The following is a 56,445-nucleotide window of genomic DNA, read 5'->3' on the forward strand; positions in this document are numbered from 1 at the left end:
GATCCAGTCGGCGATTTCCTTGCAGGCGCTGCTCAGGCAGGCCTGGCGCTGGTTCATCAGCGTGATGAGGGTGGTGAGCTCTCGTTCTGACATGGCAGGATCCTCCGTTCAGCCTTCTCAGTGTAGCAGCGGCTGGCGGTCTTGCCGGGCGACGGGTCAGTGGTTCAGGCAGGCGAGGCGGTAGGCGCCTGGCGTCACACCGAAGGCCTGTTTGAACTGCCGGCTGAGGTGGCTTTGGTCGGCGAAGCCCAGTGCAAAGGCCACTTCCGAAGCCGGGAAGCCACGGCGCAGGAACTCCCGGGCGCGGGCCAGGCGACGCTGCTTGAGCCAGGCATGGGGCGGCAGCCCGGTGGCCTGGCGAAACACCCGGGCAAAGTGGAAGGGTGACAGGTTGACCGCCGCGGCCAGTGCCTCCAGCGAAGGCGGGTCGGCCAGTTGGCTCTCCAGCAGTTCGCGGGCCCGTGCCACCGCCAGCGGTTCGTGGCCGGGGGCAGCAGGTTCGCTGCAGTGTCCATGACGTTGTACCAGCGCCAGAACCGCCTCGCGCCAGGCGGTTTGCTGCTCCAGCGCGCTCGCGCCGGCTTCCGACAGGCGATGCACACGGCTGAAGGCCGCCGCCAGGGTCGGGTCCTGCACCACGCTCTGCCTGAAGTGCGGCAAGCCGTGGCGGCCCAGCTCCAGCTCGTCCAGCACCCCGGTGACACGTTCGTGTTCCGGATAGAACGCACGGTAGCGCCAGCCCGCCTCGTGGGCCTTGGCGCCGGTGTGCAATTCGTCGGGGTTGATCAATACCACGCTGCCGACCGGCGCCAGGTGATCACTGCCACGGTGCCAGAAACACTGAGCGCCGGACTCGATCACGGTGAACACATAGCCTCCGTGCACATGCGGCGCAAAGCGCTGCTGTACGTAGCGGGCGTGCAGCATCTCGACATCGCCGAGGGCGGGTGCCTGCCACAGGTGGATCTGTTCGCGCAGGGGCGTGCTCATGTCAGCCAGCTGCGCAGGACAAAGAAGATCAGCATGCTCGCCAGCATGCTCAGCAATACGCTGCGGGTCAACAGCACCAGGGCGATGGCCACCAGCGAGCCGAGCAGGTACGGATTGAGCGGATCGAGGTTCAACTGATGCTCGGGCAGGAAGATGATCGGCCCGCAGATTGCCGTGAGCATTCCCGGCACGGCGAAACCGAGGAACTGGCGCACGTTGGACCCCAGGCGCAGGGGCAGGCGCGGCTCGAGAAAGACGTAGCGATTGAGGAACACCACCACACCCATGGCGACGATCAGCAGCCAGATCATGCGCGGCTCCCGGCGAATTTCTGACAGACAAAACCCGCAGCCATGCCCAGCAGGCCGGCGGCCACCAGCGCCGTTTCCCAGTGCCAATGGCTGAACAGCACCGAGCAGAACAGCGACACCGCCACGCACACCAGGGTCGGCACGCTGCGTACCAGCGGGGTGATCAACGCGACGAAGGTGGCGACGATCGAGAAGTCCAGGCCGAGCTGGTCCAGGTGCGGGATGTTCTGGCCGAGGATGATGCCGGCCAGTGTGAACAGGTTCCAGGCCACATAGAAGGTCAGGCCCACGCCCAATGCGTACCAACGGTTGAACTGTTGCTGGTCGTGGTGGCTGGTCAGGGCGAAGAGTTCGTCAGTAAGCAGAAAGCCCAGCCCCAGTCGCCAGCGGGTCGGCAGGCCGGACACCACAGGGCGCATCGACAGCCCATAGAGTAGGTGCTGCGACGTCAGCACCAGGGTGGTGAGCAGGATCGACAGCAGCCCAGCGCCGCTCTTGAGCATGCCGATCGCCACCAGTTGCGCAGCTCCAGCAAAAACGATCGCCGACAGCCCTTGGCCTTCCCAGGCGCTGAGGTTGGCTTCGATGGCCATGGAGCCGGCCAGCAGCCCCCAGGGCGCAACGGCGAGCGATAACGGCAGGATGGCGACGGTGCCTTGGGTGAAAGCATGGCGGGCGAGGGGCGGACTGCTGGACATGGCGGCTACGGACAGGGGCAGGGATGTTCAGCATGCCAGAGGAAAAAGCTGCCTGGCTTGAACGATCTTGCTGGTTTGCGGGTGCGATGCGCTTCACGACATTTTTTTCACATCCCCTTGCTAGGATCGCCGCCACAAGAAGGAGCGATCGATGATTCAAGTGTTGCGCAAGCGTGGTGTAAAGCTGACCTTGACGGCGACGGCAGGCGTGGTGGCCTGCGCCCTGGGCTTCTTCGCCTGGCAGACGTTCTATCCGGTGCAGGCCTCCGATGGCTGGCACGTGCAGGTGCTGCACCGTGACGTGGCCAAGGCCGCCTCGCTGCTGCCGCTGGCCGATGGCAGCCTGTTGGTCAGCCGTGAGCTGGACGATGGGCTGGGCAGCATTCTCAAGATCACCCCACAGGGCGAGCGGGTGGTAGTGGTCGATGGCCTGTCCAAGCCTGACGGCATGGTCGCGGTCGAGGGCGGCTGGGTGTTCAGCCAGGAGGGCGGACTGGCCCCGGTCAGCGTGTCTCGCGATGGCCAGATCACCGCCTTGTTCAACGGCGAAAGTGTGCAGGGCCTATGGAACGATGGCGATCACCTCTACGCCATCGAGGATCGCAAGGGCGATGGCCGCCTGATGCGCTACGACTGGCAGAGCGGCCAGGTGGAAGTGCTGCGCTCGGCGCTGACTGAAACCGAAGGCCTGACCCGCTGCAGCGGTGGTCAGTTGCTCTATACCGAAAAGGCTGCCGGCAAGATCCGCGCGCTGAACGAAGGGGGTGAAGACCCGGTGGTGGCCGAGGGGCTGCGCAATCCCACCTTCCTGTTCTGCGACCAGCGCGGGCTGTGGATCAGCGAAGACTCCACGCATCGCGCGCGCTTGCTGCGCATCGATGCCGATGGCAAGCGGCATACCGTGTTGTCCTTCCTCAAGGCGCCGCAGTCGATCGTGCCCGATGGCAAGGGTGGCTACCTGCTCGCCGAAGGCGGCCGCGATCGCGTCCTGCACCTGTCGCCGCCCGAGCAGGAACTGGATGCGCATGTGGCCAGCCTCGACGGCCAATAGCCCTGGCCCGTTGGGCGGGCAATGCGTTGTGGCAAGCCCTCCCAGGGCCGGCAAGCGTTTCACTTGGGTTGCGCGATCAGCAGCAGCGACTGCGGCACCGGGCTTTGGGGGTGTTGCGGCTCCTGTAGCGTGCACAGGTTGAAGCCTGCCATGTCCAGTGCGGCAAGCCAGCTGGACAGCGTGCGGAAATACCAGGGCATGGGCGCCCAGTTGCCCTCGAAGCCTGCGAAGGACTCGACCCGCCAGCCATCCTGGTAGTTGCCCGCGGCAGCACTCCACGGGTGCAGGGTCTGGATCAACAGTGCGCCGTCGTGTGCCAGCCTTGGCGCCAAGGCGCCGAGCAGCGGGATGATGTCCTGATGCAGCAGGGCGAAGTTGGCACAGATCAGCGAATAGTCCCGACCGATCTCCACCTCGGCGCCAATCAGTTGCGCGTAGCTGGCCAGGTGCACCTGCGCCGAGCCTGCAGCCTTGGCCGACTCGACCAAGGTCCTGTCGCCGTCTACACCCACCGCCTCGATTCCCCGGCTCTCCAGGGCGCGCAGCAGCCAGCCCTCGCCACAGCCGAGGTCGAGCACACGCTTCGGCTGGCGGCCGAGGATCGCCAGCAAGATCGCCTGGTCGGTGACCTGGCGGCGCGAGGCGATGCTGCCGCTGCGCACGGCCTCGATCCAGGCCTTGGCATTGTGCTGCCAGCTGTCCAGTAACCGGGTGGTGGGATTGGGCATTGATTGGCCTGCGTAGCGTGGGCGGTGAACAGCATTCTAGTGCAACCCTGCCACGATACTTGTGCATCGACCCATGCCGCCGCCACACTGGCCTCCCTGGACAAGGAGCAGCGCATGGCATTTTCGACGACGGATTTCACCACTCGATTGCTGATTGACGCGGGCATCGGCCCTGGCATGCGGGTGCTGGATGTCGGCTGTGGGACGGGCGATGTTAGCGTGCTGCTCGCCGAGTTGGTCGGGCGTGACGGGGCGGTGGTCGGGGTCGACCAGTCTCTGGCTGCGCTTGAGCTGGCGCGCCAGCGTTCGCCTGTTTCAGGCCATGCCCCGGTCGAGTTCGTCGCCTGTGACCTGCATCGCTTGCCTGAAGCCCTGGGGCTGTTCGATGCCATCGTCGGTCGGCGGGTGCTGATGTACCAGCCAGACGCCGTCCTGGCTGTGCGCAGGTTGTCCAGGCTGTTGCTGCCTGGCGGCGTGCTGGTGTTCCAGGAGCACGACAGCACCCTGACCCCGGCAAGCCTGGCGCCTTTTCCGCTGCATCGCCGTGCCCAGCAGTGGCTGCAGCGCATGCTCGCCCACGAAGGGGCGGACCTGCATATCGGCTTCAACCTGCATCGCATCCTCACCGAAGCCGGACTGCAGGTGCAGAGCCTGCGCGCCGAATGCCTGTTGCAGACCCCGGACAGTCCCTACGGGCTGGCAGCGATCATACGTGCGTGCCTGCCACGAATCCTCGAGCACGGCATCGCCACGGCGCGTCAGGTGGGGATCGAAACGCTACAGGCACGGCTGGATGCCGAGCGCATGCAGTCGCAGGGGATCTATATCGGCGACATGGCCTTCGGGGTGTGGGCGAACAAGCGTTGACGCAATAGGAGAGGGGGCTTGCCAATCGCTAATGATTCTCGTTAATGTAATGTTATTACGTTATCAAACGCCCTATCGGAGAATCACCATGCAAGTCTTGTCATCCCTCAAGCACGCCAAGCTGCGCCACCGCGACTGCCAGGTGGTCAAGCGCCGCGGCCGCCTTTATGTCATCTGCAAGTCGAATCCGCGCTTCAAGGCGCGCCAGGGTGGCGTGAAGAAGAAGCGCGGTTGAGCGGCAAGTCTGCTTTCAAGGATGTGAGCAAGACGGTTGCTCCCATCCGCGAATGTGCGGCGGTATACTCGCCGCCCGTTCGATTGTTAATCCGAGTATTTCAATGGGTTTTTCCGCTACCGTCACACCTGAGCCGCGTCGCCTTGGCGCGCCGCTGATTGCCCTGGCCCTGCTGCTGGCAGGCGCCTGGTTCCTCAACCTCAATGCCGGTTTCAAGCAGGTGCTGTTGCTGCTGGTCGGCGCGGCGCTGGGCCTGACCCTCTACCATGCCGCTTTTGGCTTTACCTCGGCCTGGCGGGTGTTCATCAATGAACGCCGTGGCGCAGGCTTGCGCGCGCAGATGGTCATGTTGGCGCTGGCGGTCCTGCTGTTCTTCCCGGCGCTGTCGGCGGGCAGTTTGTTCGGCAACCCGGTCACCGGTCTTGTGGCCCCAGCCGGGGTATCGGTGGTGTTCGGCGCGTTCATCTTCGGCATCGGCATGCAACTGGGCGGTGGTTGTGCCTCGGGCACGCTGTTCACTGTCGGTGGCGGCAATGCGCGGATGCTGGTGACGCTGCTGTTCTTCATCATCGGCTCGGTCACCGCGACCCACCATGCCGACTGGTGGTTCGCCTTGCCCTCGTTCCCGGCCACCTCGATCGTCCAGGCCTGGGGCATGGTGCCTGCGCTGGTGTCCAGCCTCGCACTGTTCGGGGTAATCGCCTGGGTCACCGTGGTGCTGGAGAAGCGTCGCCATGGCGCACTGGAAGCGCCCGTGAGCAGCGAGCACCAAGGCCTGCGTCGTTTCCTGCGCGGGCCGTGGCCGCTGGTGTGGGGCGCAATCGCGCTGGCACTGCTCAATTACGCCACCCTGGCGCTGGCCGGACGCCCTTGGGGCATCACCTCGGCCTTCGCCTTGTGGGGCGCCAAGACCTTGAGCGGGTTGGGCGTGGATGTGGGCAGCTGGGTGTTCTGGCAGGCGCCGGCCAACGCCAAAGCCTTGGCTGCACCGCTGTGGCAGGACATCACCACGGTAATGGACCTGGGGATCGTGCTAGGTGCCTTGCTCGCTGCCGGCCTGGCTGGACGCTTCGCGCCGAGCCTGAAGATCCCGGCGCGTTCGCTGGTCGCCGCGGTGATCGGTGGCCTGCTGCTGGGGTACGGTTCGCGCCTGGCCTATGGCTGCAACATCGGCGCCTATTTCAGCGGCATCGCCTCAGGCAGCGTGCATGGCTGGTTGTGGTTGGTGGCGGCTTATACCGGCAACCTGATCGGTGTGCGACTGCGGCCGCTGTTCTTCGCTGGCGAGCGACGCGCAGCGACCCTGACCGGTTGCTGAGGCGCGTTCAGGGCACTGCAGCGTAAGCGATAGGTGCCTGCCAAATGTTGAGAAACTACATGAGGTTTTTCTATAAATGACCTCATGTATGTTTCTTATGCTATTGATATACATGAGATTATTTCGCTGATAATTCCGATCTTGCCGCGGCTCTGAACCTTACAAGCTGATCCTCTGTTTTGGTTGTGATGACAACTCGATAATGATTCTCATACGAGATTCGTTATCATATGAATGCCGGTCAACCGGTATCCAGGACTTTCATCGAATCGAACAAGGAGAAAGGCAGCGATGTTCGCGCCCATCAGCCGTAGCATGACCCTGACCCTGGGTCTGTGCGCCACCGTCATCAGCCCGGCAGGGATGGCCGAAGAGCGCGAAAAGCGTTCCGAGGAAGGCGTACTGGAGCTCGGCTCCACCGAAATCCTCGCCCAGGGCCTGGGCAGCACCACCGAGCACACCGGCTCCTACACCACCGGCAGCATGAGCGCCGCCACGCGCCTGAACCTGTCGATCAAGGAAACCCCACAATCGGTCTCGGTGCTGACCCGCCAGCAGCTGGACGACTTCCAGCTCGACACCCTGTCCGAAGCGCTGAGCCACGTCACTGGCGTGACCGTCCAGCGCAACGACTCCGAGCGACCGACGTACTATGCGCGCGGCTACTCGATCAACAACTTCCAGATCGATGGAATGCTCAACACCTTCTCGGGGCTCAAGTCCGACTCCGACACCATCATCTACGACCGTATCGAGGTGGTGCGTGGCGCCACCGGCCTGACCACCGGCGCGGGTGATCCCTCCGGCACCATCGCCATGGTGCGCAAACGCCCGACCCATGAGCTGGCGGTGAAGACCGGCATCAGTGCCGGCAGTTTCGACAATTACTACAGCTACCTGGACGTTGGCGGCCCGTTGGGCTGGGACGGGCGCTTGCGTGGGCGCACGGTGCTGGCCTATCGCGACAACAAGTCGTACATGGACCACTACCAGACCCAACGTGAGGTGGCCTACGGCATTCTCGAGGCCGACCTTACCGACAGCACGGTGCTGGCGGTCGGCTACGACTACCAGAACAAGCATGTCCAGGGCTCCAGCTGGGGCACCGTGCCCTACTGGAACGCCGATGGCAGCAAGGCCAACCTGCCGCGCTCGACCAACCTGGCGGCGCCCTGGTCGTCCTGGCCGCTGAAGGACCAGACGGTGTTCGCCACCCTCGATCAGCAACTGGGCAATGATTGGCTGCTCAAGGCGGCCTACACCCACCGCCAGAGCGACAGCGACGGCAAGGTCTACTACGGCGGCAATGGCTTCCCCGAGGCCGACCGCAGTGGCATGAAAGCCTGGAGCAGTCATTTCTCCGGAGAGGAGCAGATGGATGCCGTGGACTTCAACCTTGCCGGCCCCTACCAGCTGCTGGGCCGTACCCACGACTTCATGATCGGCTACGGGGTCTCCGAGCGACGCGACAGCTCGCCGTACTACACCGGCCGCAACGATCCGCAGGGCTACGCGATCATCCCCGACTGGAAATACATGGGCGGGATTCCCAAGTTCTACGATCGCAAGACTGGCCTGGATGAATCGCGCTCGCGCATCGAGCAGAAGGCCGGCTACATTGCTACCCGGCTCAACCCCACCGATCGCCTGCACTTGGTCCTCGGCAGCCGCTACGGCAGTTGGAAGACCACCAGCAAGTCCTGGACATACGATGACAACCTGGCGGTCACCGACATCTCCCGCAGCGAGCAGACCCAGAACGACCAGTGGACGCCCTATGCCGGTGTGCTTTACGACCTCAACGAGCAGTTCACCGTCTATGTCAGCTACACCGACATCTTCAACCCGCAGACCAACAAGGGCATCAGCGACAAGTACCTGGACCCGGTCGTGGGCAAGGTCTACGAGCTGGGCCTGAAGGGCAGCCTGTTCGAGGATCGGGCCAACCTCAGCGCCGCGGTGTACCGCAGCAAGCAGGACAACGTTGCGGAGGTCGACGACTCGGTGCCGCCAGGCCCCAACGGCGAGCAGTACTACAAGTCCGGTGGCAAGGGGGCGGTGGTCGAGGGCTTCGAGGCCGAGTTGGCAGGCGAGGTGATGGCGGACTGGCAGATGAGCCTGGGCTACAGCTACACCCACGCGCTGCGTGGCGACAAGACGCGCAAGGACACGGCCCGACCGATGAATCTGGTGCGTTTCTCCAGCACCTACAAGGTGCTGCCAAAACTGACCGTGGGCGGCACCCTCGACTGGCAGAGCCACACCTTCGGTGTCGGCAACCGCCCGGTGGGGCGCAATGCATCGGGTGGCATCATCACCGTCAGGGACCGCATGAGCCAGCGGGCGTTCTCGGTGGTCGGGTTGATGGCCCGCTACCAGGTCGACGAACACCTGTCGGCCTCGGTGAACGTGAAGAACCTGTTCGACGAGCACTACTACAACAACCTGGGGTTCTACAACGGCGTCTATAACGGCGAACCGCGCACCCTGATGGTCAGCCTGGACTGGTCGTTGTAGCGTCTTGCCCCTGGCCTGCGATGTGCAAGCGCTTGCAGGCCAGGCTCAGCGCCCCAGCGGCAACGCCACCGCGATCATCGCGAACAGCGCGCCGCAGCAGCGGTTGAAACCCTTGCCGCCCTTGGCCAACCACGGCCTGATGCGACCGGCCAGGCGTGCCAGCAGGTATTCGACCAGGCATTCCACGCAGGCGAACGTCGCCGCCATCACGATGAACTGCAGGGCCAGGCCGCGTTGCGGGTCGATGAACTGTGGCAAAAAGGCGCCATAGAACAGCAGCACTTTCGGGTTGGACAGCGCTGACAGCAAACCCTGGCGGAACAAGCCGGCATTTCCCAGCCGGGTCTGGCCCTGGGCCAGGTCCAGGTGCAGGGGTGGGGCACGCCAGAGCTGGATGCCGAGCCACAGCAGATAGGCGCCGCCGACCCACTTGAGCACTTGCAGCACGGAACCCGACGTTTGCAGCAGTGCGCTCAGCCCGAACATCGCCAGGGCGATCAGGGCGCTGAAACCACACATGCCGCCGAGGATGGTGAACAGCGTTCGCCGCGCGCCGTAGCGGGCGCCATGAGTGAGGGCCAGCAAACTGTTCGGCCCCGGGGTCAGTGACAGGCCGATGCTTGCCAGCAGGTAGATGAGCCAGGTGTCGAGTGCCATGAGAACGCCTTGTAGGGGAAGGGGCGGCGGGCCCGCTGCGCGGAAGCGGCCCTGTGAGTGCGGAGTATAGGGCCGCTTGTCTTTATGCATGGGTATGAACTGACAGTTCAACTGTTGGCTTGCCAACACCCTGCGCACACTTTGCCCGCCATCGATCACCACGTATTTGGCAAATCCCAGCAAAATCAGGGGGTTGAAACCCGGCACAACTCCTGCAAATGCCCCTGCATGCCCAGTCATCCGCAGGAGCGCCCTTGAACCGACTCAACTTCCCCTTGATCCCGCTCTGTGCCGTGCTGGCGCTGGTCGGCTGCGAGCGTGCCGAGCAGGTCACGACCCATAGCGACCAGCCGGTGCGCGGCGGAACCCTGGTCTATGCCACCGACCGCGAGCCCACCTGCCTGGACCCGCATGTGGCGGGTGACATGCCGCAAGTGTTCGTGGCCCAGCAGTACCTGGATTCGCTGGTGTCGATGGACAGCGACGGCCGTATCGGCCCTTGGCTGGCCGAGCGCTGGGAGGCGTCCGCCGATGGCCTGAGCTACACCTTCCACCTGCGCCACGACGTGCATTTCACCGACGGAACGCCGTTCAATGCCCAGGCGGTCAAGGCCAATCTCGACCACATGGCCGACCCCAAGACCCAGTCCAGCACCGCAGGCGGCTATATCCGCCAGTATCGCGGCACCGACATCGTCGACGAATACACCGCCGTGGTGCACCTGGCCACGCCTTACGCCGCCTTCCTCGAAGTGCTCGCCCAAGGCTTTCTCGGTATCCAGTCACCCACCGCGCTCAAGCGCAGCCGTGACGAGAACTGCGAAAGCCCGGTGGGCAGCGGGCCATTCAAGGTGCTGCGCTGGGACCGGCAGAACCAGGTCGAGCTGGTGCGCAATGCCGACTACAACTGGGCGCCGCCGACCGCCAGGCACCAGGGCCCGGCCTATCTCGAGCGCATCGTGTGGAAGTTCATCCAGGAACCTTCGGTGCGTTTCGCCTCGCTGCAGGCCGGTGAGGTGGACGTGATCGAGAGCGTACCGCCCGAGTCGCACGAGGCGGCGCGGCGCAACCCGGATGTCGAGCTGATCATCGCCCAGCGCCCCGGCAACCCCACCAACGGCACGTTCAACCTGCGCCGGGCGCCCTTCGATGATATCCGTGTGCGCGAAGCTTTCGTGCGCAGCGCCGATATCGAAGGTGCGCTCAAGAGTGTGTACTTCGGCGAGTTTCCGCGAGCCGGCGGCCCGCTCAGCGTGGCCACGCCGTTCTACAGCGGCGAGTTCGAGCGCAGCCAGGACTACGATCCGCAGCGCGCCGCCCGATTGCTCGATGACGCAGGCTGGACCGGGCGTGATGCGCAGGGTTACCGCACACGCAATGGCAAGCGCCTGAGCGCGGTGGTGCTGATCGGCGCGCGTACACCGCCTTCGGAGCTGACCCTCTGGGAGCAGGTGCAGGCCACCACCCGTCAGGCCGGCCTGGAGCTGGTGATCGACCAGATGAGCGACGCCCAGGTCACTGCGCGTCAGGCCGCCTGGGACTACGACATCCGCACCGGCTACTGGAATACCAACACCCCGGATGTGCTGCGCATCATCTTTGGCTCGGCGTTCGTCCAGCCTGCAGGCGTCGGCGGCTACCACCAGAACTCCTCAGGCTTCGCCGATCCGGGCTTCGACGCGCTGCTCGACGACGCCCTCGCCACCCAGGACCCGGAGCGCCGTCGGGCGCTGTACTTCAAGGCTCAGCAACAGGCCGCCAGCCAGTACCTGCAATTGACCACTTACCCGCAGAGCACCCGGCTGGGCCTCTACAAGACGGCCCACGGCGTGCGCCTGGAGCCCTCGCTGGCGGTGACCTACCTCTATGACGCATGGGTGAGCAAATGAGTGAAGCGACGACCCTGACCGATCCCCGTCGCGAGCGCCTGCGTGCGCTCGGACGCCGCGCCGTCATTCGCCTGGGCGGCGGCCTGCTGGTGCTGTGGGCGGTGGCGACCCTGACGTTCTTCGCCCTGCGTCTGATGCCGGGTGACCCGGTGTTGGCGATTCTCGGTGGCACCACCGGCAACCCGACGCCGGAGGCCATCGAGGCAACCCGGCGCGAGTACGGCCTGGATAAACCGTTGCCGGTGCAATACGCGCTGTATCTCGGGCGTCTGGTGCAGGGCGACCTGGGCCAGTCCTATTCCCAGCACCAGCCTGTGACCCGCGTGCTGGCGGAACAGGCCGGGGCAACCCTCGAGCTGACGTTCGCCGCACTGGTGCTGGCCTGGTTGCTGGTGCTGCTGCTGACGGTGGTCACGGCCGGCCGTGGCCGGCTCATCGGCGGACTCGCCTCGCTGGCTGAAACCCTCAGCGCCGCCTTGCCGCACTTCTGGCTGGGGGTGGTGCTGCTGGCGGTATTCGCCTTCGGCTTGCGCTGGTTCCCGCCGGCGGGCAGCGAAAGCCTCGCAAGCCTCGTGCTGCCGGCATTCTCCCTGGCCATTCCGCTGGCAGGGTTCATCGCCCAGGTGACCCGTGAATCACTCGAGCTGACCCTCGATCAGCCCTTCATCCTCAGCGCCCGCAGCCGTGGCCTGAGCGACCTGGCGGTGCGCTTCCGGCATGCCCTGCGCCACGCCCTGCTGCCGGGCGTGTCGCTGTCGGGCTGGGCCATCGGTGCGCTGATCAGCGGGGCGGTGGTGTGCGAGGTGATCTTCTCGCGCAAGGGCGTGGGCCGTCAGTTGTACCAGGCGGTGCAACTGCAAGATTTGCCGCTGGTGATCGGCATCACCCTGGTGGTGGCTGCTGCCTACGTGCTGGCCAACATTCTCGTGGACCTGCTCTATCAATGGATCGACCCACGCCAACAGGAGACGAGCGCATGAGCGACCTGATTCTTGAACACAGCCAGACGCCAGTGCGTCGACAAGTGCGTTTGTCCTGGCCGCCGCTGGGGGCGAGCCTGGCGATCCTGTTCCTGCTGGCGCTGTTGCTGGCAGCGCTGGCGCCGGGGCTGTTCACTCGCATCGACCCGTTGGCGATCGTGCCTCGTGAGGCGTTCCAGGCACCGAGCTGGACGCACTGGCTGGGCACCGACCAGTCGGGGCGCGACATCTTCGCGCGTATCGTCCACGGCGCGCGTCAGAGCCTGCTGATCGGCGTGGCGGCAACCTTGCTGTCGATGGCCATCGCCGTCAGCCTCGGGCTGCTCGGCGGATTGGGCGGGGCGCGGGTGGATCGTGGCGTGGGCTGGCTGCTGGAGGTGCTGTTCGCCTTTCCCAGCCTGGTGCTGGCGCTGCTGTTCGTGGCGGTGTTCGGTAGCGGTGTTGGCCCACTGATCATCGCCACCGGTCTGGGTGGGGCTCCTGGCTACGCGCGGATGGTCCGCGGCCAGGTGCTGGCGGTGCGCAATTCGGGCTATATCGAAGCGGCGCGGGCGCTGGGGCACCCGACCGCACGCATTGTCTTGCGTCAGTTATTGCCCAATGCCATGCGCCCGTTGGTGGTGACCCTGACCATGGGCGTCGGTCAAGCCATTGTCTGGGCATCTGCCCTGAGTTTCCTGGGCCTTGGTGCCCGACCACCTGCGCCTGAGTGGGGCACCATGCTGTCGATGGGCCGCGATTTCATCGCCAGCGCCTGGTGGCTGACCTTTTTCCCCGGCCTGTTCATCGTACTCACCACGTTAGCGACCACCGCGGCCGGCCGCTACCTTCAACACCGCCTGGAGGGCCGCCTGCCATGAGCGACAAGACCTTGATCGTCGAGGGCCTGAACGTGACGTTCGAAGGCCGCAGCGTGGTGCGTGAACTGTCTTTCACCCTGGCGCCGGGTCGCTGTGTGGCCCTGGTGGGGGAGTCTGGCTCGGGCAAGAGCGTCAGCGCCCGCAGCCTGGTGGGGTTGGTGGGTGCGCGTGGGGAGGTGACCGCGCGCACCTTGGGCTTTGCCGGTCGCGACCTGCTGGCCCTGAGCGAGCGTCAGTGGCGTGCGGTGCGTGGCAAGGATATCGGCTTCGTGCTGCAGGATGCGCTGGTGTCGCTCGACCCGCTGCGGCCCGTGGGCAAGGAAATCCTCGAGGTGTTGCAAACCCATGGCTATGGAGATCGGGCGCAGCGCGCTGCGCGCGTGCTGACGCTGCTCGAACGGGTCGGGGTGCCGGACGTCGCGTTGCGTGCGCGGCAGCGGCCAGGCCAGCTTTCTGGAGGGCTGCGCCAACGGGCGCTGATCGCCAGTGCGCTGGCACTGGATCCGGCGCTGGTGATCGCCGATGAACCCACCACTGCGCTCGATGCCACGGTCCAGGCGCAGATTCTTGAGGTGTTCCAGCAGATCAAGGCGCGGGGTGCATCATTGCTGATCATCAGTCATGACCTGGCGGTGGTCGCGCAACTGGCCGACGAGGTGGTGGTGCTGCGCCATGGCGAGGTGGTGGAGCAGGGGCCGATGCAGCAGGTGCTGCGCCAGCCTCGGCACCCCTATACCCAGGCGCTGTTGGCCGCGGTGCCGGCGGAGCATCCGCGTGGCAGCCGCCTGTCGCCGGAGCGTTCGGGCGAGCGAGTAGCGCGTAGCGTCGTGCCTGGCGAGGTGCTGCTGCAGGCCCACGGCCTGGGTAAGCGCTACACCGGCCCTGACGGCGTGGTGCGTCAGGTGGTCCAGGGCGTGGACTTCACCCTGCGCGCCGGGCAGACCCTGGGCATCGTCGGTGAGTCCGGCTCGGGCAAGACCACGGTTGCGCGCATCGCCCTCGGACTGCTGCAACCGGACCAGGGCGAGGTGCTGTATCGCGGCCAGCCATGGAACCGCCCGGGCAATACCGTCAGCGAAGCCAGCCGCCGCCCGCTGCGCCAGCAGATCAGTGTGATCTACCAGGATCCGCTGGGTTCGTTCGACCCGCGCTGGACCGTGGCGCAGATCCTCGATGACGCCTTGCAGGTGGCGGGCGTCGAGGCTGCGGCGCGCCCGGCGCGCATTCATGTGCTGCTCGAACAGGTGCGCCTGCCGGCCAGCCTGGCCAGCCGCCGCCCGTTGCAGCTCTCCGGCGGCCAGCGCCAGCGTGTGGCGATCGCCCGCGCCATCGCCAGCGAGCCGAAGCTGATCATCTGCGACGAGCCGGTGTCGGCGCTGGACGTGTCGGTGCAGGCCCAGGTACTCGACCTGCTGGCCGACCTGCAGGACACCTTGGGCCTGGCCTATCTGTTCATCTCCCATGACCTGGGCGTGATTCGCCATGTCAGCGATGACGTGCTGGTGATGCGCCATGGCCAGGTGGTCGAGCACGCGCCGGTCGAGCAGTTGTTCGAGCAGCCTGCCCACGAATACACCCGCCGTCTGCTCGGCTCGGTGCCGCGCCTGCCGGGCAGCGGCGCCGAGCTGGTGGTGCCGCCGCTGGACCTGGAACACGAAGCCTTCGACCTGTTCGATGAATCACGCCTCTGGAAAATCGCCATTTAAGGATTGCCCCATGACCACCTTCCAACGTTTCCCCTCCCAGGCTCCCGCCGCCAGCGTCGAGGCCTTGAAGGTGCGCATCGATGCGCTGCTGCCACACATCGCCGCCGGTGCGGCCGAACGCGAGCGCGAGCGCCAACTGCCGTTCGAGGCCATCGCCCAACTGGCTGCCGCCGGGCTCTACACCGTGCGCATTCCGACCCGCTATGGTGGGCCCGGTGGCACGGTGAGCGATGTCATCGAACTGCTGCTGAAGATCGCCTCGGTCGATTCCAACGTTGCCCAGGCCCTGCGCCCGGGTTTCGCCTTTGTCGAGGGCCTGCTGGTGTCGAGCGCAGAGGATGCCGAACAGGAGCGCGAGCGCTGGTTCGCGCGCTACCTGCAAGGCGCGGTGATCGGCAATGCCGGCTGGGAACTGGGCGGCGCCAATGGTGCCATCGCCGCACGGCTGGTCCGCGAGGGTGATCACTATCGCGCCAATGGCAGCAAGTTCTATAGCACCGGGGCGCTGTTCGCCGACTATGTCAGCGCGGTGGCGCTGGATGAGGACGAGCAACCGGTGTCGTTCATCCTCCCGCGTGATCGCGACGGCCTGGAGCTGGTCGATGATTTCGATGCCATGGGCCAGCGCCTGACCGCCAGCGGCACCACGCACCTGCGCAATGTGCGGGTGGAGGAGAGCGAACTGCGCACGCGTACCGTGGAGGAGGGCCGGCGCACGCTGGTGACGCCGTTCCTGCAGCTGTTCCTGGGCACCGTGCTGGCCGGGATCGCCCGCAATGCGCTGGACGATGCCACCCGCTTCGCTCGCGAGCATGCCCGGCCGATCAAACACAGCACGGCCAGTCGTTCGGTGGACGACCCGTATGTGGAACTGAGCGTGGGCGATATCGCAGCGCGCGCCTACGGCGCCGAGGCGCTGGTGCTGAAGGCGGCCGCCACGATCGATCGGGCCTGGGCGGCGCAGTTGGACGAGGCAGCGGTGGAGCAGGCTGCCCTCGAGGTGGCGCAGGCCCAGTACCTGGTCGCAGAACTTGCGCTCAAAGCGGCCGAGACGTTGTTCGACGTCGGCGGCGCCTCGACCACCGGGCGCGCGCACAATCTCGACCGCCATTGGCGCAATGCCCGTACCGTGGCCAACCACAATCCACGGCAGTGGAAGGCGGCGGTGGTCGGGGCCTGGCAGCTCAAGGGCACCCGCCCACCGGTGTCGGGGTTGTTCTGAGGAGGCGCTATGCAAACCTGCACTCACAGCTTGCACATTCAATGATGTTCCTTGCGCGCCACTGCAGGTATGCTCGGGGAAGCCTTTCCGAACTGTCCTGATCCAAGGAGCTGCACGCTGTGTTCAAACATGTCGATGCCTATGCCGGCGACCCGATTCTCTCGTTGATGGAGGCCTTCAAGGTCGATCCCCGTGCCGACAAGGTCAACCTGAGTATCGGCCTGTACTACGACGAAGCCGGTGTGGTGCCGCAGCTGCCATCGGTAGGCCAGGTCGAGGAACGCCTGGCCGGCCAGCCGCGTGAAGCCTCGCTTTACCTGCCCATGGAAGGCCTGGCCAGCTACCGCCAGGCGATCCAGGCACTGCTGTTCGGTGCCGACCACCCGGCCGTGACCGGCGGGCGTGTCGCCACTGTGCAGACCGTGGGTGGCTCGGGTGCGTTGAAAGTCGGTGCCGACTTCCTCAAGCGCTACTTCCCGCAGTCCGAGGTGTGGGTCAGCAATCCGACCTGGGACAACCATCGCGCGATCTTCGAAGGCGCGGGCTTCAAGGTGCACACCTACCCGTACTTCGACCAGGCCACCCGCGGCCTGGACTTCGATGGCATGCTGGCAAGCCTGCAGACCCTGGCCAAGCACAGCATCGTCCTGCTGCACCCGTGCTGCCACAACCCCACCGGCGTCGACCTGAGCCAGAGCCAGTGGCAGCAAGTGGTCGAGGTGGTCAAGGCGCGTGAGCTGATCCCGTTCCTCGACATCGCCTACCAAGGCTTCGGCGAAGGCCTGGCCGAAGACGCCTATGCCATCCGGGAAATGGCCCGTGCCGGTGTGCCGTGCCTGGTCAGCAACTCGTTCTCCAAGATCTTCTCGCTGTACGGCGAGCGGGTAGGGGGGCTGTCGGTGGTCAGCGATGACGCGCAAACCGCCCAGAGCGTACTGGGTCAGCTCAAGGCTACCGTGCGCCGCAACTACTCCAGCCCACCCAGCCATGGTGCACTGCTGGTCGCTGGGGTGCTCGGCGATGCCGGCCTGAACGCCCAGTGGCAGGCGGAAGTCGAGACCATGCGCAAGCGTATCCTCGACATGCGCCAAGGGCTGGTCGATGCACTGGCCAAGCGGTTGCCAGGCCAGGACTTCCAGTTCTTCCTGCGCCAGCGCGGCATGTTCAGCTACACAGGCTTCAGTGCCGAGCAGGCACGTCGCCTGCGTGACGAGTTCGGTGTGTACATCATCGACAGCGGCCGGGTGTGCATGGCGGGCCTGCGTCCGGACAACCTGCAGCGTGTCGCCGAGGCATTCGCGGCGGTGCAACAGGGCTGATCCGCCGGCCCAGGCATGCCTGGGCTGTGGGAGCGGGCTTGCCCGCGAATGAAGACGTGAGATTACCGACGCCTTCGCGGGCAAGCCCGCTCCCACCATCATCCGCTTCCTTTTCCCAAAACAGGTGCCGTCCCTCGGACGGGGCTTCGCAACAGCACCTATTCAGTGCACAATCGCGCCCCTCTTTTTCGGTTGAGGTGGCGTGAGGCTTCTATTTCGCCACTCTCAGCCTGTTGCAGTCTTGCGAGTGGAGTTGCACCCGGAATGAATGAGCAGGCCCAAAGCGTCGAACAACGCTTCGAATCGACCCAACAAGCCACCCTCGGTAGCTGGTCGCGTCAAGACACCACCTGGATGCTGGGCCTGTTCGGCACGGCCATCGGCGCAGGTACGCTGTTCCTGCCGATCAACGCCGGCCTCGGCGGTTTCTGGCCGCTGCTGATCCTGGCCGTGCTGGCCTTCCCCATGACCTACTACGCACACCGTGCGCTGACCCGCTTCGTGCTGTCCGGCAGCAAGGGCGGCGATATCACCGAGGTGGTCGAGGAGCATTTCGGCATCACTGCCGGTGCACTGATCACCGTACTGTATTTCTTTGCCATCTTCCCGATCCTGCTGATCTACAGCGTGGCGCTGACCAACACGGTCGCAAGCTTCATGGAGCATCAATTGCACATGACGCCACCGCCCCGGGCGATCCTCTCGTTCGTGCTGATCCTCGGCCTGCTGGCCATCGTGCGTTGCGGTGAGCAGGCCACGGTCAAGGTCATGAGCCTGCTGGTGTATCCCTTCATCGTCGCCCTGGCGCTGCTGGCCCTGTACCTGGTGCCGCACTGGAATGGTGGCATTCTCGATACGGCTGGCCAGTTGCCGTCTGGCTCTGCGTTCGTGCGCACCCTGTGGCTGGCGATCCCGGTAATGGTGTTCTCGTTCAACCACTCGCCGATCATCTCGGCCTTCGCGGTCGACCAGAAGCGTCGTTATGGCGACCACGCCGATGAGCGCAGCGGGCAGATCCTGGCCCGTGCCCACCTGCTGATGGTGGTAATGGTGCTGTTCTTCGTGTTCAGTTGCGTACTGACCCTGAGCAGCGCGCAACTGGCCGAGGCCAAGGCGCAGAACCTGTCGATCCTGTCGTACCTGGCCAACCACTTCAGCAATCCGGCCATCGCCTTTGCTGCGCCGCTGATCGCTTTCGTCGCGATTGCCAAGTCGTTCCTGGGCCACTACATCGGTGCCAGCGAAGGCCTCAAGGGCATCATCGTCAAGACCGGCCTGCGCCCGGGCGCCAAGGCCCTGGACCGCGTGGTCGCGGCACTGATGCTGGTGGTGTGCTGGATCGTCGCCACGCTCAATCCGAGCATTCTGGGCATGATCGAGTCGCTGGGCGGGCCGATCCTCGCGGTGCTGCTGTTCCTGATGCCGATGTACGCCATCCGCCGTGTGCCGTCGATGCGCAAGTACAGCGGCGCGATGTCCAACCTCTTCGTCGTGGTGATCGGCCTGGTGGCGCTGAGCTCGGTGGTCTACGGCCTGCTGAACTGAGGCCTTTGCACGGATCAGGCGGGCGCGCGGCAATCCGCGCCTGCCTGTTGCTCTAAGCTTGCAGCCCGGCGCTAAAAGCGATTAACTCGGAATCCTTTTCAAACCCCGTATAAGGATTTCTGCCATGGCTCAAGTGACTCTCAAAGGCAACCCGGTTCAGATCAAGGGCGAGCTGCCCAAGGTCGGTGCCCAGGCGCCTGCCTTTTCCCTGGTCGGTGAAGGCCTGGCCGACAAGTCGCTGAAGGACTATGCCGGCAAGCGCAAGGTGCTGAACATCTTCCCGAGCGTCGACACCCCGACCTGCGCCACCTCGGTACGCAAGTTCAATGCCCAGGCCAATGACCTGGCCAACACCGTGGTGCTGTGCATCTCGGCCGACCTGCCGTTCGCCCAGGCCCGCTTCTGCGGCGCCGAAGGCCTGGAGAATGTAAAGAACCTGTCGACCCTGCGTGGTCGTGAGTTCATCGAGAACTACGGCGTTGCCATCGCCGACGGCCCGCTGGCCGGCCTGACCGCCCGCGCCGTGGTGGTGCTGGACGAAAACGACAAGGTGCTGCACGCCGAGCTGGTCGGGGAAATCGCCGACGAGCCTAACTACGAGGCGGCTCTGGCTGTCCTGAAGTAAACGCTGGCCAGAGGGTCGCCCCGCGGCCCTGGCGGTTTACACACTGTTACGCCGGCCCGGAAGCCATTCCGGGCCGTTTTCATTTAAAGTTCATCGTTTTAGCAACGTCAGCCAATGGTAAATGCCTGGTAAAGGCCCTTTGCTAAAACGATGCCAGTGCTTATCGTTCAAACCTCCCCAGTCGCCATTCTCTGAACAAGGTTCGTTCAACCCATGCAAGCTTCTGCCTCCCGTTCTCCCCGTCGCTGGCTGTTCGGCCTGCTGATCCTGCTGCTGGTGGCCTTGCTGGCCTGGTGGCTGTGGCCTGCCGCTGCCCCGACGCACAAGGAGCAGGGCGTGCGCATGGGCAAAGGCGGGCGCCCAGGCTTTGGTGCCTCCAGCGACCCGGTGCCGGTGCGCGTCGAGCCCGTGCGGGTCGGCGACTTCCCGCTCTACTACAAGGCGCTGGGTACGGTGACGGCGACCAACACGGTCAATGTTCGCAGCCGGGTGGCGGGTGAGTTGGTCAAGATCCACTTCAAGGAAGGGCAGCAGGTCAAGGCTGGCGACCTGCTGGCGGAAATCGACCCGCGTTCGTACCGTATCGCCCTTCAGCAGGCAGAGGGCACCCTGGCGCAGAACCAGGCGCAGTTGAAGAACGCTCAGGTCGACCTGGCCCGCTATAAAGGCCTGTATGCCGAAGACAGCATCGCCAAGCAGACCCTGGACACCGCCGAGGCCCAGGTGGGGCAGTTCCAGGGGCTGGTCAAGACCAACCAGGCGGCAGTCAATGACGCGCGCCTGAACCTCGAATTCACCCAGATCCGTGCACCGATCAGCGGTCGCCTGGGGCTGCGCCAGCTCGACCTGGGTAACCTGGTGGCAGCCAACGACACCACGGCGCTGGTGGTGATCACCCAGACCGAGCCGATCAACGTCGCCTTCACCCTCCCTGAAACCGAGTTGTCCACGGTGCTCGAGCGCTACCGCAGCGGCGCGCGCCTGCCGGTCGAAGCCTGGGACCGTGGCGACAGCAAGCTGCAGGCCACCGGCGTGCTCGGCAGCCTCGACAACCAGATCGACACCACCACCGGCACCCTGAAGTTCAAGGGTTTCTTCGAGAACAAGGACCTCGCCCTGTTCCCCAACCAGTTCGTCAACGTGCGCCTGCTGGCCGACACCCTCAAGCAGGTGGTGCTGGCCCCGGCGGCGGCGATCCAGTTCGGCAACGACGGCACCTTCGCCTATGTGGTCAACGGCGAGAACAAGGTCAATGTGCGCAAGCTCAAGGTCGGCGCCAGCGACGGCGAGAACAGTGTGATCCTGGAGGGCCTGAAGGCTGGCGAGCGTCTGGTGCTCGAAGGCACCGACCGCCTGCGCGAGGGCACCCAGGTCGAGGTGGTCGAAGACAGCTCGCAAGTCCCGACCACCCCTGGCCAGCACCTGCAAGGCCAGGAAGCCAAAGGTTCGGCCCAGACCGGTGAGTCGAGCAAGGCGGGCGCATGAACATCTCGCGGCTGTTCATCCTGCGCCCGGTCGCCACCACGCTGAGCATGCTGGCCATCGTCCTGGCCGGCCTGATCGCCTACAAGATGTTGCCGGTGGCGGCCTTGCCCCAGGTCGATTACCCGACCATCCGAGTCATGACCCTGTACCCGGGCGCCAGCCCTCAGGTGATGACCAGCGCGGTCACTGCGCCGCTGGAGCGCCAGTTCGGCCAGATGCCGGGCCTCAGCCAGATGGCCTCGACCAGTTCGGGCGGTGCTTCGGTGCTGACCCTGCGTTTCAACCTGGACATGAACATGGATGTCGCCGAGCAACAGGTCCAGGCTGCGATCAACGCCGCCAGCAACCTGCTGCCCAGCGACCTGCCGGCGCCGCCGGTGTACAACAAGGTCAACCCCGCCGATACCCCGGTGCTGACCCTGGCCATCAGCTCCGGCACCCTGCCACTGCCAAAGCTCAATGACTTGGTCGATACCCGCGTGGCGCAGAAGATCGCCCAGATCAGCGGTGTCGGCATGGTCAGCATCGCCGGCGGCCAGCGCCAGGCGGTGCGGATCAAGGTCAATGTCGATGCCCTGGCCGCCAACGGCTTGAACCTGGACGACGTACGCACCTTGATCGGCGCCTCCAACGTCAACCAGCCCAAGGGCAACTTCGATGGCCCGACCCGGGTGTCGATGCTCGATGCCAACGACCAGCTGCGTTCGCCCGACGAATACGCCAACCTGATCCTCAAGTACAACAACGGCGCACCGCTGCGCCTGAAGGACGTCGCCGAGATCGTCGACGGTGCCGAGAACGAGCGCCTGGCCGCCTGGGCCAACGAAAACCACGCGGTGCTGCTGAACATCCAGCGCCAGCCCGGCGCCAACGTCATCGAAGTGGTCGACCGCATCAAGCAGATGCTGCCGTCGATCACCGACAACCTGCCGGCCGGCCTCGACGTCAGCGTGCTCACCGACCGTACCCAGACCATCCGCGCTGCGGTGCGCGATGTGCAGCACGAGCTGCTGTTCGCCATCGCCCTGGTGGTGATGGTGACCTTCGTCTTCCTGCGTCGGGTCAGCGCCACCATCATTCCGTCGATCGCCGTACCGCTGTCGCTGATCGGCACGTTTGGTGTGATGTACCTGGCCGGCTTTTCGATCAACAACCTGACCTTGATGGCCCTGACCATCGCCACGGGTTTCGTGGTGGACGACGCCATCGTCATGCTGGAGAACATTTCCCGGCACATCGAAGAAGGCGAAACGCCGATGCAGGCAGCGCTCAAAGGCGCCCGGCAGATCGGCTTCACCCTGATCTCGTTGACCTTCTCGCTGATCGCGGTGCTGATCCCGTTGCTGTTCATGGCCGATGTCGTTGGCCGGCTGTTCCGCGAGTTCGCCATCACCCTGGCGGTGGCTATCCTGATTTCGCTGGTGGTGTCGCTCACCCTCACGCCGATGATGTGCGCGCGTTTGCTCAAGCGTGAACCCAAGGAAGAGGAGCAGAGCCGCTTCTACCGCGCCAGCGGTGCCTGGATCGACTGGCTGATCGAACGCTACAGCCACGCCCTGACCTGGGTGCTCAAGCACCAGCCGCTGACCTTGCTGGTGGCGGTGGGCTCGCTGGCGCTGACGGTGTTCCTCTACATCATCGTGCCCAAGGGCTTCTTCCCGGTGCAGGACACCGGAGTGATCCAGGGCATTTCCGAAGCCCCGCAGTCCATCTCGTTCAGCGCCATGAGCGAGCGCCAGCAGGCGCTGAGCAAGGTGATCCTGCAGGACCCGGCGGTACAGAGCCTGTCTTCGTACATTGGGGTGGACGGTGACAACGCCACGCTCAACAGCGGACGCCTGCTGATCAACCTCAAGCCCCATGCCGAACGTGATGTCACGGCCAGCCAGGTGATCAGCCGCCTGCAGCCGCAGCTCGACCGGCTGGTGGGTATTCGCCTGTTCATGCAGCCGGTACAGGACCTGAGCATCGAGGACCGGGTCAGCCGCACCCAGTACCAGTTCAGCCTGTCCTCGCCTGACCCGGACATGCTCGCCGAGTGGAGCGGCAAGCTGGTCCATGCCCTGCAACAGCGCCCTGAGCTCACCGACGTTGCCAGCGACCTGCAGGACAAAGGCCTGCAGGTGTACCTGGTGATCGACCGCGACATGGCCAGCCGCCTCGGCATCACCGTCGCACAGATCACCAACGCCCTGTACGACGCCTTCGGCCAGCGGCAGATCTCGACCATCTACACCCAGGCCAGCCAGTACCGCGTGGTGCTGCAGTCGCAGGCAGCGGCCAGCATTGGTCCGCAGGCGCTGGAGTCGATCCACGTCAAGGCCACCGATGGCGGCCAGGTTCGCCTTTCGGCGCTGGCGCGCATCGAACAGCGCCAGGCACAGTTGGCTATTTCGCACATCGGCCAGTTCCCTGCCGTGATGATGTCCTTCAACCTCGGCCAGGGCGTGTCGTTGGGCGAAGCGGTGCAGGTGATCGAGCAGGTGCAGCAGGACATTGGCATGCCGCTGGGCGTGCAGACCCGCTTCCAGGGCGCCGCCGAAGCCTTCCAGGCCTCGCTGTCGAGCACCTTGCTGCTGATCCTCGCCGCCGTGGTGACCATGTACATCGTGCTCGGCGTGCTCTACGAGAGCTACATCCACCCGGTGACCATCCTCTCGACCCTGCCGTCGGCGGCAGTGGGCGCCTTGCTGGCGCTGCTGCTCAGCGGCAACGATCTGGGGATGATCGCCATCATCGGTATCATCCTGCTGATCGGTATCGTCAAGAAGAACGCGATCATGATGATCGATTTCGCCCTCGAGGCCGAGCGTCACCAGGGCATGACCCCGCATGAGGCGATCTACCAGGCGGCGCTGCTGCGTTTCCGGCCGATCCTGATGACCACCCTGGCGGCGCTGTTCGGTGCCTTGCCGCTGATGCTCGCCACGGGCTCCGGTGCCGAACTGCGCCAGCCGCTGGGCCTGGTGATGGTGGGCGGGCTGCTGGTCAGCCAGGTGCTGACGCTGTTCACCACGCCGGTCATCTACCTGTACTTCGACCGTCTGGCGCGCCGCTGGCGCCCGGCTGACGACACCGCGCAGGCCGAGGCATGAACCTTTCCGGTCCGTTCATTCGCAGGCCAGTAGCGACCATGCTGCTGAGCCTGGCGATCATGCTGCTGGGCGGTGTCAGCTTCGGGTTGCTGCCAGTGTCGCCGCTGCCACAGATGGACTTCCCGGTGATCGTGGTGCAGGCCAGCCTGCCGGGTGCGAGCCCCGAGGTGATGGCCTCGACCGTGGCAACGCCGCTGGAGCGCAAGCTGGGCAGCATCGCCGGGGTCAGCACCCTGACCAGTAGCTCCAGCCAGGGCTCGACGCGGGTGATCATCGGCTTCGACCTGGGGCGCGACATCGACGGTGCCGCGCGCGAGGTGCAGGCTGCGATCAACGCTACCCGCAACCTGTTGCCCAGTGGTATGCGCAGCATGCCGACCTACAAGAAGGTCAACCCGTCGCAGGCGCCGATCATGGTGCTGTCGCTGACCTCGGACGTGTTGTCCAAAGGGCAGCTGTACGACCTTGCCGACACCATCCTCTCGCAGAGCCTGTCGCAGGTAGCCGGGGTAGGGGAGGTGCAGATCGGCGGCAGTTCGCTGCCGGCCGTGCGCATCGAACTCGAGCCGCAACTGCTCAACCAGTACGGCCTGGCCCTGGACGATGTACGCACCGCAGTGGCCAACGCCAACCAGCGTCGGCCCATGGGCTTCGTCGAGGACGCCGAACGCAACTGGCAGGTACGCGCCAACGACCAGCTGGAAAAGGCCGATGACTACAAGCCGCTGGTGATCCGCCAGCAGAACGGTGCGATCCTGCGCCTGGCCGATGTGGCCAAGGTCAGCGACGGCGTCGAGAACCGCTACAACAGCGGCTTCTTCAACGACGATGCGGCGGTGCTGCTGGTGGTCAACCGCCAGACCAACGCCAACATCATCCAGACCGTGCAACAGATCAAGGACCAGCTTCCGGCCCTGCAATCGCTGCTGCCGGCCAGCGTCAAGCTCAACATCGCCATGGACCGCTCGCCAGTGATCAAGGCCACGCTCAAGGAAGCCGAGCACACCCTGCTGATCGCTGTGGTGCTGGTGATCCTGGTGGTCTACCTGTTCCTCGGCAACCTGCGCGCCTCGCTGATCCCGAGCCTCGCTGTGCCGGTGTCGCTGGTGGGCACCTTTGCGGTGATGTACCTGTGCGGCTTCTCGCTGAACAACCTGTCGCTGATGGCGCTGATCCTGGCCACGGGCCTGGTGGTGGACGATGCCATCGTGGTGCTGGAGAACATCTCCCGGCATATCGAGAACGGCGCCAAGCCCATGCGCGCGGCGTTCCTGGGCGCCAAGGAAGTGGGTTTCACCCTGCTGTCGATGAACGTTTCGCTGGTGGCCGTGTTCGTTTCCATCCTGTTCATGGGTGGCATCGTGCGCGGGTTGTTCCAGGAGTTCTCGATCACCCTGGCGGCGGCGATCCTGGTGTCGCTGCTGGTGTCCCTGACCCTCACGCCGATGCTCTGCTCGCGCTGGCTCAAGCCCCATGCGCCACAGGGCCAGACGCGCCTGCAGCGTTGGAGCGACCGGGTACACCAGCGCATGGTCGAGGGGTACGACAAGAGTCTGGGCTGGGCCTTGCGCCACCGGCGCCTGACCCTGATCAGCCTGCTGGCGACCATCGTGCTCAACGTTGCCCTGTACGTGATCGTGCCCAAGACCCTGATGCCACAGCAGGACACTGGCCAGCTGCAAGGCTTCGTGCGCGGTGATGACGGCCTGTCGTTCACCGTGATGCAACCGAAAATGGAAACCTACCGCCGTGCGCTGCTCAAGGACCCTGCGGTACAGAGCGTTGCCGGCTTCATCGGTGGCAACAGCGGCACCAACAATGCCTTCGTGCTGGTGCGCCTCAAGCCCATCGGCGAGCGCAAGGAAAACGCCCAGAAGGTCATCGAGCGGCTGCGCAAGGAGCTGCCCAAGGTGCCGGGCGGACGCCTCTACCTGATGGCCGACCAAGACCTGCAGCTCGGTGGCGGTGGCCGTGACCAGAGCACCTCGCAATACCTCTACACCCTGCAGAGCGGCGACCTGGCGGCCCTGCGCGAGTGGTTCCCGAAAGTGGCTGCGGCCTTGCGCAAGCTGCCCGAGCTGACCGCCATCGATGCCCGTGACGGTGCCGGCACCCAGCAGGTGACGCTGGTGGTCGATCGCGACCAGGCCAAGCGCCTGGGCATCGACATGGACATGGTCACCGCAGTCCTGAACAACGCCTACAGTCAGCGGCAGATCTCGACCATCTACGACAGCCTCAACCAGTACCAGGTGGTGATGGAGATCAACCCCAAGTACGCCTGGGACCCCAGTACGCTCGAGCAGGTTCAGGTGATTACCACCGATGGCGCGCGCGTGCCGCTGTCGACCATCGCCCGCTACGAGAACAGCCTGGCCAACGACCGTGTCAGCCACGAAGGGCAGTTCGCGTCCGAGGATATTTCCTTCGATGTCGCCGAGGGCTACAGCGTCGACCAGGCCCTGGCCGCGCTGGAGCGCGAGGTGGCCAAGCTGGGCCTTCCCGAGTCGGTGATCGCCAAGCTCGGTGGCGACGCCGATGCCTTCACCAAGAACGCCGAAGGCCAGCCGTTCATGATTCTCGGCGCCCTGGTGCTGGTGTACCTGGTGCTGGGCATTCTCTACGAAAGCTACATCCACCCGCTGACGATCCTCTCGACCCTGCCTTCGGCCGGCGTCGGTGCGCTGCTCACGCTGTACCTGACCGGCGGGGAGTTCAGCCTGATTTCGTTGCTGGGCCTGTTCCTGCTGATCGGGGTGGTGAAGAAGAACGCCATCCTGATGATCGACCTGGCCCTGCAACTGGAACGCAACGAAGGCCTGTCGCCGGAAGAGTCGATCCGCCGCGCCTGCCTGCTGCGCCTGCGGCCGATCCTGATGACCACCATCGCTGCCATCCTCGGTGCGCTGCCGTTGCTGCTCAGCCAGGCCGAAGGCGCGGAAATGCGTCAGCCGCTGGGCCTGACCATCATCGGTGGCCTGGTCTTCAGCCAGATCCTCACCCTCTACACCACGCCGGTGGTCTACCTGTACCTGGACCGCGCGCGCCACCGTTTCAACCGTTGGCGCGGCGTGCGCACCGACGCCGCCCTGGAAACCCCGCTATGATCTTTGCCCAGACCCCGCTGCACCGTGCCCTGCAACTGCTGACCCGTGGCCGTGGCTCGCGCCTGCTCGGTGCCGGCCTGTGCGTGGCGATGCTCAGCGCCTGTACCCTGAGCCCGGATTATCATCGCCCGGAGGTCAGCAGCCCGGCGCAGTTCAAGCAGGCCGAGGGCTGGACCCAGGCCAACCCGTCGGATGCCATCGCCCGCGGTGCCTGGTGGGAGCTGTACGGCGACAAGGGCTTGAACGCTTTGGTCGAGGAGCTCAACCGCAGCAACCAGACGCTTGCCCAGTACGAAGCGCAGTACCGTCAGGCCCAGGCCCTGGTACGCAGCAGCCGCGCCTCGCTGTTCCCGTCGCTGAACCTCACCACCAGCAAGAACCGTTCAGCCCAGGGCACCGGCAGCTCCAGCTCCAGCCTGTCGAACAACAGCAGCGGCATTCGCGACACCTACAACGCGCAGTTGGGTGTGAGCTGGGAGATCGACCTCTGGGGCAAGTTGCGCGAGACCATGAACGCCAATGAGTCCAGCGCCGAGGCCAGCCTGGCCGACATGGCGGCGATCCGTCTGAGCCAACAGTCGGAGCTGGTGCAGAACTACCTGCAACTGCGCGTCATCGACGCGCAGAAGCGCTTGCTCGAAGCCACCGTGACCGCCTACGAGCGCTCGTTGCGAATGAACCAGAACCAGTACCGTGCAGGCGTCGCCGGCCCCGATGCCGTCGCTCAGGCGCGTACCCAGCTCAAGAGCACCCAGGCCGACCTGATCGACCTGGCCTGGCAGCGCGCCCAGTATGAAAACGCCATCGCCGTACTCATGGGCAAGGCGCCTGCCGAGTTCTCGCTGGCTGCCAGCAATGATATTCCGGCGCTGCCGCCGATCCCGGTAAGCCTGCCGTCGCAGTTGCTGGAGCGCCGTCCGGACATCGCCTCGGCCGAGCGCAAGGTGATGGCGGCCAACTCGAACATTGGTGTGTCGCGCGCAGCCTATTTCCCCGACCTGTCGTTGAGCATGAACGGCGGCTATTCGAGCAGCAGCTTCAACAACTGGATCGAGCTGCCGAACCGCTACTGGTCGGTCGGGCCACAACTGGCGCTGACCCTGTTCGATGCCGGCAAGCGCAGCGCCGAGGTGGACCGCACCGTGGCGGTCTACGACCAGACCGTGGCGCAGTACCGCCAGACCGTGCTCGATGGCTTCAAGGAGGTCGAGAACTACATGGTGCAACTGAAGGTGTATGCCGACGAAGCCGTGGTCCGCCAGGAGGCGCTGGATGCTGCCCGCGAGTCGTTGCGCCTGACCGAGAACCAGTACCGCGCCGGACTGATCGGCTACCTGGACGTGGTGAACGTGCAGACCACGGCGCTGAGTAACGAGCGCAGTGTGCTGAATCTGCTGCAGGGTCGCCTGGTGGCCAGTGTGCAGTTGATCGCGGCATTGGGTGGCGGCTGGGAAGCGGGGCCGGCGTTCGCAGAGGCTGACAAACAGTAAGGTTGCAGTGCCGGCGTGATCGCGGGGCAAGCCCGCGATAGCGTCGGCACCGTGCGTAACCGACCGCTGGATCTTCCACCCTGTAGCCCCCGCAAAATCCCGTGCCTTTGCTCCCTGTTCGCGTAAAATCCTCCGCCTTTTCCGGGCCCTTCCTCGCCCTCTGCCGGAACTTGAAATGCTGACAGGTAGCTACTCCTCTTCGCTGGTGTTGATCTCGCTGTGCGTGGCCATCCTGGCATCCTACACCGCACTCGACCTCGCAGGCCGCATCGCCACCGCCAAGGGTCGCGCGGTGTATCTGTGGATGGGCGGCGGGGCGCTGGCGATGGGAACCGGCATCTGGTCGATGCACTTTATCGGCATGCTGGCCTTCGAGTTGCCCATCGAGCTGGGCTACGACCTGGGCTTGACCGCGCTGTCACTGCTGATCGCCGTGTTGTCTGCAGGCTTTGCCTTGTGGTTGGTCAGCCAGCCGCGATTGAGTTGCCCGCAGGTGGGGTTGGGTGCGCTGTTCATGGGTACCGGCATCGCCTGCATGCACTACACCGGCATGGCTGCCTTGCAGATGCTGCCCGGGATCGACTACGACCCAACGCTGTTCGGTGCTTCGCTGGCCATCGCCGTGGGCGCCTCGGCGGCAGCCTTGTGGATTGCCTTCCGCCTGCGCAGGCAGACGCCGTACGTTCGGCAGATCCGCGGTGCCGCAGCGGTGCTGATGGGGGTTGCCATCGTCGGCATGCACTATACCGGCATGGCGGCGGCCAACTTCCCCGTGGGCAGTTACTGCGGTGCGCTGGTCGGCGGGTTGTCTGGTGACTGGCTGGACTATGCAGTACTGATCACCACCCTGGCAGTGCTGGCGGTGGCCTTGCTGACGTCGGTGCTGGACGCGCGCCTCGAATCCCGCACCGCGGAACTTGCGCGCTCATTGACCCAGGCCAACCAGGAGCTGACACAACTGGCCCTGCATGACACCCTGACCGGGCTGCCGAACCGTACCTTGCTGGCCGACCGTATCGAGCAGGCCATGGCCAAGGTGACAGAGCAAGGCGGTTGCTTTGCGCTGATGTTCATCGACCTGGACGGGTTCAAGCCGGTCAACGATGCCTTTGGCCATCATGTTGGCGATCAGTTGCTCAAGGCCGTGGCTGCGCGGTTGCGCGGGCATCTGCATAGCCAGGACACCCTGGCGCGGATTGGCGGTGACGAGTTTGTCCTGCTGGTCGAGTTGCAGGAGACCGACGATGCCGTGGGCGTGGCGGACAAGCAGGTCAATCTGGTGGCCAGGCCGTTCCGCGTGGCAGACCACGACCTGCAACTGTCGGCAAGCGTGGGTATCGTGCTCTATCCGGGTAATGGCCAGGACCAGCACGAACTGTTGCGCAACGCCGATGCGGCCATGTATCACGCCAAGAGTGCCGGGAAGAATGGCTACAGTTTTTTCGACACCTCGATGAACAGCAATGCCCGCCAGCAACTGCAATTGCTGCAGGACCTGCGCGCGGCGCTCGAGCATGGCCAGTTCCGCCTGTATTACCAACCCAAATTCGACGCGCACCAATGCACGCCGATCGGCGCCGAGGCCTTGTTGCGTTGGGAGCACCCCCAGCAAGGGATGTTGCTACCGGACCGTTTCATCTGCCTGGCGGAGAAGACCGGCCTGATCATCCCCATCGGCGAATGGGTGCTGGGCGAGGCCTGTCGGCAGATGCGCCTGTGGCTGGATCAGGGCCATGAACATTGGCGCATCGCGGTGAACCTGTCGGCCATCCAGTTCTGCCATTCAGGGTTGGTCGACAGTGTCGCCCGGGCCCTGGCCGATAACGGCCTGCCGGCCAACCGCCTGACCCTGGAGATCACCGAGACCACCGCCATGCGCGATGCCGATGCCAGCCTGACGGTGTTGCAGCGCCTGTCCGACATGGGCGTCGATTTGTCCATCGACGACTTCGGCACGGGCTATTCCAGCCTGATGTACCTCAAGCGTCTGCCGGCGAACGAACTGAAGATCGACCGCGGTTTTGTCCGCGACCTGGAGCATGACAGCGACGATGCCGCGATCGTCTCGGCGATCGTTGCACTGGGGCAGGCGTTGGGCTTGCGGATCGTGGCCGAGGGCGTTGAAACCGACCGTCAGCAGGACTTCCTGACCCGCTTGGGCTGCGACTCGTTGCAGGGTTACTTGCTGGGGCAGCCGGTACCGGCCGAGCAGTTCATGCAAGGGCTGAAGCAGGGCGAGGAGGGTTAACCGGCGTCGCGCAGGGTAGGGAAGGGCATGAACGCGTCCATCTCGGCTTCGACTGCCTCGATGATGCGCTCCACATCTGCCGCGGCCATGATCGCGGCGCAGGGAATACCAGCGATGGCCAGTACGGTTTCGCCGGTGGCCCGGTCGAACAACCGCGCGACCATGCTGCGGGGCGCATCCATGCTGGCCTCGAAGCCCAGGGGGTGGAAATGCCAGCGCATTACCTGGCAGGCGTTGGGGAACGTCATCTTGTTCATGCCAGCCTCCATTTCCGGGTATTCGGGCGCCTGGTCGTTGTACGGCGAAACCTAAACATAGCAGCTACGGCGCCAGTGTCGCGCAGCGAAGATGACAAATTGGCGAATGCTTGACCCAGGTCACATCCATGCGGCTCTGGTAAACCAGCCGCGGCCATGCGTGCAAACGTTTTCCTCGTGGCTTGGCGAGGAACGGCTGCGAGCTTGAGCGACCTGCGCTTTCAGACCAGCGGTCAACTGAGCAGGCCGGCAGCGATATTGATGGTGAAGCCCAGGATCGCGGTGTTGAACACGAAACCGACCAGGGAGTGGGCCAGTACCACCCGGCGCATGCCGCGGCTTGCCACGCCGATGTCGGAGGTCTGGACCGCGACACTGAGGGTGAAAGCGAAATAGTGGAAGTCCCAATAGTCGGGGTTGCGCTCGCCATCGGCGAAGCGCAGAGGGGGTTCCTTGCGGCTGTCGGTGTAGAACAGCCGCGCATAGTGCAGGCTGAAGATACAACCGATCAGCAACCAGGATCCGGCCACGGTCAGGCCGGTATACAGGTAGTGCAGGGCCTGCGCGCTACCGTGCAGGCCGCGGCTGGAGGCCAGTTGCAGGGTCACGGCGACCAGGCTGGCAATGGCAGCGATGCACACGGTAAACAGCACCAGGCCTGCGTTCTCGTCCTCGATGTTGGCCACCTTGCGCACGGTCTGCGATGTGGCGCGCCAGGTCAGCCACAGCACCAGCGCCAGGTACAGCCAGACGCCAAGGTTCCAGCCGGCGAGAAAACGTTGGGTCCAGTCGTCTGCGGGAATCAGCCAGCCGCCGAGCAGGCCGACGAGCGTGGCAAGGGTCAGGCGTGGGTGGGTGTGGGTCAGGCGGTAGAAAGCCATGGGCGCTCGGCGGTGGTGAGTTGCCTTCCACTTTAGCCTGCACCAGGTGATGTTGTATCGCCACGTGTTCGATCCGAACTCGATCATCAGGTACCATCCGCGTTCGCCATCAATAAAAGCCTTGCGTATCAAGGTGATGACTCGCTTCACGCAACAGGATCCACGTTTTGACCGATTCCCTGCACAATCCCTTGCTGCAGTACCTGGCACGCCTGGCGCCCTCCAGCCAGTTGACCATGCGCTATATCCTCCAGGATGCCGCCGACCGGCTGGGGTTCGCCGACTGTGACATCGCCGCGGTGCCCTGGCACCTGATCGAACCTGGCCACGTCATTGCCCTGGTGGCGGCCTTGCGTGCCGATGGTTTTGCGCCCAACACGTCCTCGCTGTACGTCAATGCCGTGCGCGGGGTGATGAACGAGGCCTGGCGCCAGGGCCTGATCGACCACGAGCATCTGCTCAGGATTCGCGAGGTCAAGCCTGCGAGTGGCACGCGCCTGCCGCCGGGGCGCAACCTGCGTCGCAGCCTGATCCGTGAGCTGATGGACGTGTGCGCTGCCGATCCGCGGCCGCAAGGTGTGCGCGATGCGGCGATCATCGCCTTGCTGTACGGCACCGGCATGCGCAAGTCCGAGTCGGTGGACATTGACTTGTGCGATGTCGATTTCCACGAGCGCAGCCTGCAGGTGCTGGGCAAGGGCAATCGGCAACTGGTCAAGTACGCCCCGGCCTGGGCCTTCGACAAGCTGCAGGCCTGGCTCGACCTGCGCCGCGCGCAACTGCCGGAGGGCACGGGGGACGATCCCTTCCTCTTCAACCGGATCCGCCGGGGCAGCCATATCACCCGTGCGCGCATCACCAAGCATGCGATCTACTACATTGCCCGCCAGCGCGGCGCGCAGGTGGGGGCGAAGATCATGCCGCACGATTTTCGTCGGGCGTTCATTACCCGGGTGATCGAAGAGCACGATCTGTCGATTGCCCAGAAACTCGCCCACCACGTGAATATCCAGACCACGGCAGGTTATGACCGCCGTGACGACAACGAGCGGCGGCGGGCGGTGGACCGGTTCGACTATTGAGGTCAGCGTTTCGCCCCGGCCCGCGTCGGTGAGTACCAGTGCCAGCAGGAGCTCCCCGAGGGGGCAAGGGTCAGTGCGGGATGACGGAGGGCACTTCGTCGCCACCCAGCGAAAAGCGATACCCGGTGTCGATCTCGGGGGCGGGCCGCTGGCAGTGGGTGCGGCTGAGCAGGAATTCAAACGCCGGCTCGTACAACCCGTCACGCACCACTGCGCCGGCAAGGACCTCGACCTGGTACCAGCCGTTGTCGAGTTCGATCATCGGCCGGCCTGGCACCTGATAGCGGGCCATGAAGTCGCCAAGGGTCTTGTTGGTGAAGTGCTGCAGCATGCGCCAGGTGAAAAGCATCAGCGCACGGTTCTCCACGTGCAGCACGTAGCCTGCGCGGCGGTGTGCCACGCGATTGCCGGCTTCGAGCAAGGCCGGGGTTCGTTCGTCAAGGCTGAAGATGATGCGGTAGGGCAGGTTATCGATGCCCGCCAGAGGCAGTACCACGCCTTCGAGCACGGCGCGGTCGCCGCTGTCGGTGCTGGTGAATTCGCGGGCAAGGTCGTCGGGTAGCGCGTTTTCATCCTTGAAGCGCGCCAGGCGCTGGATGTCGCCGACGAGGAAATAGTCGACCAGGTCGTTCAGGACTTCGCTGAATTCGTAGCGCATCGGCTTTTCCTTGTTCTATGTGCGCTGGCGGGTAAACAGAATGTAGCGGATGCCGTGGGGGCTGTCGCCTCTACCGCATTGCGCCGTGATCAATGGCGTTGGGCGATCTGGATCAGGTTGCCGCAGGTATCGTCGAATACCGCCACGGTGACGGGCCCCATTGGCGTAGGTGGCTGGGTGAACAGGACGCCGCCCGCGTGCAGGCGCGTGTATTCGGCCTGGATATCACGCACTGCGAAGGAGGTGGCCGGGATGCCGTCGGCCTTGAGTGCAGCCTTATAGGTTTTGGCGGCCGGATGGGCGTCGGGCTCGAGCAGCAGCTCGACACCATTGGGGTCGTTGGGGGAGGTGAGGGTGAGCCAGCGGTACCGGCCCATGGCGATGTCTTCTTTGGGCTGGAAGCCCAGAACGTGATGATAGAAAGCCAGGGCCTTGGCCTGGTCGTCGACGAGGATGCTGGTGACTACGATCTTCATAGGCTGCACCGTTCCTGAGGGACGTACCTTGAAGTAAAGACGCTGTACGGCATTTGACCAGTCTTATGGCGTCAGGCGCCGACGCCGCTACGCACCCCTTGTATCCGCCTCACTGCGGCGACCCGAACATTGCTGTCCAGTAGATCCCCGCATCGCTCTTGGGGTCCACGGCATAGGCGGCGCCCAGTTCGCGGTAATCGGGGTTCATCAGCGTTGCGCAGTGGCCAGGGCTGGCCAGCCAGCCATCGACCACCTTGCGTGGCGTGTCGCGGCCGGCAGCGATGTTTTCGCCGATCTGCTGGTAGAGATACCCGGCAAGCTCGGCCCGGTCACCCGGCGTGCGACCCTCTCGGTCGATATGATCGAAGAAGTTCTGGTTGGCCATCGCCCGCGTGTGGTTGGCGGCGGCACCGGCCAGCGTGGCATTCCAGCTCAGGGCCGGTGCCGCGGCGAAGGGCTGCCCGCCGCATTGGCGCGGGATCTTGCGCGCGGCATTGACCTCCTGCAGCAGTTTCTGACCCTCTGCCTGCCAGTCACCCAGACGCCCGCTGAGCAGCGGGCGCGCCAGCACGATGCGCCAGTCGCGGCCTTCCTGGCTGACACCGATATCCACGAACTGCGGGTCGAGCACCACCTGGCAGAAGCTTTCTTCGATGGCGTGCATCGCCGCCTTGGCATCCCGTGGCCCGGACAGGCTGATGGCCTGGACGTTGACCATGGGGTAGGCGGCACGGGTCATGGCCTGCTGCAGGTCGCGGGTGCCTTCCGGCGACAGCGCCAGGCGGGTGTCGCTGTTGAGCGGCGGCAGCTCCAGCGAGCCTGCGGCGCCGCAGCGCTGGGCCTGGCTGCGGTAGGCATTGATCGACTCGATCAGTTGCGCTTCGTCGCCGCTGATCGCCTGGGCACTGGTGGAAATGACCAGGCCGAGTGACAGGGCGCCAAGGCAGGCAACAGATGACAGGACGCGCATCAAGAATCTCCCTATGACTGGCAGCGACCTCGTGTTGGCGCTGCCCATCCTACACAAGCCGTAGGCTGTTGGTCTCGTCTTGTGAGTTGCAGTAAACCACCGGCAACCGATAGTTGCGGCAAAAGAGGCAGTAGACCGGCGAAGGGCGAAAAAGTGCGATTGGTTGGAAATAATTCGCAATATCCATTATAAACACGACTCACTCGCAATCATGCATGCCAGGAAGGCGCTCCATTCACCTCATCGGGAGCCTTTCACGGCACGTTCCTGTCCTTTTCGTCCGACCCTGCTCGCCCTCTGCTGTTCCCTTGGCGTTGCCGCCCATGCCGCTGACGCGCCGCTGGAGCTCGACGCCACCGCCATCAATGCCGATGCCGTCAAGGCGCCTCGCACCCAGTTGCCGGAGGCCTTCGCAGGTGGGCAGGTGGCCCGTGGCGGGCAGATGGGCGTGCTGGGCAACCAGGACATGATGGACGTGCCGTTCACCATGACCAGCTACACCTCGCAGTTGATCGAGGATCAGCAGGCCGAGGATATCGGTGATGTGCTGCTCAATGACCCATCGGTGCGCCAGTCGTTCGGCTTTGGCAACCAGTCCCAGGTCTTCGTGATCCGCGGCCTGCCGTTGAGCGGCGACGATGTGTCGTTCAACGGCTTGTATGGTGTGCTGCCGAGGCAGATGATCTCCACCGACGCGGTAGAGCGGGTCGAGCTGTTCAAGGGCCCCAACGCGTTCCTCAACGGTGCCAGCCCTACCGGCACCGGCCTTGGCGGCAACGTCAACTTGCAGCCCAAGCGCGCCGGCGACACGCCGATCCGGCGCTACACCCAGGACATCAGCAGTGATGGCCGGGTGGGTGAGCACCTGGACATCGGTCAGCGTTTCGGTGAGGACAACCGTTTCGGTGCGCGCCTGAACCTGTCCCAGCGTGAAGGCGAAACCGCCGTGGACGACCAGGACCAACGCAGCAAGCTGTTCGTCGCCGGGCTGGACTACCGTGGTGACCAACTGCGCCTGTCGGCCGACATCGGTTACCAGAAGCAGCGCGTCAATCACCTGCGCAACTCGGTGCGCCTGGGGTCGGCGGTGACCAGCATCCCGCGCGCGCCGAGCGCCGATCACAACTACGGCCAGGACTGGTCGTGGACCGAAACCGAAGACACCTTCGGCATGCTGCGCGGCGACTACGACTTCAACGAGAACTGGAGCGGGTACATCAGCGGTGGCGTCAAGCACACCCGTGAGAACGGCTTCTACGGCACGCCGGTCCTCACCAACGCTGCCACGGGCGCCGCGACCATCGGCGGTTCGCAGATCCCGCACAACGAAGACAACACCAGCCTGATGGCCGGTATCAACGGCCGCTTCCAGACCGGCCCGGTGAGCCACCAGCTGAATCTCGGTGCGGCGAGCATCTGGACCCAGCAGGAAAACGCCTATGTGTTCTACAGCTCGCAGAACACCAACATCTTCAACACCAACCCACTGCCCAAGCCGACGACGCCTACGCTGGTCGGTGGCATGCTCGATGACCCGGGCGTGACCGGCAAGACCCGCAACCGCAGCCTGGCGTTGTCCGATACCGTGGGCCTGTTCGACGACACGCTGCTGCTCACCGCAGGCGTGCGTCGCCAGCAACTGCGCGTCGAAGGCTATGCCTACCGCGGCACGGGGGTGGACGCCGGACGCACTGCGTTCTACGACGAAGCGGTCACCACGCCGGTGTATGGCATCGTCTACAAGCTCAACCCGTCGGTCTCGTTGTACGCCAACAGCATCCAGGGCCTGGCCCAGGGCGCCACGGCGTCGGGGCAGGTGGTCAACCTCGGTGAGGTGTTCCCGCCGGCCAAGACCAAGCAGATCGAGGCGGGCATCAAGTTCGACCGCCAGACCTACGGTGCCAACCTGGCGGTGTTCCGTATCGAGCGGCCCACCGATGGCTACGTGCAGGGCAATCTTTATGTGCAGGACGGCGAGCAGGTCAACAAGGGCGTCGAACTCAGCGTGTTTGGCGAGCCGGTGCCGGGCCTGCGCCTGATGGCCGGTGGTACGCGCATGGACACGGAACTGAAGAACACCCAGAACGGCACCAACGATGGCAACCACGCGGTGGGTGTCCCGACCTTCCAGCTCAATGCCAGCGTCGACTGGGACGTGCCAGGGCTCGACGGCGTGGCGCTCAATGCACGCATGCTGCGCACCGGCGGGCAGTACGCCAACCCGGCCAACACCCTGAGCCTGCCGACCTGGAACCGTTTCGACGTCGGTGCGCGCTATCGCTTCAAGGTGCAGGAAAAAGACATCACCTTGCGCATGAACGTCGAAAACCTGACCGACAAGAACTATTGGGCCTCGGCCAACGGCGGTTACCTGACCCAGGGCGACCCGCGGTTGGTGAAGTTCTCCGGGACCCTCGATTTCTGATGGCCCGTCGTCGCGCTAGCGCGCCAGTGCCTGGTTGGGCTTGTAGAAGATGAAGTGCGTGGTCTGCGCTGTGCGCCGATAGGCCTTGGCCCAGTCTGGCCGCACAGTGCGATCATGGAAGTACAGCGCTCCGGCGGTGCTGTCCTGCAACTGCTGGTTCAACGCCTTGCGCGCGATTTCCTTGGCGACCCCGTAGCGCTCCTTTTCCTCGACCTGGTCAGGGCGCCCGTCGCACCACCAGGAGAACTGGCAGCTCTTGCTCTCGACGCCTTGCTTGACCACGCCGCAGATGGTGTCGGGGAAGCCGTCCTTGCCCAGGCGGTTGAGCACGACGCTGGCGACTGCCTTCATGTCTGTCTCGTCGGCGCCCTTGGCTTCCCAGTAGAGGGTGCGGGCAAGGCAGGTAATGCTGTCGTCCAGCGGCGCCTGCCCGGCCGGGTCCACGGCCTGCACCTCGGTGGGGGTGATCTTCTCCGGCGCCTTGGGTGGCGGGGCGTCGTTTACCACTTTTTGTTCGAGCGCCTGGGCCTTGTCTTCGGCGACTGCAGCCTTGGCGCTCTCGGCGGCATGCAACGGGCCTGCGGGCAGGGCCAGGAACAGGCTGATGACCATCCACGAGTGGCGCATGATCGGGCTTCCGCGTCAGTGAGCTGACTCCATTCTAGCCAAGCGGCTTCAACTTAGCGTGAGGCTGAGCATCAATGGCAGGGTGGCTGCTGCAGCGACGGTCTGCAACGCGATGATGGTCGCCATCAGCGGCGCGTTGCCCCCCATCTGCCGGGCCATGACGTAGGACGACGACGCGGTGGGCAGTGCCTGGAACAGCACGGCCACCACGGCGGCCTGGCCGCTGAGACCGAGCAGGCGACACAGGCCGAAGGTGGTCAGTGGCATGACCAGGAACTTGAACGCCGAGGCGGCCACCAGGGGCTTGACCTGCTGGCCCATCCGCGCGCCGCCCAATGCCGCTCCGACGCACAGCAACCCAAGGGGCAGGGCGGCCTGGCCAAGGGCCTTGACCGTCGGTTCCAGGCCCGCCGGCAGGCCAAGGCCGGTGACCCGCAGCAGCAGGCCAGCCGCACAGCCCACGATCAACGGGTTGGCGAAAATCGCCCGCAGCACGGTGAGGGGAGAGCTGTGGCGAGCGCTGAATCGGGCGAACACCAGTACGCAAAGCAGATTGACCAGCGGCACGATTGCCGCGTTGGCCACGGCCGCCAGGGCGATGCCGGCGCTGCCGTAGATGCCTGCCGCCAGGGTCGCGCCGATGTAGTTGTTGAAGCGTATGCCGCCCTGGAACACCGAGGTGAAATCAGCGCCATCGTGGCCTGCTGCGCCCTGGTAGAGCACCAGCAGGAGCGCGCCGGCCAGGGTCGAGAGCATCAGCACGCCGACCATGCCGAACACCGGTACACCCTCCAGGTTGGCGGTGGCGAGGCCATGCAGGAACAGCGAGGGCAGCAGCACGTAGTAGCTCAGGCGCTCGGCGCCGGGCCAGAAACCCTCCGCGAGAAAACCGCGCACCCGCAACAGGGTGCCGAGGGCGATCAGCAGGATGATGGGCACCAGGGTGGTGAGGAGCAGGGGCAGCATGGTCGCGGTTCCGTGGTCGGGTACCGGCACAGGTTAGCGGGGTGAGTCAGCAGAAAAAAACGTTGTTTTCTGCATTCACTGTTGAGGAAAACTGCATGGTTGTAGGTGGCTGCGTGATCAACTGCCCAAGGCGGTCTTGAGCACCGCGCTCAGGTGCCGGCGCTGACTCTTTTCATGTTCCAGCAACACCACGTGGCGACTCAATTGCGGCTCGCCAAAGGGCAGCACGGTGGCGGGCGGCAGCCGTTGCAGGTCATCGTCGCTCATCGGGATGATCGCCACCCCGAGGCCCATTGCCGCCATGCGTGCCAGGGCTTCCTGGCTGTCCAGCTCCATCTGCTCGCTGACCTGCAAATGCTGGCGGCGCAGTTCCTGTTCGATCTGCCGGCCCGCCCAGGCGCGTTTGTCGAAGCGCAGGAACGGTTGGCTGGCGAGCAGTTGCGCCAGGCTTTGCCCGGCCAGATCGGGGCTGGCCACAGCCCAGAAACGGTCCGAGAACAGCGGGCTGAACTGCAGGCTCTGCGGGTAGGGGCTGACCGGTTCGGTGGTGATGGCGGCGTCCAGTTCACCGTCTTCGATCCGCCGGGCCAGCTCTGCGGACATGCCCGAGACCACGCTGATGTGCAGATGTGGATGGTGCGCCTTGATCCACACCAGCGCCTTTGGCAGGCGTCGGGCGAGCACGGTATGGATCGCACCGATACGCAGCCGACCACGCAGGCTCGGGCCGCTGGCCAGGGTGTCGGCCAGCTCGTCGTAGGCAGTGAGAATGCTTTCGGCCCGCGCCACGGCCAATTGCCCGGCTTCGGTGAGTGTCACCTGGCGGCGGCTGCGGTCGAACAGCGGCACTTGCAGTTCGTCCTCGAGCGTCTTGATGTGCAGGCTGACCGCCGAAGGGGTCAAGCTCAGCAGGTCGGCGGCGCGGGCGAAGGTGCCGTGGCGGGCGATGGTGACCAGGGTACGCAGGGCTTTGAGGGACACGCGACGGTTCTCCTGCACAGGAATGCCCGGCACGGTACGCGCATCGCGCCTCTGGGGGCAAGCGCCAGGCGGGTCAGTAGACCCAGACCTCGACCCGGCGATTGCGCAGGCGTCCCTGTTCCAGGTCGTTGTCGGCCACCGGCAGTTCATCACCCATGCCGGTGACATCCCGGATCTCCACGCCATTGCGCGCCAGTTCGCGGCGCACGGCCATGGCGCGCAGGCGCGAGAGCAGGGCGGCGCGGCCGGGTGTTTCCTTGGGGTCGCCAAACCCCACCAGTACCGTTTTGTCATGCAGCTTGCCGGCCTGACGCAGGTAGTCGCTGACCCGCTGTACATCGCGCAAGGCCTTGTTGTCGAGGCTGGCGCTGCCTTCCTGGAAACGGAAGTTGACGCTCAGGCGCTGGGCCTCTGCAGCCAGGGCACGGTATTGCGCGGGCATCTGGGCCTGTACCGCGACCGGCACTGCCTTGACCTGCTGCGAGACAAAACCCTGGGCGGCGACAATGGCCTGGCCGGCTGCGCTCTGGGTGAATTCGGCCAGGGCCTTGGCCTGAGCACTCGGGTGAGTCGGCAGATAGAAGAACAGCCGCCGCGACAGTGGATAGTCTTCGCTGGCCACGGCTGCACGGGTTGGCAACAGGGCTGGAGCATCGCCCTCGGCGATGGCCAACAGCTTGGCGCCATGCACGGTGGTCAGGCTGCTGAAGCCGATGGCCGCAGGATCGGCCTTGACCCGTTCGGCCAAGGCGTCGCCGGATTCGAAGCGTTTGGCCCGTGGCGAGAGCTCCAGTGCCTGCGGTTGCAGAACCAGGGCGCGAAAGGTTTCGAAGGTGCCGGAGCGGTCGTCACGGGCGTACAGGTGAATGGGGCCGCCCGCTACGCCGAGTTGCTCCCAGCGTTGGATCTGGCCAGAGAAGACCTGTGCCAATTGTGCGGTACTCAACTGCTGCAGGCGGTTGTCGGGGTGCACCATGACCGCGACGCCGTCCAGGCCGATCACCTGCTCGCTGGCCGCGCTGCGCAGGTCGCCCAGACGTTGCAGTTGCTGGGCTTCCTGGTCGGAGATAGGGCGCGAGGCGGCGGCAAGGTCGGCTTCGCCGCTGTCCAGGGCACTGAAGCCGGTGCTGGAACCATGTGCGGCGATATTGATCAGCAATGGCTGGCCCTGGGCGTCGCGGGCACGGATGTCAGTCTCGTTGGGCCGTTTCCCACGTTCGCTGCGGATGTCTTGTGCACCTTGGCTTTGCAGCAGCCCGCGCACCAGCGCAGGGCCCAGTGCTGCGCCAATGGTGTTGGAGCCCTGGATACGCAGTGTGGCGGGCTCCGCCTGAGCCAGCAGGGGTAGCAGGCAGAGCAGAACAGCGAGAGGGCGGGGCATGCCGGGATCCTTGAGGCACAGGTATGTCCGGCAGATTACGACAGGGGTGTGAATGGAAAATGACGATCAGGCGCAGGCGATCGTTCAGAAGGTTGGCGGCGTGATCACCCAGATGACCACCGTGTCCACCTCGCCAGGGTTGCCATAGCGGTGTGGCTCCTGGCTAGGGAAACTGAAGCTGTCGCCTTCTTCGAGCAGGAAGTGGCGTTCGCCTACCCACAGCTCGAAACGCCCTGACAACACATAGCCGGCTTCCTCGCCTTCGTGGCTGTAGCTTTCCTGGCTGTAGGCGCCCGGCGGGAAGCGCGAATGCAGCATCTCCAGCTGGCGGTTGGGTTGCGGGGTGAGCAACTGGTCGACCACGCCATCTTCGTAATGCACGCTCAGGCGGCTTTGCCTGCGCACCACGAAGCCTTGGTCCTCGGGCGCGGTGCTGGCTTCGCTGGCGAAGAACCACTGGATGGTCACGCCCAGGCTGCGGGCGATGTTGAACAGCGCCGGGATCGACGGGTATGAAAGGTTGCGTTCCAGCTGGCTGATGTAGCCGGCGGTCAGCTCGCTCAGACGGGCCAGCTCCGCCAGGGTCATGCCGCGGCGCTTGCGCAGGCCGCGGATGCGGGAACCGAGGAACTGCGGGGCGGCAGTGCCGCCTTCGGCGAGTTGCGGGACGAGGGGACGCTGGCTCATCAAGTGTCGGTCCATCGGCAAAACCGGGAGTATGACCAGCCTCAGAGCGACCAGGCAACCGCCAGGCCGTCATGGATCGCCTCTTCAGCGGTTCGCGGGGCCAGGCAGTCGCCGATGCGCCGTACTTCGACCAACCCGGCCAGCTCCTGGGCCAGGGTGTCGACAGGCTGGTGACCCAGGCACAGCACCAGGGTGTCGATCTGTTCGAAGATCATGGGCTCGCCACTGGCGGTGTGTTGCAGGTACACGGTGTTGTCGTCGGTGCCGTAGAGGCGGGCGTAGGGGGTGATGGGGATCCCGAGGCGGTGCAGTTCCCCGGCCATCTGGTCACGTACGTAGAGCGGCAGGCTCTCGCCGCAGTGAGTACCGTTGACCGCCAGTTGCACGTGATGGCCTTCACGCACCAGGCGTTCGGCGATGCCCGGGGCGATCCAGTCGCAGCGCCAGTCCAGCACCAGCACCGAGCGCCCCAGGGCGTGCTCGTTGCGCAGCACCTGCCAGGCATCCACCACCTGCAACTCGCCGCTGCGCTCGAATGCAGGCCAGTAAGGGGTGGCGCCGGTGGCTGCGATCACCAGGTCTGGCCGTTCGCGCTCGACCAGCGCGCGGTCTACGCGGGTATTGCGTACCACCTGCACGCCGGCCAGTGCCAGTTCGCGCTGCAGGTTGGTGCTGGCGCCGCCGAACTCGCTGCGCCGCGGCAGCAGTTGCGCCAGCAGCACCTGGCCGCCGAGCTGCGGGCCCGCTTCATACAGCGTCACCTCATGGCCTCGGGCGGCGGCGACGATGGCCGCCTTCATGCCTGCCGGGCCACCACCGGCCACCAGGATGCGCTTGCGCAGGGGCGCGGGTGTGACGCTGCCGTACTGCAGTTCGCGACCGGTTTCCGGGTGCTGGATGCAGGAGATCGGCAGGCCACGGTGGAAATGGCCGATGCAGGCCTGGTTGCAGGCGATGCAGGCGCGCACGTCCTCGACACGGCCTTGTTCGGTCTTGGCCGGCATCTGCGGGTCGCAGATCAGCGCACGGGTCATGCCGCACACATCGGCCTGGCCGCGGGCGAGCATTTGTTCGGCTTCCTGTGGCTGGTTGATACGGCCAGTGACGAACAGCGGGATGTCCAGGCGCGCCTTGAAACTGCCGGCTTCGCGGGCCAGGTAGGCCGGCTCGATGGCCATCGGCGGGACGATATGCACCGCGCCACCCAGGGTGGCCGAGGTGCCGGCGACGATGTGCAGGTAATCGACCTGGTTCTGCACCGCGATGGCGGCCGCCAGTGATTCGTCTTCGCTCAGCCCTTCGCTGTCGCGTTCGTCAGCGCTGATGCGCAGGCCGACGATGAACTGTTCGTCAGTGGCTGCACGCACCGCCGCCAGCACTTCGCGCAGAAAACGCAGGCGGGCTTCGAGGTTGCCGTTGTAGCCATCGGTGCGACGATTGACGCGTGGGTTGAGAAACTGCGCGGGCAGGTAACCATGGCTGGCCACCACCTCGACGCCATCCAGCCCGGCCTGGTGCAGGCGCCGGGCTGCACTGGCGTAGCCCTGGACGATTTCGTCGATCATCGGCTGCTCCAGGGCGCGCGGCATCACGCGAAAGCGCTCGTTGGGCACCGCCGAGGCCGAGTAGGCCACCGCCAGCAAGCCATCGGCCGATTCCATGATCTCCCGGCCGGGATGGAACAACTGCGACAACACCACGGTGCCATGTGCATGACAGGCCTGGGCAATGCGCCGGTAGCCGTCGATGCAGGCATCGTCGGTGGCCATCAGCACGTGAGAGGTGTAGCGCGCACTGTCGTGCACCCCGGCGACCTGCAGCACGATCAGGCCAGCGCCGCCCTCGGCGCGGGCGCGTTGATAGGCGACGAGCTTGTCGTTGACCAGGTTGTCGGTGGGCAGACAGGTGTCATGACCACTGGACATGATGCGGTTCTTCAGGCGTTTGCCACGGATCTGCAAGGGTTCGAACAGGTGAGCGAAGGCAGTCGACATGCGTGCGGGCTCCAGCGTGCGTTCTTGTTTTTTTCATGGAAGTGTACCTTCAGTAAAAAATCAACTTGTTTTTTTACTTTGGCGGGACTAGCTTCGGCTCATCCCCTCGTACCGGGGTAAGCTCGTCCCACAAGAACAACCTGGATGACACCATGCACCCCAGCGAACGTACCCTGCGTGAGGAACTGGCCGCCTGTTATCGGCTGATTGCGCATTTCCGCATGACGGACCTGATCTTCACGCACATCTCGGTGCGCATACCCGGCCCCGAGCATCATTTTTTGATCAATCCCTACGGCCTGCTGTTCGAGGAAATCACCGCGTCCAACCTGGTGAAGATCGACTTGCAAGGGCGCGCCGTGGAGGCGTCGCCGTACCCGGTCAATCCGGCGGGCTTCGTCATCCACAGCGCCATCCACGGCGCACGCGAGGATGCCCAGTGCGTATTGCACACCCACACCCGCGCCGGGTGCGCGGTGGCGGCGCTCGAGTGCGGGCTGCTACCGGTCAACCAGATCTCCATGGAGTTCTACGGCAAGGTTGCTTACCACGACTATGAAGGCGTTGCCCTGGACATGGACGAGCAGCAGCGCCTGGTCGCCGACCTCGGCGACAAGCCGGTGATGATCCTGCGCAATCATGGGTTGCTGACGGTGGGACGCACGGCGGGCGAGGCGTTTCTGCGCATGTTCTATCTGGAGAAGGCCTGCGAGATTCAGTTGGTGGCGCAGAGCGCCGGGAAGGTGGTGCTGCCATCGCCCGAGGTCTGCGCGCATACCGAGCGGCAGTTCAATGCCCCGGCACGGCCGCTCAAGCCCGGTGAGTTGGCGGACCCGGATGCCATGGGGCTGGCCTGGGGGGCGCTGTTGCGGTTGCTGGAGAAAGTGGCGCCGGATTATCGGGACTGACAGCAGGAGCGGCCTTGTGTCGCGAAAGGCCGCTCCTGCAAAAGACTGCGCTGGCGTCGGTCAACGTGCCTGGGGTTCGATCAGCTGCGCCGGCGCTTGCTTGGCCTTGCCCCGGGCAACCCAGTAATACAGCACGCTAGGCACCATCAACCCGATCAGCCACGACACATCGACGCCGCCCAGGTGCGCAACCATGGGCCCGGTGTACAGCTTGGTGTCGATGAAGGGCATCTGGATCAGCACTCCGATGCTGTAGACGATGATGCCGGGCCAGTTCCAGCGGCCATAGCGTCCGTCGGGATCGGCCAGGGCAGGGATGTCGTAGCGCTCGCGGGTGATGAAGTAGTAGTCCACCAGGTTGACCGCGCTCCAGGGCACGAAGAAGGTCAGCAGGAACAGGATGAACGACTTGAATGCACTCAGGAACGAATGCTGGCCGAGCAGGGCCACCAGCGTCGCTGCACCCACGATGCCCAGCACGAACAGCAAGCGCTGCAGGCGGCTGATCTGCAGGCTGCCGCGAAAACCGCTGATGATCGTGGCGATGCACATGAAGCTGCCGTAGCTGTTGAGGGTGGAGATGGTCACCTTGCCGAAGGCGATGGCGAAGTACAGCAGCGCTGCGGTGGTACCGGCGCCGCCCAGGCCGACGATATAGGCCACTTCACGCCCCGAGAACTGGCCGCCGGCAATGGCGGCGGCGAACACGCCGAGGATCATCGATGCCTGGGCGCCGATCACCGAGCCCAGGCCGGCGGCGAGAAAGGTCTTCAGCGCGGAGGTGTTGCTGGGCAGGTAGCGTGAATAGTCGGCGACGTAGGGGCCGAAAGCGATCTGCCATGAGGCGGCCAGCGATACCGCCAGCAGGAACGAGGCCCAGGTGAAGTGGCGGTTGTCCAGCAGTTGGCCGATATCGGCGAGCAGCAGGATACGGCTGAACAGATAGACGAACGCAATGATCCCCAGCACGCTGGCCACGCGGCCGATCCAGTGGATCACGCGGTAGCCGGCGAGGGTGGCCAGCACGATCACGCCGGCGAAGATCAGGATGCCGGCGCTGTCGCTGACGCTTAGCAACTGGCCGATGGCCTGGCCCGACAGTACCGTGCCGGTGGCGGTGAACCCCAGGTACATCAGGCACACCAGCACCATCGGGATGGCCGCGCCATAGACGCCGAACTGCACGCGGCTGGAGATCATCTGCGGCAGCCCCAACCGCGGCCCTTGGGCTGCGTGCAAGGCCATGACCGCTCCGCCGATCACCTGGCCCAGCAGCAGGCCGATCAATGACCAGAACACATCACCGCCGAGCACGACGGCGAGGGCGCCGGTCACGATGGCGGTGATCTGCAGATTGGCTCCCAGCCACAGGGTGAACTGGCTGTACACGCGTCCATGGCGTTCAGCTTCGGGAATGTAGTCGATCGAGCGCCGCTCGATCACGGGCTTGCTGGACATGTGGGGCTCCGCTTGTTTGTTGTTGTAGGGCGGCAAGGGCAACCAGAGGAATGACTTCGCTCTTATATCATCATGTATATACAAGATGGTCAATGCATAGAAATCGACTTCTGCAGGAGTGGCCTCGTGTCGCGAAAGGGCCGTGCAGCAGCCCCCGACATGCTGTATCTGCATCGAGCGTCAGTAGCGCAATGGAAGGCAGAACAGGTGGCGAAGAGGCCGAAACGAGCGAAGCGGGTCATTAACCCGCGAAAAAGACACCGCGCTGCCTGGCACGGGCCACGCCCGTGTGCGCGGGACAAGTCGCGGCGGCGAACCGCCGCTCTCACAGGGATTGGGTTAGACCTTTAGATTTTGAGCAAGACAGAATTTCCCACCGCGGCGTGCTGCGAAGAGGCCCTCAGTGTGCGCCGGCAGCCTTGCTCAGGTCGCTCTCGGCCCACTCGGTGTACACGCAGGCATCGGCCACCGCCCAGCGTACCTTGACCGTATCGCCTGACTGCATCGGCATGCCTGCCGCCGATAGCGCCTTGACCGTCATTTCGGTACCGCCTGCCGTCACCACGTGACAGGTCTGGCTTTCGCCGAGGAACAAGACCTCGCCGACCTTGGCGCTCACTTCATTCCAGCCTGCCGGCAGCGGTTCACGGGTCGCCTGTTCGGCGCTCAGCGCCAGGGCCTTTTCCGGGCGAACCATGATCAGCGCATCCTGACCTGCGGCCAACCCCGAGGTCAGGCGAATGGCCAGCGACTGGCCCTCGAACGCCGCCGCGCCATGGCTGCTGGCGGTGACCCGGAGGAAGTTGGAGTTGCCCAGGAACGAGGCGACGAACGCGTTTGGCGGGTTCTGATAGAGGTCGTAACCGCTGCCCAGACCGACGATCTTGCCGTGGCTGAAGATGGCGATGCGCTGGGACAGGCGCATCGCTTCTTCCTGGTCGTGAGTGACGTAGACGATGGTGATACCCAGGCGCCGGTGCAGCTGACGCAACTCGTCCTGCAGGTCTTCGCGCAGTTTCTTGTCCAGGGCACCGAGGGGCTCGTCCATCAGCAGGATGCGTGGCTCGTACACCAGCGCTCGGGCGATCGCCACGCGCTGTTGCTGGCCGCCGGAGAGCTGGGCCGGGCGCCGGTGTGCGAAGGTTTCCAGCTGCACCAGCTTGAGCATGGCGTCGACGCGCTTGGCGATCTCGGCGCTGCCCAGCTTGCGGATGGCCAGTGGGAAGGCGATGTTGTCGCGCACGCTCAGGTGCGGGAACAGCGAGTAGCGTTGGAACACCATGCCGATGTCACGCTTGTGCGGCGGCACGTTCACCAGCGAGCGGCCTTCGACCAGGATCTCGCCGCTGCTGGGGGTCTCGAAGCCGGCCAGCATCGACAGGGTGGTGGACTTGCCCGAGCCGCTGGAGCCGAGGAAGGTGAGGAATTCGCCGTCCTGGATGTCCAGGCTGATGTTGTCGACCGCGGCGAAGTCGCCGTAGTGCTTGTTCAGGTTGCGCAGGGAGACCAGGGTCTTGCCGTGCGCGGCTTCTTTGATGACTGCACTCATTATTGTTGTCTCCGGCACTCAGGCGTTGGTTTCGTTGCGGCGGCGCAGGGCGCTGGCGATGAACATGACCAGCAGCGACAGCCCGATCAGCAGTGTCGAGGCGACGGCGATCACCGGGCTCAGGTCCTGGCGCAGGGTGGTCCACATCTTCACTGGCAAGGTCTGCAGGTCGGGGCTGGCCATCATCACGCTGAGCACGACCTCATCCCACGACACCAGGAAGGCGAACAGGCCGCCGGCGATCATGCCCGGGCGGATGGCCGGGAAGGTGACCTTGACGATCGCCTGCAGCCGCGAGGCGCCGCAGATCACCGCGGCATCCTCGATCGACTGGTCGAACAGCTTCAGCGAGTTGATGATCGAGATGATGGTGAAGGGCAGGGCGACGATCACGTGGCTGACCACGAAGGCGAACAGCGTGCCGGTATAGCCCAGCTTCAGGAACAGCGCGTAGACCGCGACCGCGATGATCACCAGCGGCACGATCATCGGCATGGTGAACAGGCCATAGAGCAGTTCGCGCCCGGGAAAGCGCCCGCGTACCAGGGCGAAGGCGGTCGGCAGGCCCAGGGCCACGGCGGCGAAGGTGGTCAGCACAGCCACCTTGAGGCTGGCCAGCGCGGCGTCCATCCACTCGGGGTTGGAGAAGAACTGGTCGTACCATTTGAAGGTCCAGCCGGGGGGCGGGAACACCAGCCATTGGGAGGAGCCGAACGACAGCAGGACGATGAACACCACCGGCAGCAGCAGGAAGGCGGCGATGATCCCGGTGGTCAGGTACAGGCCGGTGCGCAGCGGGCGACCCATGGCGTTGGGGGACAGGAGCATGAAGGATTACCTCGCATTGCCGACCGGGGATTCCGGCTGCAGCTTCAGGTACAGGTAGAAGAGCACCAGGGTGATCACCACCAGCAGTGCCGCGGCGGCGCTGGCCAGCCCCCAGTTCAGGAACGACTGCACCTGCTGGATGATGAACTCGGGCAGCATCATGTTCTGCGCACCGCCCAGCAATGCCGGGGTGACGTAGTAACCGAGCGACATCACGAACACCATCAGCGCACCCGAGAACAAGCCTGAACGGCACAACGGGATGAACACTTTCCAGAAATTGGTCCAGGGGCTTGCACCGCAGATCGAGCCTGCCTGCAGCACCATCGGGTCGATGGCCTGCATGGTCGCCTGCAGTGGCAGCACGATGAACGGGATCATGATGTAGCTCATGCCGATCACTACACCGGTGAGGTTGTGCACCATTTCCAGCGGCGCATCGATGATGCCCAGCGCCATCAGCAGCTTGTTGATCACTCCCGAGCCTTGTAGCAGCACCAGCCAGGAATAGGTGCGGGCCAGCAGGCTGGTCCACATGGACAGCAGCACGATGTTCAGCAGCCAACGCCCCCAGCCACGAGGCACCAAGGTGATCGCCCAGGCCAGCGGAAAGCCCAGCAATACGCTGATCACCGTCACCAGACCCGCCACCGAGAAGGTGTTGAACAGCACCCGCGCGTAGGCTGAGTTGGCGAACAGCTGCTCGTAGTTGCCCAGCCCAGGCACCGGCTCCAGCACCCCACGCAGCAGCAGGCCGATCAATGGCGCAAAGAAAAACAGGCCGAGGAACAACAAGGCCGGCAGCAGGTTGCGACTGCCACGCAAGCGCTGGCTCAGTGGCGGGCGGCGCACGGCCGCTCGCGGGGCTCCGGTGCCGGGGTCGGCACCCTGGGCATTGTGCAGGGCGTTGATGGCGACTTTCATTTGACCAGCCACTCATTCCAGCGCGCAGCGATTGCCTGGCCGTTCTTGGCCCAGTAGGCGAAGTCGAGGGTGACCTGGTCCTGGGCGTAGGCGGTTGGCAGGTTGGGTGCGAGTTTCTTGTCGAGCTCGGCGACGCTGTCGAGGTTCACCGGGGCGTAGGCGGTAAGGTTGGCGAAGTCGGCCTGGCCCTTGGCGCTGCTGGCGTTGGCCAGGAACTTCATGGCCGCGTCCTTGTTCTTGGCGCCCTTGGGAATGACCAGGAAGTCGGCCATGACCAGGTTCTGCTTCCAGCTCACGCCCACCGGGGCACCATCCTGCTGCAGCGCGTAGACGCGCCCGTTCCAGAACTGCCCGAGCGCGGCTTCACCGGAGGCCAGCAATTGCTGGGACTGGGCACCGCCTCCCCACCAGACGATGTCTTTCTTGATGGTGTCGAGTTTCTTGAAGGCGCGGTCCAGATCCAGCGGGTAAAGCTTGTCGGCAGGTACGCCGTCGGCGAGCAGGGCCAGCTCCAGCACGCCGGGGCTCGGCCACTTGTACAGCGCACGCTTGCCGGGGTAGGTCTTGGTGTCGAACAGCGCGCTCCAGTCGACCGGCTTGTTGGCCCCAAGCTTGCCCTCGTTGTAGCCGAGCACGAAGGAGAAGAAGAACGAGCCGACGCCATGGTCGGAGACGAAGCGCGGGTCGATGCGATCACGCTGGATGGTGGAGAAGTCGAGGGGTTCGAGCAGGCCTTCGCTGGCGGCACGCAGGGCGAAGTCGGCTTCGACGTCGACCACGTCCCATTGCACGTTGCCGCTTTCGACCATGGCCTTGAGCTTGCCGTAGTCGGTCGGGCCGTCCTGTACGACCTTGATGTTGCTGCCCTTGCTGAAAGGGTCGGCCCATGCCTGTTTCTGGGCGTCCTGGGTGGTGCCGCCCCAACTGACGAAGTTGAGGCTGTCGGCGGCCTGGGTGGCCTGGCAGGCCAGTGCCAGCAGGCTTGCGGACAGCACAGCGGTGACTCGTTTGCTCAACAGCATGGTTACGCCCTCGTTGCTTTTGTTATTCGAGGCGGGCTTTTGTCGCGCCCGCCAACTGTGTTCGGGAGCAGCTATCTCAGGTAATTCGTGGCCGTTGTGTGATTGTAGGTGCGGCCGGCAGATTCAAGGTCTACGGGATATCATATTATGGTATTCCAAGCTTTTGGCAAGCGTTCGGTGTTACCAGTCATCCTGTCGGTGACGCAAGAATCAGTGAGCTTCGAATGGAAGGCTCTGCACCACTTCCAGCTCATACCCCGCCAGCCCTGCGTACTTGAGCGGTGGGCCCAGGTGGCGCAGTTTGCCCACGCCCAGGTCCTGCAGGATCTGGGCGCCGGTACCCACCTCCGAGTACACCTTCGACTGCCCGCGCTGGTAGGGGCGCTGTGGCTGGGTGAGTTGCGGCACGCGTTCGAGCAGGGCCTGGGAGGATTCATGGTTGGCGAGGATCACCACCACGCCGGCACCCTCTGCTGCGACCCGCTCCAGCGCCGCCCACAGCGTCCAGTTGGCAGGGCCTGCATATTCAGCGCCGACCAGGTCGCGCAGCGGATCGATGACATGCACGCGTACCAGCGTCGGCTGCTCGCGGCGAATGTCGCCCATCACCATGGCCATGTGCACGCCACCTTCGATACGGTCCTCGAAGGTCACCAGTCGGAACGTGCCGTGGACCGTTGGCAACTCGCGCTCGCCAATGCGCTTGACCGTCTGTTCGGTGCTCAGGCGATAGTGGATGAGGTCGGCGATGGTGCCGATCTTGATGCCGTGGCGCTCGGCAAACAGCTCCAGGTCCGGGCGGCGGGCCATGGTGCCGTCGTCGTTGAGCACTTCGACGATCACCGAGGCCGGTGCGAAGCCTGCCAGGCGCGCCAGGTCGCAACCGGCTTCGGTGTGTCCGGCGCGGGTCAGCACGCCGCCTTCACGGGCGCGCAAGGGGAAGATGTGGCCAGGCTGGACCAGGTGCTCGGGGCGGGCGTCCGCGGCCATGGCGGCGGCCACGGTCCGCGCGCGGTCGGCGGCAGAGATGCCTGTGGTGACACCGCTGGCGGCCTCGATCGATACCGTGAACGCCGTGCTGAATACGCTGCCGTTGGTCGGTACCATCTGCTCAAGGCCCAGGCGTTGGCAGTGTTCGTCGGTCAGCGTCAGGCAGATCAGGCCGCGTGCTTCGCGGGCCATGAAATTGATCGCTTGCGCATCACAGCGCTCGGCGGCGATCAGCAGGTCGCCTTCGTTCTCCCGGTCTTCGTCGTCCACCAGCAGCACCATCTTGCCCTGGCGGTAGTCTTCGAGAAGGTCTTCGATGCTGTTGAAAGCCATGCTGCACGCTCACTGTGGTCAGGTGATTTTTATGGTATACCATAATACACAAATAACCCTGTACAGGAGAGCGACGGATGAAGGCTTATTGGATCGCCCATGTGGACGTTACCGACCCGGAGCAGTACCAGCAGTACACCCAGCGTGCGCCGGCGGCGTTCGTGGCATTTGGCGGGCGCTTTCTGGCCCGCGGTGGCAAGAGCGAGGCGATGGAGGGAAGGGTGACGCCGCAGCGCAGCGTGGTGATCGAATTCGACTCGTACGAGCAGGCGCTGGCCTGCTACCGGTCTGATCTGTATCAGGAGGCGTGCCGACATCGGCAGGGAGTGGCCAAAGCCGAGGTGATCATCGTCGAAGGGTTCGAGCCGTAGAGTCGCCCGATTTAGCCGAGAAAGGGCAGCACAAAAACCAGCTAGCCCTGCACAAATGCAGGGCTAGCGCTATGCATCAATGTCCGGCAGCGAGCTTGGCACCCACCTGGCGACGACGGTAGGCGCTGTCACGGCTGGCCAGCCACCAGTACAGCGGCGTGGTCACCGCCAACCCGACCAGCCACGACAGGTCGGCACCATTGATGTGTTCCGATACCGGCCCTACGTACAGCGGCGTGTTCATGAACGGAATCTGCACCACGATCCCGACGGCGTAGGCAATCAGCGCCTGCGGGTTGTAACGACCGTAGATCCCACCGTCGACCTTGAAGATCGACTGGATGTCGTACTCGCCCTTGTGGATGGCATAGAAGTCGATCAGGTTGATCGCGGTCCACGGCACCAGCACGACCAGCAGCACCAAGACCATGTCGACGAAGTGCCCAATGAAGTCGGACGAGGCGAAGACTGCCACCACACTGCACGCGGCCAGCACGATCAGCGAGAGCACGGCGCGGGTCTTGGCGGTCGGGATCCAGCGATAGGCGAAGGTCTGCACCAGGGTGATGATCGACAGCACCGCACCATACAGGTTGAGCGCGTTGTGGCTGATCACGCTGAGCAGGAACAGCACCAGCATCAGCGGGCCGATGGCGCCGGTGGCCAGCTTCACGGCGTCCATGGTGTCCATCCCGGCGGGGATCGCCAGCACGGCGACTGCGCCGAAGATGAACGACAGGCTCGAACCCAGGGCTGAGCCCAGGTAGGTGGTCCAGAAGGTCGACGACACTTTCACGTCGGCTGGCAGGTAGCGCGAGTAGTCCGACACGTATGGGGCGAAGGCGATCTGCCACAGCGCCGCCAGCGACACGGTGGCCAGCCAGCCGGAGATGTTGAAGCTGCCGCGGGTCAGGAAGTCATCGCTCTGCACGTGCGTGAAGATGTAGCCGAAGCCGACCACGATGCCGATGCCCAGCACCCAGGTGCCGATGCGGTTGAGCACGTGGATGAAGCGGTAGCCGATGATGCCGATGATCCCCGAACCCAGGGCGCCGATGACGATGCCTACCGGCACCGGCACGCTTTCGACCACGCCATGCAGCGATTTGCCGGCCAGCACGATGTTGGAAGCGAAGAAGCCGATGTACATCACCCCCGCGATCACCACCACCAGCAGGGCGCCGAGGGTGCCGAACTGGGCGCGGCTCTGGATCATCTGCGGGATGCCCATCTGCGGGCCCTGGGCCGAGTGCAGGGCCATCAGCACACCGCCGACCAGATGGCCGACCAGGATGGCGACGATGCCCCAGATCAGGTTGAGGTGGAACAGCTGCACGCCCAGGGCGCCGGTGACGATGGGCAGCGGCGCGATGTTGCCGCCGAACCACAGGGTGAACAAGTCCTTTACCTTTCCATGGCGGTCTTCGGGGGGCACGTATCCGATCGTGTGTTTTTCTATGAGAGGTGCCGATGTGGCTGCGCTGGTCATGACGGACTCCAAGGCAAGGATGGGCACTTCACAGGTGCCCGGATGCGCGTCGGCAAAAGGCGACGCTTTCTTGTTGGAAGCGATCATGGGGCGTGGGCGCAGATGGATAAATTAGTAAATATGTGCTCATGAACGTTAAAAAAACTAAGTTCGCGAATGGGGCACGGTAGACCGTCGCAAAGGCTGTGCCACCGGGCTGCAGCGTGCATGGGACGGGGTAGGCGGGAGGCGGTAGCGGCGCCTTTGCACTAAAAGAGTGCCCTGCGCGCGCAGGTGGGGCGGGTCAGGAAAAATCGGCGAGGACGTTCGGGGCGCTGGAACGCGCCCCGGAGGGGAGGAGAGTCAAGCCTGGGCGACCACCGTTCGCTGGCTGAGCGGCCGGAGCAGGGCGCTCAAGGCAAGCAACAACACAGCCCCGCCACCCATGACTGCCCAGGCCCAGTGCAACGAGCTGAACTCATCGCGCACCAGCCCGGCCACCACCGGCATCGAGGCTGCAATCAGGTAGCCACCCCCTTGCACGAAGGCCAGCAGCGACCCGGCTTCGGCCGGTGAGCGTGCATGATCGAGGGTGACGATCAGCGACAGCGGGAACAAGGCACCGATGCCCAAACCCAGGCACAGGATGGCCAGGGCGGTCAGTTGCAGTGGCGCCGTCATCAGGCAGGCCAGCCCGCCGATCAGCAGCAGGATCACCAGCGCCAAGGGTTGACGGCGATCCGGGAAACGATGAATCAGCGCCGACACCAGCAAACCGGCGATGACCTCGGTAATGGTCAGCGCGCCGAGCAGGTAGCCGGCACTTTTCGCTGTCCAGCCCAGCTCGACGTAGAACGGGGGTAGCCAGGCGAGCACCAAGGTGTATGCCCCGGTTCCAATCCCGAAAAACACCAGCAGCAACCAGGCCCGGCCACTGCGCCAGGGCAGGCCGGCCGCCGTGGGGCAGGCATGGACGTTGCCTGCGGCGAGCAGCCAGGCGATCAACGCGATCATGGCCGGAATGGCGGCATAGCCGAGGGTGAGGTTCCAGCCCAGCTTGCCCGCGCTGGGAGCAGCAATCGCGGCGGCGATGGCTGCACCGCCCATGATCCCCGTAGTGAACAGCCCCATGAGCATCCCTGCGCTTTGCGGGTGGTTGCGCTTGATGAATGCAGGCATCAGCGACTGAATCACGGCAATGCCGACGCCACCTACGGCAGCGCTGGCGATCAGCGCGGTGGACGACTCGACATAGGTACGTACCGCGCAGGCCGCAGCAATCAGGGTCATGCCGATGGCCACGCCCTTGACCTCGCCGAGCAGGCGCAGCAGCCAAGGGCCGGCGAGGGCGAACAGGCCCATCATCATCACCGGCAGTGTGGTCAGCAAACCGCCCTGGAAGTTGCTCAGGCCCAGGTCGCGCTGTAGCAGATCGAGCAGCGGGCCGACCGAGGCCATGATCGGCCGCAGGTTGATGCCGACCAGAATCGCCAGCAGCACTACGCTGGCCTTGGAGGGTGTATCACCCATGTCGCTGTTGCTCCTGCAGGAAACCACTGAGTGCCCGGTTGAAGGCCGGGGCATGGGAAACGTTGAAGACATGGCCGTCGCCTGGAAGAGTGATGAGCTGGGCGTGAGCAATACGGCTGGCAATGGCCTCGGCCTCGCCAGGTGGACTGATGCGGTCGCCGTCGGTGCCAAGTACCAGGGTGGGCGCCTGGATGTGTGACAGTCGATCGTTCAGGTCGTAGGTTTTCATACCCTCGCACCAGTGGATCTGGCAGCGCGCTCGTTGCATCGCGGCCTGGGCATGCCAGGCCTGGTAAAGGCTCTGCCCCTGGCTGGAGGCGGCGAAGGAACTGCCGACCAGTTGTGGCCATGTTGTCTTGAAGCGCTTCAGGCAGCCGTCCGGCTGGCGAAGGTTTTCGGCCCACTCATCGAGCTGTTGATGGCGCGCGGTGCTGCTCATGCTGGCGAAGGACGCCGCCACCACCAGTTTGTCCACGGCATCCGGGTAGGCGCAGGCCAGTTCCAGGGCAATCATGCCGCCCAGCGAAAGCCCGATGAGCTGAGTGCTGGCCAGTCCGAGGTGATCCAGCAGTGCGATCAGCTCCTGGGCTTGCAGATGAGGCGTGATGTGTTCCGGCGCATTGCTGGACGCGCCATGGCCGAGCAGGTCCGGTACGATGACGCGATGGCCCAGGCGCAGCAGGGCCCCGACCTGGTCTGTCCAGGCGCGGCCACTGTTGCCCAGCCCGTGCAGGAG

General features: G+C 64.8%; 48 protein-coding genes (2 of these 48 running past the window's edge). 22 read left to right on the forward strand and 26 right to left on the reverse strand.

Annotated elements, in window-relative coordinates:
• The 4 genes from ACNFHO_RS03020 to ACNFHO_RS03035 form a co-directional block, all read right to left on the reverse strand.
• Positions 1 to 93 carry the start of a hypothetical protein gene (locus ACNFHO_RS03020; RefSeq protein WP_054890833.1) on the reverse strand. 135 nt of this gene lie to the left of the window's left edge, so only the first 93 of its 228 coding nucleotides appear in the window; the start codon lies at positions 91 to 93; its stop codon lies off the left edge, out of view.
• Between the two features lie 63 nt (positions 94 to 156).
• Positions 157 to 990 carry an AraC family ligand binding domain-containing protein gene (locus tag ACNFHO_RS03025; protein WP_416765171.1) on the reverse strand — a complete coding sequence of 278 codons (834 nt, stop codon included), beginning with the start codon at positions 988 to 990 and terminating at the stop codon, positions 157 to 159.
• Positions 987 to 1,301, reverse strand: coding sequence for an AzlD domain-containing protein (locus tag ACNFHO_RS03030; protein ID WP_054890831.1), 315 nt, complete (start codon positions 1,299 to 1,301; stop codon positions 987 to 989). Before ACNFHO_RS03030 ends, ACNFHO_RS03025 begins: the two co-directional genes overlap by 4 nt.
• Positions 1,298 to 1,999, reverse strand: a complete 702-nt coding sequence (locus ACNFHO_RS03035) for an AzlC family ABC transporter permease (protein WP_416765173.1) — start codon at positions 1,997 to 1,999, stop codon at positions 1,298 to 1,300. Before ACNFHO_RS03035 ends, ACNFHO_RS03030 begins: the two co-directional genes overlap by 4 nt.
• A 151-nt stretch (positions 2,000 to 2,150) precedes the next feature.
• Between ACNFHO_RS03035 and ACNFHO_RS03040 the strand changes: the two genes are divergently transcribed.
• Positions 2,151 to 3,050, forward strand: coding sequence for a hypothetical protein (locus ACNFHO_RS03040; protein WP_063545095.1), 900 nt, complete (start codon positions 2,151 to 2,153; stop codon positions 3,048 to 3,050).
• 59 nt (positions 3,051 to 3,109) lie between these two features.
• Here the strand turns inward: ACNFHO_RS03040 and ACNFHO_RS03045 are convergent, their stop codons facing one another.
• Positions 3,110 to 3,778, reverse strand: a complete 669-nt coding sequence (locus ACNFHO_RS03045; protein WP_416765175.1) for a class I SAM-dependent methyltransferase — start codon at positions 3,776 to 3,778, stop codon at positions 3,110 to 3,112.
• 114 nt (positions 3,779 to 3,892) lie between these two features.
• Between ACNFHO_RS03045 and ACNFHO_RS03050 the strand changes: the two genes are divergently transcribed.
• The 4 genes from ACNFHO_RS03050 to ACNFHO_RS03065 all read left to right on the forward strand — a co-directional run bounded on the left by ACNFHO_RS03050 (position 3,893) and on the right by ACNFHO_RS03065 (position 8,715).
• Positions 3,893 to 4,645 (forward strand): methyltransferase domain-containing protein, encoded by a 753-nt coding sequence (locus tag ACNFHO_RS03050; protein ID WP_416765176.1) that lies wholly within the window; start codon positions 3,893 to 3,895, stop codon positions 4,643 to 4,645.
• Positions 4,646 to 4,733: 88 nt separating this feature from the next.
• Positions 4,734 to 4,880, forward strand: a complete 147-nt coding sequence (gene ykgO, locus ACNFHO_RS03055; protein ID WP_054890826.1) for a type B 50S ribosomal protein L36 — start codon at positions 4,734 to 4,736, stop codon at positions 4,878 to 4,880.
• Between the two features lie 103 nt (positions 4,881 to 4,983).
• Complete coding sequence (locus ACNFHO_RS03060) at positions 4,984 to 6,198, forward strand: YeeE/YedE family protein (protein ID WP_416765179.1); 1,215 nt, start codon at positions 4,984 to 4,986, stop codon at positions 6,196 to 6,198.
• Between the two features lie 291 nt (positions 6,199 to 6,489).
• Entirely contained in the window at positions 6,490 to 8,715 is a 2,226-nt protein-coding gene (locus tag ACNFHO_RS03065; RefSeq protein ID WP_416765180.1) for a TonB-dependent siderophore receptor, read from the forward strand.
• Between the two features lie 45 nt (positions 8,716 to 8,760).
• On the opposite strand, the gene ACNFHO_RS03070 is transcribed toward ACNFHO_RS03065, so the two are convergent.
• The gene (locus tag ACNFHO_RS03070; RefSeq protein ID WP_112898414.1) at positions 8,761 to 9,372 is read right to left on the reverse strand and encodes a LysE family translocator; all 612 of its coding nucleotides are present in this window, start codon (positions 9,370 to 9,372) and stop codon (positions 8,761 to 8,763) included.
• A gap of 218 nt (positions 9,373 to 9,590) precedes the next feature.
• Here ACNFHO_RS03070 and ACNFHO_RS03075 point away from each other — a divergent pair, with 218 nt between their 5' ends.
• The 13 genes from ACNFHO_RS03075 to ACNFHO_RS03135 all read left to right on the forward strand — a co-directional run bounded on the left by ACNFHO_RS03075 (position 9,591) and on the right by ACNFHO_RS03135 (position 30,943).
• On the forward strand, positions 9,591 to 11,261 hold the full coding sequence (locus ACNFHO_RS03075; RefSeq protein ID WP_063545088.1) for an ABC transporter substrate-binding protein: 1,671 nt from the start codon (positions 9,591 to 9,593) through the stop codon (positions 11,259 to 11,261).
• Complete coding sequence (locus ACNFHO_RS03080; protein ID WP_416765181.1) at positions 11,258 to 12,241, forward strand: ABC transporter permease; 984 nt, start codon at positions 11,258 to 11,260, stop codon at positions 12,239 to 12,241. The genes ACNFHO_RS03075 and ACNFHO_RS03080 overlap by 4 nt, the downstream gene beginning before the upstream one ends.
• Positions 12,238 to 13,101 carry an ABC transporter permease gene (locus ACNFHO_RS03085; protein ID WP_112898412.1) on the forward strand — a complete coding sequence of 288 codons (864 nt, stop codon included), beginning with the start codon at positions 12,238 to 12,240 and terminating at the stop codon, positions 13,099 to 13,101. Before ACNFHO_RS03080 ends, ACNFHO_RS03085 begins: the two co-directional genes overlap by 4 nt.
• On the forward strand, positions 13,098 to 14,807 hold the full coding sequence (locus ACNFHO_RS03090; RefSeq protein ID WP_416765183.1) for a dipeptide ABC transporter ATP-binding protein: 1,710 nt from the start codon (positions 13,098 to 13,100) through the stop codon (positions 14,805 to 14,807). Before ACNFHO_RS03085 ends, ACNFHO_RS03090 begins: the two co-directional genes overlap by 4 nt.
• Positions 14,808 to 14,817: 10 nt before the next feature.
• Positions 14,818 to 16,029: an acyl-CoA dehydrogenase family protein gene (locus ACNFHO_RS03095; RefSeq protein ID WP_416765185.1), complete on the forward strand. Its 1,212-nt coding sequence runs from the start codon at positions 14,818 to 14,820 to the stop codon at positions 16,027 to 16,029.
• 119 nt (positions 16,030 to 16,148) lie between these two features.
• On the forward strand, positions 16,149 to 17,348 hold the full coding sequence (locus tag ACNFHO_RS03100) for an aromatic amino acid transaminase (protein ID WP_416765186.1): 1,200 nt from the start codon (positions 16,149 to 16,151) through the stop codon (positions 17,346 to 17,348).
• A 264-nt stretch (positions 17,349 to 17,612) separates the two neighbouring features.
• Positions 17,613 to 18,893 (forward strand): serine/threonine transporter, encoded by a 1,281-nt coding sequence (locus tag ACNFHO_RS03105; RefSeq protein WP_414155568.1) that lies wholly within the window; start codon positions 17,613 to 17,615, stop codon positions 18,891 to 18,893.
• A gap of 124 nt (positions 18,894 to 19,017) precedes the next feature.
• The gene (tpx, locus tag ACNFHO_RS03110) at positions 19,018 to 19,518 is read left to right on the forward strand and encodes a thiol peroxidase (RefSeq protein ID WP_416765188.1); all 501 of its coding nucleotides are present in this window, start codon (positions 19,018 to 19,020) and stop codon (positions 19,516 to 19,518) included.
• A 213-nt stretch (positions 19,519 to 19,731) separates the two neighbouring features.
• Positions 19,732 to 21,003: an MdtA/MuxA family multidrug efflux RND transporter periplasmic adaptor subunit gene (locus tag ACNFHO_RS03115; protein ID WP_054890815.1), complete on the forward strand. Its 1,272-nt coding sequence runs from the start codon at positions 19,732 to 19,734 to the stop codon at positions 21,001 to 21,003.
• Positions 21,000 to 24,098 carry an MdtB/MuxB family multidrug efflux RND transporter permease subunit gene (locus ACNFHO_RS03120; RefSeq protein WP_054890814.1) on the forward strand — a complete coding sequence of 1,033 codons (3,099 nt, stop codon included), beginning with the start codon at positions 21,000 to 21,002 and terminating at the stop codon, positions 24,096 to 24,098. The genes ACNFHO_RS03115 and ACNFHO_RS03120 overlap by 4 nt, the downstream gene beginning before the upstream one ends.
• Positions 24,095 to 27,205: a multidrug efflux RND transporter permease subunit gene (locus ACNFHO_RS03125; protein ID WP_054890813.1), complete on the forward strand. Its 3,111-nt coding sequence runs from the start codon at positions 24,095 to 24,097 to the stop codon at positions 27,203 to 27,205. Before ACNFHO_RS03120 ends, ACNFHO_RS03125 begins: the two co-directional genes overlap by 4 nt.
• Positions 27,202 to 28,695 carry an efflux transporter outer membrane subunit gene (locus ACNFHO_RS03130; protein ID WP_416765190.1) on the forward strand — a complete coding sequence of 498 codons (1,494 nt, stop codon included), beginning with the start codon at positions 27,202 to 27,204 and terminating at the stop codon, positions 28,693 to 28,695. The genes ACNFHO_RS03125 and ACNFHO_RS03130 overlap by 4 nt, the downstream gene beginning before the upstream one ends.
• A gap of 175 nt (positions 28,696 to 28,870) precedes the next feature.
• Positions 28,871 to 30,943, forward strand: coding sequence for a putative bifunctional diguanylate cyclase/phosphodiesterase (locus ACNFHO_RS03135; RefSeq protein WP_416765191.1), 2,073 nt, complete (start codon positions 28,871 to 28,873; stop codon positions 30,941 to 30,943).
• On the opposite strand, the gene ACNFHO_RS03140 is transcribed toward ACNFHO_RS03135, so the two are convergent.
• On the reverse strand, positions 30,940 to 31,200 hold the full coding sequence (locus ACNFHO_RS03140; RefSeq protein ID WP_054890810.1) for a DUF1652 domain-containing protein: 261 nt from the start codon (positions 31,198 to 31,200) through the stop codon (positions 30,940 to 30,942). The two genes, ACNFHO_RS03135 and ACNFHO_RS03140, sit on opposite strands and share 4 nt — an antisense overlap.
• Positions 31,201 to 31,433: 233 nt before the next feature.
• The gene (locus ACNFHO_RS03145; protein WP_063545079.1) at positions 31,434 to 32,081 is read right to left on the reverse strand and encodes a DUF1345 domain-containing protein; all 648 of its coding nucleotides are present in this window, start codon (positions 32,079 to 32,081) and stop codon (positions 31,434 to 31,436) included.
• 167 nt (positions 32,082 to 32,248) lie between these two features.
• Here ACNFHO_RS03145 and ACNFHO_RS03150 point away from each other — a divergent pair, with 167 nt between their 5' ends.
• Positions 32,249 to 33,163 carry a site-specific integrase gene (locus ACNFHO_RS03150; RefSeq protein WP_151924801.1) on the forward strand — a complete coding sequence of 305 codons (915 nt, stop codon included), beginning with the start codon at positions 32,249 to 32,251 and terminating at the stop codon, positions 33,161 to 33,163.
• A gap of 70 nt (positions 33,164 to 33,233) precedes the next feature.
• On the opposite strand, the gene ACNFHO_RS03155 is transcribed toward ACNFHO_RS03150, so the two are convergent.
• From ACNFHO_RS03155 to ACNFHO_RS03165, 3 genes are all read right to left on the reverse strand, one after another.
• Complete coding sequence (locus ACNFHO_RS03155; RefSeq protein ID WP_054890807.1) at positions 33,234 to 33,821, reverse strand: hypothetical protein; 588 nt, start codon at positions 33,819 to 33,821, stop codon at positions 33,234 to 33,236.
• 89 nt (positions 33,822 to 33,910) lie between these two features.
• Positions 33,911 to 34,297, reverse strand: a complete 387-nt coding sequence (locus ACNFHO_RS03160; protein ID WP_063545077.1) for a VOC family protein — start codon at positions 34,295 to 34,297, stop codon at positions 33,911 to 33,913.
• 109 nt (positions 34,298 to 34,406) lie between these two features.
• The gene (locus ACNFHO_RS03165) at positions 34,407 to 35,267 is read right to left on the reverse strand and encodes a CAP domain-containing protein (RefSeq protein WP_054890805.1); all 861 of its coding nucleotides are present in this window, start codon (positions 35,265 to 35,267) and stop codon (positions 34,407 to 34,409) included.
• Positions 35,268 to 35,478: 211 nt separating this feature from the next.
• Between ACNFHO_RS03165 and ACNFHO_RS03170 the strand changes: the two genes are divergently transcribed.
• Positions 35,479 to 37,692 carry a TonB-dependent receptor gene (locus ACNFHO_RS03170; protein WP_416765194.1) on the forward strand — a complete coding sequence of 738 codons (2,214 nt, stop codon included), beginning with the start codon at positions 35,479 to 35,481 and terminating at the stop codon, positions 37,690 to 37,692.
• Positions 37,693 to 37,707: 15 nt separating this feature from the next.
• Here ACNFHO_RS03170 and ACNFHO_RS03175 read toward each other — a convergent pair whose 3' ends face one another.
• From ACNFHO_RS03175 to ACNFHO_RS03200, 6 genes are all read right to left on the reverse strand, one after another.
• Positions 37,708 to 38,319 carry a cell wall hydrolase gene (locus tag ACNFHO_RS03175; RefSeq protein WP_063545075.1) on the reverse strand — a complete coding sequence of 204 codons (612 nt, stop codon included), beginning with the start codon at positions 38,317 to 38,319 and terminating at the stop codon, positions 37,708 to 37,710.
• Between the two features lie 48 nt (positions 38,320 to 38,367).
• Entirely contained in the window at positions 38,368 to 39,285 is a 918-nt protein-coding gene (locus tag ACNFHO_RS03180) for an AEC family transporter (protein WP_054890802.1), read from the reverse strand.
• Between the two features lie 117 nt (positions 39,286 to 39,402).
• A complete protein-coding gene (locus ACNFHO_RS03185; RefSeq protein WP_063545074.1) occupies positions 39,403 to 40,266 on the reverse strand; it encodes a LysR family transcriptional regulator in 864 nt (287 codons plus the stop codon).
• 73 nt (positions 40,267 to 40,339) lie between these two features.
• Positions 40,340 to 41,647, reverse strand: coding sequence for a substrate-binding domain-containing protein (locus ACNFHO_RS03190; RefSeq protein ID WP_063545073.1), 1,308 nt, complete (start codon positions 41,645 to 41,647; stop codon positions 40,340 to 40,342).
• Positions 41,648 to 41,731: 84 nt separating this feature from the next.
• A complete protein-coding gene (locus tag ACNFHO_RS03195) occupies positions 41,732 to 42,334 on the reverse strand; it encodes a cupin domain-containing protein (RefSeq protein WP_063545072.1) in 603 nt (200 codons plus the stop codon).
• A 41-nt stretch (positions 42,335 to 42,375) separates the two neighbouring features.
• Positions 42,376 to 44,328: an FAD-dependent oxidoreductase gene (locus ACNFHO_RS03200; protein WP_063545071.1), complete on the reverse strand. Its 1,953-nt coding sequence runs from the start codon at positions 44,326 to 44,328 to the stop codon at positions 42,376 to 42,378.
• 140 nt (positions 44,329 to 44,468) lie between these two features.
• Between ACNFHO_RS03200 and ACNFHO_RS03205 the strand changes: the two genes are divergently transcribed.
• Entirely contained in the window at positions 44,469 to 45,236 is a 768-nt protein-coding gene (locus ACNFHO_RS03205; protein ID WP_414155804.1) for a class II aldolase/adducin family protein, read from the forward strand.
• A gap of 60 nt (positions 45,237 to 45,296) precedes the next feature.
• On the opposite strand, the gene ACNFHO_RS03210 is transcribed toward ACNFHO_RS03205, so the two are convergent.
• The 6 genes from ACNFHO_RS03210 to ribBA all read right to left on the reverse strand — a co-directional run bounded on the left by ACNFHO_RS03210 (position 45,297) and on the right by ribBA (position 52,340).
• On the reverse strand, positions 45,297 to 46,694 hold the full coding sequence (locus ACNFHO_RS03210; protein ID WP_416765196.1) for a purine-cytosine permease family protein: 1,398 nt from the start codon (positions 46,692 to 46,694) through the stop codon (positions 45,297 to 45,299).
• A 400-nt stretch (positions 46,695 to 47,094) separates the two neighbouring features.
• Positions 47,095 to 48,243 (reverse strand): ABC transporter ATP-binding protein, encoded by a 1,149-nt coding sequence (locus tag ACNFHO_RS03215; RefSeq protein ID WP_063545069.1) that lies wholly within the window; start codon positions 48,241 to 48,243, stop codon positions 47,095 to 47,097.
• A gap of 18 nt (positions 48,244 to 48,261) precedes the next feature.
• On the reverse strand, positions 48,262 to 49,071 hold the full coding sequence (locus ACNFHO_RS03220) for an ABC transporter permease (protein ID WP_063545068.1): 810 nt from the start codon (positions 49,069 to 49,071) through the stop codon (positions 48,262 to 48,264).
• A gap of 6 nt (positions 49,072 to 49,077) precedes the next feature.
• Positions 49,078 to 49,995 (reverse strand): ABC transporter permease, encoded by a 918-nt coding sequence (locus ACNFHO_RS03225; RefSeq protein WP_416765199.1) that lies wholly within the window; start codon positions 49,993 to 49,995, stop codon positions 49,078 to 49,080.
• Positions 49,992 to 51,017, reverse strand: a complete 1,026-nt coding sequence (locus ACNFHO_RS03230) for an ABC transporter substrate-binding protein (RefSeq protein ID WP_063545067.1) — start codon at positions 51,015 to 51,017, stop codon at positions 49,992 to 49,994. Before ACNFHO_RS03230 ends, ACNFHO_RS03225 begins: the two co-directional genes overlap by 4 nt.
• A gap of 210 nt (positions 51,018 to 51,227) precedes the next feature.
• On the reverse strand, positions 51,228 to 52,340 hold the full coding sequence (gene ribBA / locus ACNFHO_RS03235; protein ID WP_414155556.1) for a bifunctional 3,4-dihydroxy-2-butanone-4-phosphate synthase/GTP cyclohydrolase II: 1,113 nt from the start codon (positions 52,338 to 52,340) through the stop codon (positions 51,228 to 51,230).
• A 77-nt stretch (positions 52,341 to 52,417) separates the two neighbouring features.
• On the opposite strand from ribBA, the gene ACNFHO_RS03240 reads away from it, so the two are divergent.
• Positions 52,418 to 52,711 (forward strand): DUF1330 domain-containing protein, encoded by a 294-nt coding sequence (locus tag ACNFHO_RS03240; RefSeq protein WP_063545065.1) that lies wholly within the window; start codon positions 52,418 to 52,420, stop codon positions 52,709 to 52,711.
• Positions 52,712 to 52,787: 76 nt separating this feature from the next.
• Here ACNFHO_RS03240 and ACNFHO_RS03245 read toward each other — a convergent pair whose 3' ends face one another.
• The 3 genes from ACNFHO_RS03245 to ACNFHO_RS03255 all read right to left on the reverse strand — a co-directional run.
• Positions 52,788 to 54,200 carry a purine-cytosine permease family protein gene (locus ACNFHO_RS03245; protein WP_054890789.1) on the reverse strand — a complete coding sequence of 471 codons (1,413 nt, stop codon included), beginning with the start codon at positions 54,198 to 54,200 and terminating at the stop codon, positions 52,788 to 52,790.
• A gap of 342 nt (positions 54,201 to 54,542) precedes the next feature.
• Positions 54,543 to 55,709 (reverse strand): MFS transporter, encoded by a 1,167-nt coding sequence (locus ACNFHO_RS03250; protein ID WP_416765201.1) that lies wholly within the window; start codon positions 55,707 to 55,709, stop codon positions 54,543 to 54,545.
• On the reverse strand, positions 55,702 to 56,445 hold the 3' portion of the coding sequence (locus tag ACNFHO_RS03255) for an alpha/beta fold hydrolase (RefSeq protein WP_054890787.1). The gene runs 69 nt beyond the window's last position; the window shows 744 of its 813 coding nt (coding positions 70–813); its start codon lies off the right edge, out of view; its stop codon occupies positions 55,702 to 55,704. The genes ACNFHO_RS03250 and ACNFHO_RS03255 overlap by 8 nt, the downstream gene beginning before the upstream one ends.

Source organism: Pseudomonas sp. NY15374, assembly GCF_048068255.1.
Classification (GTDB): Bacteria; Pseudomonadota; Gammaproteobacteria; order Pseudomonadales; family Pseudomonadaceae; genus Aquipseudomonas; species Aquipseudomonas machongensis.

Excerpts from the sequence above, each read along its gene's own strand:
- ACNFHO_RS03115 (WP_054890815.1), top strand. The coding sequence starts at position 19,732 with ATGCAAGCTTCTGCCTCCCGTTCTCCCCGTCGCTGGCTGTTCGGCCTG.
- ACNFHO_RS03070 (WP_112898414.1), bottom strand. The coding sequence starts at position 9,372 with ATGGCACTCGACACCTGGCTCATCTACCTGCTGGCAAGCATCGGCCTG.
- ACNFHO_RS03190 (WP_063545073.1), bottom strand. The coding sequence starts at position 41,647 with ATGCCCCGCCCTCTCGCTGTTCTGCTCTGCCTGCTACCCCTGCTGGCT.
- ACNFHO_RS03135 (WP_416765191.1), top strand. The coding sequence starts at position 28,871 with ATGCTGACAGGTAGCTACTCCTCTTCGCTGGTGTTGATCTCGCTGTGC.
- ACNFHO_RS03170 (WP_416765194.1), top strand. The coding sequence starts at position 35,479 with ATGCATGCCAGGAAGGCGCTCCATTCACCTCATCGGGAGCCTTTCACG.
- ACNFHO_RS03090 (WP_416765183.1), top strand. The coding sequence starts at position 13,098 with ATGAGCGACAAGACCTTGATCGTCGAGGGCCTGAACGTGACGTTCGAA.
- ykgO (WP_054890826.1), top strand. The coding sequence starts at position 4,734 with ATGCAAGTCTTGTCATCCCTCAAGCACGCCAAGCTGCGCCACCGCGAC.
- ACNFHO_RS03040 (WP_063545095.1), top strand. The coding sequence starts at position 2,151 with ATGATTCAAGTGTTGCGCAAGCGTGGTGTAAAGCTGACCTTGACGGCG.
- tpx (WP_416765188.1), top strand. The coding sequence starts at position 19,018 with ATGGCTCAAGTGACTCTCAAAGGCAACCCGGTTCAGATCAAGGGCGAG.
- ACNFHO_RS03030 (WP_054890831.1), bottom strand. The coding sequence starts at position 1,301 with ATGATCTGGCTGCTGATCGTCGCCATGGGTGTGGTGGTGTTCCTCAAT.
- ACNFHO_RS03155 (WP_054890807.1), bottom strand. The coding sequence starts at position 33,821 with ATGCGCTACGAATTCAGCGAAGTCCTGAACGACCTGGTCGACTATTTC.
- ACNFHO_RS03195 (WP_063545072.1), bottom strand. The coding sequence starts at position 42,334 with ATGAGCCAGCGTCCCCTCGTCCCGCAACTCGCCGAAGGCGGCACTGCC.
- ACNFHO_RS03050 (WP_416765176.1), top strand. The coding sequence starts at position 3,893 with ATGGCATTTTCGACGACGGATTTCACCACTCGATTGCTGATTGACGCG.
- ACNFHO_RS03130 (WP_416765190.1), top strand. The coding sequence starts at position 27,202 with ATGATCTTTGCCCAGACCCCGCTGCACCGTGCCCTGCAACTGCTGACC.
- ACNFHO_RS03120 (WP_054890814.1), top strand. The coding sequence starts at position 21,000 with ATGAACATCTCGCGGCTGTTCATCCTGCGCCCGGTCGCCACCACGCTG.
- ACNFHO_RS03045 (WP_416765175.1), bottom strand. The coding sequence starts at position 3,778 with ATGCCCAATCCCACCACCCGGTTACTGGACAGCTGGCAGCACAATGCC.
- ACNFHO_RS03095 (WP_416765185.1), top strand. The coding sequence starts at position 14,818 with ATGACCACCTTCCAACGTTTCCCCTCCCAGGCTCCCGCCGCCAGCGTC.
- ACNFHO_RS03080 (WP_416765181.1), top strand. The coding sequence starts at position 11,258 with ATGAGTGAAGCGACGACCCTGACCGATCCCCGTCGCGAGCGCCTGCGT.
- ACNFHO_RS03250 (WP_416765201.1), bottom strand. The coding sequence starts at position 55,709 with ATGGGTGATACACCCTCCAAGGCCAGCGTAGTGCTGCTGGCGATTCTG.
- ACNFHO_RS03180 (WP_054890802.1), bottom strand. The coding sequence starts at position 39,285 with ATGCTGCCCCTGCTCCTCACCACCCTGGTGCCCATCATCCTGCTGATC.
- ACNFHO_RS03225 (WP_416765199.1), bottom strand. The coding sequence starts at position 49,995 with ATGAAAGTCGCCATCAACGCCCTGCACAATGCCCAGGGTGCCGACCCC.
- ribBA (WP_414155556.1), bottom strand. The coding sequence starts at position 52,340 with ATGGCTTTCAACAGCATCGAAGACCTTCTCGAAGACTACCGCCAGGGC.
- ACNFHO_RS03060 (WP_416765179.1), top strand. The coding sequence starts at position 4,984 with ATGGGTTTTTCCGCTACCGTCACACCTGAGCCGCGTCGCCTTGGCGCG.
- ACNFHO_RS03240 (WP_063545065.1), top strand. The coding sequence starts at position 52,418 with ATGAAGGCTTATTGGATCGCCCATGTGGACGTTACCGACCCGGAGCAG.
- ACNFHO_RS03145 (WP_063545079.1), bottom strand. The coding sequence starts at position 32,081 with ATGGCTTTCTACCGCCTGACCCACACCCACCCACGCCTGACCCTTGCC.
- ACNFHO_RS03245 (WP_054890789.1), bottom strand. The coding sequence starts at position 54,200 with ATGACCAGCGCAGCCACATCGGCACCTCTCATAGAAAAACACACGATC.
- ACNFHO_RS03085 (WP_112898412.1), top strand. The coding sequence starts at position 12,238 with ATGAGCGACCTGATTCTTGAACACAGCCAGACGCCAGTGCGTCGACAA.
- ACNFHO_RS03165 (WP_054890805.1), bottom strand. The coding sequence starts at position 35,267 with ATGCGCGTCCTGTCATCTGTTGCCTGCCTTGGCGCCCTGTCACTCGGC.
- ACNFHO_RS03035 (WP_416765173.1), bottom strand. The coding sequence starts at position 1,999 with ATGTCCAGCAGTCCGCCCCTCGCCCGCCATGCTTTCACCCAAGGCACC.
- ACNFHO_RS03140 (WP_054890810.1), bottom strand. The coding sequence starts at position 31,200 with ATGAACAAGATGACGTTCCCCAACGCCTGCCAGGTAATGCGCTGGCAT.
- ACNFHO_RS03065 (WP_416765180.1), top strand. The coding sequence starts at position 6,490 with ATGTTCGCGCCCATCAGCCGTAGCATGACCCTGACCCTGGGTCTGTGC.
- ACNFHO_RS03215 (WP_063545069.1), bottom strand. The coding sequence starts at position 48,243 with ATGAGTGCAGTCATCAAAGAAGCCGCGCACGGCAAGACCCTGGTCTCC.
- ACNFHO_RS03220 (WP_063545068.1), bottom strand. The coding sequence starts at position 49,071 with ATGCTCCTGTCCCCCAACGCCATGGGTCGCCCGCTGCGCACCGGCCTG.
- ACNFHO_RS03175 (WP_063545075.1), bottom strand. The coding sequence starts at position 38,319 with ATGCGCCACTCGTGGATGGTCATCAGCCTGTTCCTGGCCCTGCCCGCA.
- ACNFHO_RS03025 (WP_416765171.1), bottom strand. The coding sequence starts at position 990 with ATGAGCACGCCCCTGCGCGAACAGATCCACCTGTGGCAGGCACCCGCC.
- ACNFHO_RS03210 (WP_416765196.1), bottom strand. The coding sequence starts at position 46,694 with ATGTCCAGCAAGCCCGTGATCGAGCGGCGCTCGATCGACTACATTCCC.
- ACNFHO_RS03160 (WP_063545077.1), bottom strand. The coding sequence starts at position 34,297 with ATGAAGATCGTAGTCACCAGCATCCTCGTCGACGACCAGGCCAAGGCC.
- ACNFHO_RS03075 (WP_063545088.1), top strand. The coding sequence starts at position 9,591 with ATGCCCCTGCATGCCCAGTCATCCGCAGGAGCGCCCTTGAACCGACTC.
- ACNFHO_RS03105 (WP_414155568.1), top strand. The coding sequence starts at position 17,613 with ATGAATGAGCAGGCCCAAAGCGTCGAACAACGCTTCGAATCGACCCAA.
- ACNFHO_RS03200 (WP_063545071.1), bottom strand. The coding sequence starts at position 44,328 with ATGTCGACTGCCTTCGCTCACCTGTTCGAACCCTTGCAGATCCGTGGC.
- ACNFHO_RS03230 (WP_063545067.1), bottom strand. The coding sequence starts at position 51,017 with ATGCTGTTGAGCAAACGAGTCACCGCTGTGCTGTCCGCAAGCCTGCTG.
- ACNFHO_RS03125 (WP_054890813.1), top strand. The coding sequence starts at position 24,095 with ATGAACCTTTCCGGTCCGTTCATTCGCAGGCCAGTAGCGACCATGCTG.